At 69.8% G+C, this 57,671-nt stretch carries 45 protein-coding genes (1 of these 45 running past the window's edge); 16 read left to right on the top strand and 29 right to left on the bottom strand.

The window, feature by feature from the left end:
• The 5 genes from EII34_RS10180 to EII34_RS10160 form a co-directional block, all read left to right on the top strand.
• A protein-coding gene (locus EII34_RS10180; RefSeq protein WP_124845052.1) for a sensor histidine kinase crosses the window boundary here: on the top strand, positions 1-1,421 show its 3' portion. The gene continues 415 nt to the left of window position 1, outside the view; only the last 1,421 of its 1,836 coding nucleotides appear in the window; its start codon lies beyond the left edge, outside the window; it ends in the stop codon at positions 1,419-1,421.
• Positions 1,418-2,080, top strand: a complete 663-nt coding sequence (locus tag EII34_RS10175) for a response regulator transcription factor (protein ID WP_124845051.1) — start codon at positions 1,418-1,420, stop codon at positions 2,078-2,080. Before EII34_RS10180 ends, EII34_RS10175 begins: the two co-directional genes overlap by 4 nt.
• Positions 2,081-2,194: 114 nt before the next feature.
• Positions 2,195-3,469, top strand: a complete 1,275-nt coding sequence (locus tag EII34_RS10170) for an aspartate kinase (protein ID WP_124845050.1) — start codon at positions 2,195-2,197, stop codon at positions 3,467-3,469.
• 22 nt (positions 3,470-3,491) lie between these two features.
• Entirely contained in the window at positions 3,492-5,369 is a 1,878-nt protein-coding gene (locus EII34_RS10165; RefSeq protein ID WP_260425119.1) for an ABC transporter ATP-binding protein, read from the top strand.
• 200 nt (positions 5,370-5,569) lie between these two features.
• The gene (locus tag EII34_RS10160) at positions 5,570-6,547 is read left to right on the top strand and encodes an Abi family protein (protein ID WP_124845049.1); all 978 of its coding nucleotides are present in this window, start codon (positions 5,570-5,572) and stop codon (positions 6,545-6,547) included.
• A gap of 41 nt (positions 6,548-6,588) precedes the next feature.
• Here the strand turns inward: EII34_RS10160 and EII34_RS10155 are convergent, their stop codons facing one another.
• From EII34_RS10155 to EII34_RS10140, 4 genes are read right to left on the bottom strand one after another with little or no spacing between them, the layout of a single operon-like run.
• Complete coding sequence (locus EII34_RS10155) at positions 6,589-6,834, bottom strand: ribbon-helix-helix protein, CopG family (RefSeq protein ID WP_124845048.1); 246 nt, start codon at positions 6,832-6,834, stop codon at positions 6,589-6,591.
• Positions 6,835-6,877: 43 nt separating this feature from the next.
• Complete coding sequence (locus EII34_RS10150; protein WP_124845047.1) at positions 6,878-7,177, bottom strand: antibiotic biosynthesis monooxygenase family protein; 300 nt, start codon at positions 7,175-7,177, stop codon at positions 6,878-6,880.
• Positions 7,178-7,179: 2 nt separating this feature from the next.
• Positions 7,180-7,929, bottom strand: a complete 750-nt coding sequence (locus tag EII34_RS10145; RefSeq protein ID WP_124845046.1) for a DNA alkylation repair protein — start codon at positions 7,927-7,929, stop codon at positions 7,180-7,182.
• Positions 7,926-8,405 carry a MarR family winged helix-turn-helix transcriptional regulator gene (locus tag EII34_RS10140; protein ID WP_124845045.1) on the bottom strand — a complete coding sequence of 160 codons (480 nt, stop codon included), beginning with the start codon at positions 8,403-8,405 and terminating at the stop codon, positions 7,926-7,928. Before EII34_RS10140 ends, EII34_RS10145 begins: the two co-directional genes overlap by 4 nt.
• A 173-nt stretch (positions 8,406-8,578) precedes the next feature.
• Here EII34_RS10140 and EII34_RS10135 point away from each other — a divergent pair, with 173 nt between their 5' ends.
• Together EII34_RS10135 and EII34_RS10130 are read left to right on the top strand one after the other, a co-directional pair.
• Positions 8,579-8,806: a ribbon-helix-helix domain-containing protein gene (locus EII34_RS10135; RefSeq protein WP_124845044.1), complete on the top strand. Its 228-nt coding sequence runs from the start codon at positions 8,579-8,581 to the stop codon at positions 8,804-8,806.
• Complete coding sequence (locus tag EII34_RS10130) at positions 8,803-9,189, top strand: PIN domain-containing protein (protein WP_124845043.1); 387 nt, start codon at positions 8,803-8,805, stop codon at positions 9,187-9,189. The genes EII34_RS10135 and EII34_RS10130 overlap by 4 nt, the downstream gene beginning before the upstream one ends.
• 14 nt (positions 9,190-9,203) lie before the next feature.
• Here the strand turns inward: EII34_RS10130 and EII34_RS10125 are convergent, their stop codons facing one another.
• Genes EII34_RS10125 through EII34_RS10115 form a run of 3 tightly spaced genes read right to left on the bottom strand, consistent with a single transcriptional unit; the run spans position 9,204 to position 11,155 of the window.
• Positions 9,204-9,428 carry a helix-turn-helix transcriptional regulator gene (locus EII34_RS10125; protein WP_124845042.1) on the bottom strand — a complete coding sequence of 75 codons (225 nt, stop codon included), beginning with the start codon at positions 9,426-9,428 and terminating at the stop codon, positions 9,204-9,206.
• Entirely contained in the window at positions 9,429-10,274 is an 846-nt protein-coding gene (locus EII34_RS10120; protein WP_124845041.1) for an ABC transporter permease, read from the bottom strand.
• The gene (locus tag EII34_RS10115) at positions 10,271-11,155 is read right to left on the bottom strand and encodes an ABC transporter ATP-binding protein (protein ID WP_221620269.1); all 885 of its coding nucleotides are present in this window, start codon (positions 11,153-11,155) and stop codon (positions 10,271-10,273) included. The genes EII34_RS10120 and EII34_RS10115 overlap by 4 nt, the downstream gene beginning before the upstream one ends.
• 119 nt (positions 11,156-11,274) lie before the next feature.
• On the opposite strand from EII34_RS10115, the gene EII34_RS10110 reads away from it, so the two are divergent.
• Positions 11,275-12,330, top strand: a complete 1,056-nt coding sequence (locus EII34_RS10110; protein WP_185711286.1) for a serpin family protein — start codon at positions 11,275-11,277, stop codon at positions 12,328-12,330.
• A gap of 40 nt (positions 12,331-12,370) precedes the next feature.
• Positions 12,371-13,174 carry a class I SAM-dependent methyltransferase gene (locus tag EII34_RS10105; protein WP_124845039.1) on the top strand — a complete coding sequence of 268 codons (804 nt, stop codon included), beginning with the start codon at positions 12,371-12,373 and terminating at the stop codon, positions 13,172-13,174.
• A gap of 70 nt (positions 13,175-13,244) precedes the next feature.
• On the opposite strand, the gene EII34_RS10100 is transcribed toward EII34_RS10105, so the two are convergent.
• The 5 genes from EII34_RS10100 to EII34_RS10080 form a co-directional block, all read right to left on the bottom strand.
• Positions 13,245-16,013: a transcription factor IIS helical bundle-like domain-containing protein gene (locus EII34_RS10100; RefSeq protein WP_124845038.1), complete on the bottom strand. Its 2,769-nt coding sequence runs from the start codon at positions 16,011-16,013 to the stop codon at positions 13,245-13,247.
• A 46-nt stretch (positions 16,014-16,059) separates the two neighbouring features.
• Entirely contained in the window at positions 16,060-16,398 is a 339-nt protein-coding gene (locus tag EII34_RS10095) for a hypothetical protein (protein WP_124845037.1), read from the bottom strand.
• Between the two features lie 3 nt (positions 16,399-16,401).
• Positions 16,402-16,647, bottom strand: a complete 246-nt coding sequence (locus EII34_RS10090) for a hypothetical protein (protein WP_124845036.1) — start codon at positions 16,645-16,647, stop codon at positions 16,402-16,404.
• A gap of 70 nt (positions 16,648-16,717) precedes the next feature.
• Entirely contained in the window at positions 16,718-19,186 is a 2,469-nt protein-coding gene (locus EII34_RS10085) for a hypothetical protein (protein ID WP_124845035.1), read from the bottom strand.
• Complete coding sequence (locus EII34_RS10080; RefSeq protein ID WP_124845034.1) at positions 19,183-21,654, bottom strand: DUF7824 domain-containing protein; 2,472 nt, start codon at positions 21,652-21,654, stop codon at positions 19,183-19,185. The genes EII34_RS10085 and EII34_RS10080 overlap by 4 nt, the downstream gene beginning before the upstream one ends.
• A 382-nt stretch (positions 21,655-22,036) precedes the next feature.
• Here EII34_RS10080 and EII34_RS10075 point away from each other — a divergent pair, with 382 nt between their 5' ends.
• Entirely contained in the window at positions 22,037-22,864 is an 828-nt protein-coding gene (locus tag EII34_RS10075; protein ID WP_124845033.1) for an endonuclease domain-containing protein, read from the top strand.
• A 79-nt stretch (positions 22,865-22,943) separates the two neighbouring features.
• Here the strand turns inward: EII34_RS10075 and EII34_RS10070 are convergent, their stop codons facing one another.
• The 6 genes from EII34_RS10070 to EII34_RS10050 all read right to left on the bottom strand — a co-directional run bounded on the left by EII34_RS10070 (position 22,944) and on the right by EII34_RS10050 (position 30,029).
• Entirely contained in the window at positions 22,944-25,130 is a 2,187-nt protein-coding gene (locus EII34_RS10070) for a hypothetical protein (protein ID WP_124845032.1), read from the bottom strand.
• 110 nt (positions 25,131-25,240) lie between these two features.
• Positions 25,241-27,622 carry a DUF7824 domain-containing protein gene (locus tag EII34_RS10065; RefSeq protein WP_124845031.1) on the bottom strand — a complete coding sequence of 794 codons (2,382 nt, stop codon included), beginning with the start codon at positions 27,620-27,622 and terminating at the stop codon, positions 25,241-25,243.
• Positions 27,619-27,777 (bottom strand): hypothetical protein, encoded by a 159-nt coding sequence (locus EII34_RS15980; RefSeq protein ID WP_185711285.1) that lies wholly within the window; start codon positions 27,775-27,777, stop codon positions 27,619-27,621. Before EII34_RS15980 ends, EII34_RS10065 begins: the two co-directional genes overlap by 4 nt.
• Positions 27,778-27,895: 118 nt before the next feature.
• Positions 27,896-28,135: a BrnT family toxin gene (locus EII34_RS10060; RefSeq protein ID WP_260425118.1), complete on the bottom strand. Its 240-nt coding sequence runs from the start codon at positions 28,133-28,135 to the stop codon at positions 27,896-27,898.
• Positions 28,132-28,392, bottom strand: a complete 261-nt coding sequence (locus EII34_RS10055) for a CopG family transcriptional regulator (RefSeq protein ID WP_185711284.1) — start codon at positions 28,390-28,392, stop codon at positions 28,132-28,134. The genes EII34_RS10060 and EII34_RS10055 overlap by 4 nt, the downstream gene beginning before the upstream one ends.
• Positions 28,393-28,664: 272 nt before the next feature.
• Complete coding sequence (locus EII34_RS10050) at positions 28,665-30,029, bottom strand: DUF7824 domain-containing protein (RefSeq protein ID WP_124845029.1); 1,365 nt, start codon at positions 30,027-30,029, stop codon at positions 28,665-28,667.
• A gap of 454 nt (positions 30,030-30,483) precedes the next feature.
• Here EII34_RS10050 and EII34_RS10045 point away from each other — a divergent pair, with 454 nt between their 5' ends.
• Positions 30,484-30,726, top strand: a complete 243-nt coding sequence (locus EII34_RS10045; RefSeq protein ID WP_124845028.1) for a hypothetical protein — start codon at positions 30,484-30,486, stop codon at positions 30,724-30,726.
• Positions 30,727-30,917: 191 nt separating this feature from the next.
• On the opposite strand, the gene EII34_RS10040 is transcribed toward EII34_RS10045, so the two are convergent.
• Positions 30,918-31,796 carry a LysR substrate-binding domain-containing protein gene (locus EII34_RS10040; RefSeq protein WP_185711283.1) on the bottom strand — a complete coding sequence of 293 codons (879 nt, stop codon included), beginning with the start codon at positions 31,794-31,796 and terminating at the stop codon, positions 30,918-30,920.
• Positions 31,797-31,875: 79 nt separating this feature from the next.
• Here EII34_RS10040 and EII34_RS10035 point away from each other — a divergent pair, with 79 nt between their 5' ends.
• Together EII34_RS10035 and EII34_RS10030 are read left to right on the top strand one after the other, a co-directional pair.
• Positions 31,876-32,787, top strand: a complete 912-nt coding sequence (locus EII34_RS10035) for an EamA family transporter (protein WP_124845026.1) — start codon at positions 31,876-31,878, stop codon at positions 32,785-32,787.
• A complete protein-coding gene (locus EII34_RS10030) occupies positions 32,784-33,563 on the top strand; it encodes an alpha/beta hydrolase (protein WP_124845025.1) in 780 nt (259 codons plus the stop codon). The genes EII34_RS10035 and EII34_RS10030 overlap by 4 nt, the downstream gene beginning before the upstream one ends.
• 505 nt (positions 33,564-34,068) lie before the next feature.
• Here EII34_RS10030 and EII34_RS10025 read toward each other — a convergent pair.
• The 8 genes from EII34_RS10025 to EII34_RS09990 all read right to left on the bottom strand — a co-directional run bounded on the left by EII34_RS10025 (position 34,069) and on the right by EII34_RS09990 (position 49,916).
• Positions 34,069-36,507, bottom strand: coding sequence for a hypothetical protein (locus EII34_RS10025; RefSeq protein WP_124845024.1), 2,439 nt, complete (start codon positions 36,505-36,507; stop codon positions 34,069-34,071).
• Positions 36,504-38,933 (bottom strand): hypothetical protein, encoded by a 2,430-nt coding sequence (locus tag EII34_RS10020; RefSeq protein ID WP_124845023.1) that lies wholly within the window; start codon positions 38,931-38,933, stop codon positions 36,504-36,506. Before EII34_RS10020 ends, EII34_RS10025 begins: the two co-directional genes overlap by 4 nt.
• Before the next feature lie 126 nt (positions 38,934-39,059).
• Positions 39,060-41,597 (bottom strand): hypothetical protein, encoded by a 2,538-nt coding sequence (locus EII34_RS10015; RefSeq protein ID WP_124845022.1) that lies wholly within the window; start codon positions 41,595-41,597, stop codon positions 39,060-39,062.
• A complete protein-coding gene (locus EII34_RS10010) occupies positions 41,594-44,134 on the bottom strand; it encodes a hypothetical protein (RefSeq protein ID WP_124845021.1) in 2,541 nt (846 codons plus the stop codon). The genes EII34_RS10015 and EII34_RS10010 overlap by 4 nt, the downstream gene beginning before the upstream one ends.
• Positions 44,131-46,515: a hypothetical protein gene (locus tag EII34_RS10005; protein WP_124845020.1), complete on the bottom strand. Its 2,385-nt coding sequence runs from the start codon at positions 46,513-46,515 to the stop codon at positions 44,131-44,133. The genes EII34_RS10010 and EII34_RS10005 overlap by 4 nt, the downstream gene beginning before the upstream one ends.
• Positions 46,516-46,525: 10 nt before the next feature.
• On the bottom strand, positions 46,526-46,993 hold the full coding sequence (locus EII34_RS10000) for a hypothetical protein (protein ID WP_124845019.1): 468 nt from the start codon (positions 46,991-46,993) through the stop codon (positions 46,526-46,528).
• A 67-nt stretch (positions 46,994-47,060) separates the two neighbouring features.
• Positions 47,061-48,422, bottom strand: coding sequence for an SWIM zinc finger family protein (locus EII34_RS09995; RefSeq protein ID WP_124845018.1), 1,362 nt, complete (start codon positions 48,420-48,422; stop codon positions 47,061-47,063).
• A gap of 201 nt (positions 48,423-48,623) precedes the next feature.
• A complete protein-coding gene (locus tag EII34_RS09990) occupies positions 48,624-49,916 on the bottom strand; it encodes a Fic family protein (RefSeq protein ID WP_221620267.1) in 1,293 nt (430 codons plus the stop codon).
• 153 nt (positions 49,917-50,069) lie between these two features.
• On the opposite strand from EII34_RS09990, the gene EII34_RS09985 reads away from it, so the two are divergent.
• From EII34_RS09985 to lgt, 3 genes are all read left to right on the top strand, one after another.
• Complete coding sequence (locus tag EII34_RS09985) at positions 50,070-50,840, top strand: hypothetical protein (protein ID WP_124845016.1); 771 nt, start codon at positions 50,070-50,072, stop codon at positions 50,838-50,840.
• Positions 50,841-50,903: 63 nt separating this feature from the next.
• Positions 50,904-51,602 carry a hypothetical protein gene (locus EII34_RS09980; RefSeq protein ID WP_124845015.1) on the top strand — a complete coding sequence of 233 codons (699 nt, stop codon included), beginning with the start codon at positions 50,904-50,906 and terminating at the stop codon, positions 51,600-51,602.
• A gap of 165 nt (positions 51,603-51,767) precedes the next feature.
• Positions 51,768-52,904 carry a prolipoprotein diacylglyceryl transferase gene (gene lgt, locus EII34_RS09975; RefSeq protein WP_124845014.1) on the top strand — a complete coding sequence of 379 codons (1,137 nt, stop codon included), beginning with the start codon at positions 51,768-51,770 and terminating at the stop codon, positions 52,902-52,904.
• Positions 52,905-53,539: 635 nt separating this feature from the next.
• On the opposite strand, the gene treZ is transcribed toward lgt, so the two are convergent.
• Together treZ and treY are read right to left on the bottom strand one after the other, a co-directional pair.
• A complete protein-coding gene (gene treZ, locus EII34_RS09970) occupies positions 53,540-55,279 on the bottom strand; it encodes a malto-oligosyltrehalose trehalohydrolase (RefSeq protein WP_124845098.1) in 1,740 nt (579 codons plus the stop codon).
• Positions 55,272-57,671, bottom strand: a 2,400-nt coding sequence (gene treY / locus EII34_RS09965; RefSeq protein WP_124845013.1) for a malto-oligosyltrehalose synthase, incomplete at its 5' end; no start/stop codon positions are given. The genes treY and treZ, both read right to left, overlap by 8 nt.

Raw genomic sequence — 57,671 nt, 5'->3', positions numbered from 1 at the left:
AACCGGACCCCGACTCCTCCCCACTGGTGGCGAGCCTGGAGGAGGCCCTGTCCCGGGTCGGCTGCCCCGTCGAACTCAAGGTCAACGACCGCGGTGCCCTCCCCGGCCGGGTCACCCGCGTCATGTCGGAGGCCACCCGCGAGGCCGCCCGCAACGTCGCCCGACACGTCCCGAACGGCACCGCCCACGTGCAGGCCACCTCCTCCTCCGACGGCTGCATCATCACCATCTCCGACTGGGGTCCCGGGTTCGACACGGATGAGGTGCCTCGCGCCCGGATGGGGATCCGCGACGGCATCCACGGCCGGATGCTGGAGATCGGCGGCCAGGCCGACATCCGCTCCGACGTCAGTGGCACCGAGGTCACGCTCACCTGGAAACCCCTTCCCCACGCCACACGGATCGGCCCGGCGGGACGTCGCTTCCTGGCGCTCACCCCCTTCCCCGCCATCGTCGCCTCGGTCATCATGCTGGTGCTCACCCCACCCGCCTCGACCCTGTTCGTCGCCGGACCGATGCTGCTGGCCACCGCCGGACTGCTGCTGCTGATCCGGCTCATCCTGCAGCGACGGGGCCTGCGCGCCCGGGAGGCCATCGTCGCGGTCTGCTGGGGAATGCTGGTGCTGGTGATCAACCACGGCCTGGCCTCCCTGGCCCCCGACGGTGCGCAACTCTGGGTGGCCCCCATGGCAGGTGCCCTCATGCTGGTGGCGCTGCCCGGCCGCAACGGCAGACTCGTCACGCTCCTGATGTCCGGGATGGTGCTGGTGGCCACCATCGGATCGCTCGGGTGGCTCGGCGGCTATCGGCCCCCGCTCGGGCTGGGCGCACTGATCCCCACCCTGGTGTGGGCACTGATCACACTCGGGGTGGTGCTCGTGATGTCGGTGCTCAGCCAACGGGCCCACCAGGCCGCCGAGCAGCGCGCCGAACTGTTGATGTCCGAGGAACTCCGCGTGGCCCGCATCACCGAACAGCAGCTGTGGCTGCGGGAGCTGGAACGCATCTGTGGCCCCCTGTTCACCGAGCTGCACACCGGGAAGGCGGACCCCGCCGACCCCGCCGTCCGTGTCGAGGCACGCCACGCCGAGTCCCGACTCCGGGATGCGCTGCGCATGTGGCCGGACGGCATGCGCCTCGCCGCCGCGCTCGACGTGCTGCGTCGCGCCGGGTGGGGGTGCATGCTGGACATCGAACAGATCGAGGAAACCGAAGCCATCCGATTGGCCGACATCCTGCGTGGGCTGGGTGACCCCGAGACCGGGCAACGCCTCACGATCACGCGCCGAAAGGGCACCTTGATGGTCACCATCGCCGAACCGGGACTCACCATCGGCCAGCAGAGCTTGCTCACTGGTGCAAGAATCTTGGTGACCGATCCAGATTTCACCCAGCTTGTCTGCGAGGAGGAAAGACGTTGAGCATTCGTGTGGCTGTTCTCGATGACCACGAGTTCATCTGCCGAGCAGTGACAGCCCTCGGCAACGACCATCCTGAGTTGGAGGTGCAGTTCTCCAGCACCAACCCCGAGGAGTTCGAGGAGTGGTGTCTGGCCAACCGGCCCGACGTCGCGATGGTGGACCTGATGCTCCACGGTGAGCTCGCCGGTCACCGCACCATCGCGAAGCTCAGTGCCGAGGGGATCTCCTGCCTGGCGTTCACCGCGGACCACCGTCGCGTCCCCATCAGCCTCGCCATGCAGGCGGGGGCGCGTGGCCTGGCCCTCAAGGACGAGTCGCCGGACAAGCACTTCGAGACCCTCGTCGAGATCCACGAGACCGGATGGTCGCCGTCGTCGGCGATGGCGGCCGCCCTCATCGAGGAGGCCGGTGACCTGCCGGCGCTGTCCGCGCACGAGCTGCGCTGCCTGCGCCTGGCCTCCGAAGGGGTGCCGATCAAGGCCATCGGCCGCCAGTTCGACCCCGCGATCTCGCTGAGCACCGTCAAGACGTACCTGGCCCGCGCCTACGAGAAGTACAACGCGGTGGGACGTCCCGTCGGCAACACGACGGCGGCCGCGACCCAGACCTGGGAGGACGGCTGGTTCGACCTGAGTGGTGAGTCCAAGTCGAAGTCCTGACCGGGGTGCCACTCAGCCGTCGTCGTTCATCTGGTGGCGAGGGCTGAGCACCTCGGGGCATCTCGGGTAGCCTTCTCCTGGTTCCAGCCGGTGCCAGGAGGTAGGAGGAACGCCTTGGGACGGATCGTTCAGAAGTTCGGTGGCTCATCCGTCGCGGATGCCGAGTCCATCAAGCGTGTCGCGCGCCGGATCGCCCGCACCCGTGCGGAGGGCAACGAGGTCATCATCGTCATCTCCGCGATGGGGGACACCACCGACGAGCTGATGGACCTGGCGCTCAAGGTCAGTCCACGCCCGAAGTCGCGGGAGCTGGACATGCTGCTCACCACCGGGGAGCGTCAGTCGGCGGCGCTGCTGGCCATGGCGCTGTCCGATCTCGGGGTGGATGCCGTGTCCTACACCGGGTCGCAGGCGGGCGTGCTCACCACCCCCACCCACGGCAACGCCCGGATCATCAAGATCACCCCAGGGCGCGTCGAGGAGGCCGTGAACCAGGGCAACGTCGCCATCGTCGCCGGGTTCCAGGGGGTGGCGCAGTCCACGAAGGACGTCACGACGCTGGGTCGGGGCGCCTCCGACACCACCGCCGTCGCCCTGGCCGCGGCGCTGGGTGCCGACCACTGTGAGATCTACACCGATGTCGACGGTGTCTACACCGCTGATCCCCGGATCGTGTCCAGCGCCCGTCGCATCGAGGTCATCGGGTACGAGGAGATGATGGAGCTGGCCGCGTCCGGGGCCAAGATCCTCCATCTCAGATGCGTGGAGTACGCGCGGCGGGAGAACGTGAAGGTCCACGTCCGGTCGTCGTTCAGCGACAGGCCGGGAACCTGGGTGGTGCCCCAGGAGGAGATCGAGAAGGGAACAGGCATGGAAGAGGCCATCATCACCGGTGTTGCGCACGACCGCAGCGAGGCGAAGATCACCATCATCGGGGTGCCCGACCAGGTGGGTGAGGCCGCCGCGATCTTCAAGGCCATCTCGGATGCGGAGATCAACATCGACATGATCGTGCAGAACGTCTCGCGCCTGTCGGATGTGAAGACCGACATCTCCTTCACGCTGCCGATGAGCGACGGCAAGAAGGCGTTGGAGGCCCTCGACGCGGTGCGCGAGACCGTCGGGTTCGACGAGGTGCTCTACGACGACCAGGTCGGCAAGGTCTCCATCGTCGGGGTGGGGATGCGGTCCCATCCTGGTGTCACCGCCACTTTCTTCCAGGCCCTGGCTGCGGAGAACGTGAACCTGCAGATGATCTCCACCTCCGAGATCCGCATCTCCGTGGTCGTCGGGGCCGACGAGGTGGACCGGGCGGTGCGCGGGGCGCACGCCGCCTTCGGGCTGGACGCCGACGAGCAGGCCGTGGTCTACGCGGGGACCGGTCGCTGACGACGGTGAGGCGGGGGGCGTCGTGAGGCCGGATCAGCCCGCGGGCAGTCTCGGGCGACCGGAGCGGTTGGGCATCGGCCCGTTCGCCCGGGACCGTGCCGTGCTGCGGCACCGGGTGGATCGTCGGACGGTGCGTCGTGTGCTGGCCGAGGGGCGGCCGTTCGCGCGGTTGATCGCGCTGCTGGTGGTCGCCGTGCTGGGTGGCAGTGCCGCGACCGTCGTGCCGCTTCTGTTGTTCCAGCGGATCATCGATGACGGTGTGCTGGCCGGGGATGTCGGGGTCATCGTGAGGCTGGCGCTCGTCGTCGCGGGGATCGCCGTGGTCGCGGCGGTGCTGGCGGTGACGGAGCGCTGGTGTTCCGTGCTGATCGGTGAGGGGATGATCCACCGGCTGCGGACCCGGCTGTTCGCCCATGTCAGTTCGATGCCGCTGGCGTTCTTCACCCGCACCAACTCGGGACGGCTCGTCTCGCGGCTGTCCAGTGACGTCGCCGGTGCCCAGCAGGCGTTCACCTCGGCGTTGACCTCGACGTTGACCAATGTCGTCACGCTGAGCCTGGTGATCGCCTCGATGCTGTGGCTGTCGTGGCAGCTGACCCTGGCGGCGTTGGTGCTGCTGCCGGTCTTCATGGTCCCGGCGAAGCTGATCTCCATCAGGATGGCGTATCTGGGCAGGCAGCGGATGGAGCACAACGCGTCGTTGACCGAGACCATGACGGAGCGGTTCAGCGTCTCGGGTGCCCTGCTGGTGAAGCTGTTCGGGGATCCGGGGCGGGAACGGGACCGGTTCGACGCGCAGGCCGCCGCCGTCGCCGCGGACGGGGTGCGGATGGCGCTGGTGGTCAGGGTGTTCCTGGCCGCGCTGGCGCTGGTCGGGTCGGTGGCGACGGCGCTGTTCTACGGTTTCGGCGGTGTGGCGGTGCTCGAGGGTCGGTTGAGCCTGGGAACGCTGACGGCCCTGGTGGCGCTGCTGGCCCGGCTGTACGGGCCGTTGATGGCACTGACCAATGTGCGGATCGACCTGATGACGGCGCTGGTCAGTTTCGAGCGGGTCTATGAGGTGCTCGACCTCGAACCGGGCATCGTCGACGCCGCCGACGCGGTGGCGGTGCCGCATCCCGTGGGGGTGGAGCTGGAGGACGTGTGGTTCACCTACCCGGCGGCCGAGGAGGTCTCACTGGCCTCACTGACCCCGGAGGCGGGATCGGAGGAGGTGGCCGGTCAGCCGGTGCTGCGTGGGGTGGGGTTCCGGGCGGAGCCGGGGCGGACCATCGCGCTGGTGGGGCCGTCGGGGGCGGGCAAGACGACGATCACGCATCTGGTCGCCCGGCTCTACGACGTCGATTCCGGCGCGGTGCGGGTCGGGGGCGTGGATGTGCGGCGGCTGCGGCAGGCGAGCCTGCGGGACGCCGTCGGCTACGTCACCCAGGATGCGCACCTGTTCCACGACACGGTGCGGGGCAACCTGCTGTTCGCCCGTCCCGAGGCTGATGAGGAGCAGTTGTGGGAGGCGCTCGAGGCGGCGCAGGTCGCGGACGTGGTGCGGCGGCTCCCGGACGGGCTGGACACCGTCGTCGGGGAGCGTGGGTACCGGTTGAGTGGGGGTGAGCGGCAGCGGGTCGCGATCGCGAGGCTGCTGCTGAAGTCACCGCCGGTGATCGTGCTGGACGAGGCGACGGCGCACCTGGACGCCACCTCGGAGCACGCGGTGCAGCAGGCCCTGGACGCGGCGCGGGCGGGTCGCACGGCCATCGTGGTGGCCCATCGTCTGTCGACGGTGCGTCAGGCGGACCAGATCCTGGTGCTGGATCAGGGTCGTATCGTCGAGCGGGGCACCCACGACGAGCTGCTCGCGGCCGGAGGTGCCTACGCGACGCTGTACGGTCGCCAGTTCAGCTGAGTTCGGCCCTCGGCGAGGCTTGGGTGGTCGCGAAGTGTCGGAAAACCGACGGTTCGCGATCACCTTGTGTGGCTGGTCGCCAAACGGACCGTCCCTGTCCCCCTTGCGCCCGCGTCTGCCTTCTGCTACGATTTGTGCCATCATGATCGGCCCGCTCGCCACAAGGCTCGGGCCGATTTTCTTTTTCTGAGGAGGATCTTGTGGAGTACACCAAGCCGTGGCTCTCATACGACCAACAAGTGGACTTGCTTGTCCAGCGCGGTGTGGAGGTTTCGGATCGTGAGGTTGCGAAACGGGTCCTCCAGAATGTTGGTTACTACAGGCTGAGTGGTTACCTGTTTCCCTTCCGCGAGGATCCCCTGGGGGAGACAGGCCATGAAGAGGGGCGGTCTCCCGAGCGCTATCGTGAAGGAACGAATATGGTGCAGGTCGTGGCGCTCTTGGACTTTGATCGACGTCTTCGCCTCCTGGTTCTTGAGGCTGTGGAGCGCATTGAAGTTGCCCTGCGTGCCAAGGTGGGCTATTTTCTCGGAGGGCGGGATCCTTTTGTGTACGAGGACCCTTCGATTTTCACGGAAGCCTTTTTGAAGCCTGAGTACAAGGAAGGCAGGGGAGTTGTTACAAGTCAGCATTATGACTGGCTTGGAAAAGTGGGGCTATGTCGGGAGAGATCCAAGGAGGATTTCATTGGTCACTTCCGTGACAAGTATGAGAATCGGATTCCGATCTGGGTTCTCACTGAAGTCCTTGAGCTAGGTCATCTTTCGAGTCTCTGTAAGGGGTTGCGTAATGATCTTGCGACTCAGATATCAGTTTCACTGGGGGCTCCAACCAAAAAGTTTCTGATCAGTTGGATCGCCTGCATGAATCATGTTCGGAACATTGCGGCGCATCATGCCCGCCTCTTCAATCGAGGGCTTGTCACGGCTCCGAAGCGCCCATCTCCGGATGAGATTCCGTTGCTTGCCCATCTGAGGTCTGATCAAGCTCCGAAGAAATTTGGCTCCTACAGTGCATTGGCTGTCATGGCCTACTTGCTCCGGGAAGTAGATTCTGAGGGTGACTGGGCAAAACGAGTCGTGAAACATCTGAGTCAGTTCCCCTCTGGCAACGGTCTCGAGGTGCGTTCGATGGGGATCGCCGACGGGTGGTTGGAAGAGCGGCTCTGGCAGGGCTAGTGGTATCGGGGTATGTGTAATCGGGGCACCCCTGATGAATTTCATGCCGCGAACTCGGCCAGAGCCTGTCGAAGTGCCTCTGAGCGACTCATGTGGTTGCGTGCTGCGATGGCGTCGAGTGCTGCGATCTCGTCCATGCTGAGTCGTACGGCAACGACCTGCATGGGTTCGGCACCGCGGCCCGGTCGGCCCCGGCCACGGCGTTTCAACTCGGCGACATCGTAACCAGCCTCAGCCTCGGCGACCCAGGCCTGGATCTGTTCCTCGCTGATCTCGGTCTCACTCACGCAAATATCGTAAACGAAATTCCGTGAATGGGCCAGAGGGCTGTCACGTGGCAGGGACACCGCAGCGGATGCGCATCGTCTCCGGTTCGGCGACCAGGGCCATGACCTTGCCGAACACCGCGGTTCCCGCGACCTTGCCCATGGACTCCTGTGCCTGGAGGAGAGTGTCCCAGCGGTAGTCCAGGATCCATTGGTCCTCGGTTTCTGCCTCGCGGTAGAGGGTGCGGCTCTGGAACCCGCCGATGAGTTCCAACTCCCGGTCGAGTTCGCTCAGGGCCTGCTCCAGGGCCTCGGCGGTGGTCTCGGGGAGGGTGCGGAACTCGACGATCTCGATGATGGCCATGCTCATCCTTTCCTTTCTTCGGGGGGCCGCTGCACGGAACGCAGCGCCCGTTTCGTGATGCGGCTGGTGGCGGGGGTGGGGCTCTCCTCCTGCCAGCGACGGCACAGCTCGACGGCCCAGTCGGGGCGGGTTCTCGCGGCGTCGTTGATCCAGTTCGCGACCGAGTCCTGGACGTAGCGCGACGGGTCGGACCGCAGCGGCTCCAGCAGGGGCTCGCCCCGGTGCGGTTCCTGCTTCAGCTCCTCGACGTGCCGCGCCCACACCCCGCGCGGGCGCAGCGCCTCGCTCGCGAAGCGTCGGATGCGCTCGGAGGCGTGTGCCGTCCAGGGGACGAGGAGGGCGATGCCTGCGTCGAGGTCCCGGACCAGCGACGGGCGGGCCGCCATCCAGGCCCATTCCCGGACCGCGAAGTGCTCGTCGTCGGCGAACGGCTGCAGCTGACTGAGCATCGCCTCGGGGTCGTCCTCGTGGCGATGGGCGATGGCGAAGCACACCCAGCCCCGGACGGTGTCGGACGGGTGGCGCGTGAGGGGGGTGTCGTCGATCCGAGTGAGGAGTTCCCCCATCGCCCACATGCGACGCAGGATGCCCAGCCGTCCGGCATCGGCGGCGGCTGCGAGGAGCTCCGGGGTCGGATCGGGGACGACGGTCCGCAGCAGGGCGGGCTGGTCGACGGCCAGGGCCTCGGCCAGGGTGCGGGAGGCGGAGCGGCCACTGTTCAGGGCCTCGAGGCGCGCCGGATCGATGCTCATGGATGCTCCGTGACATTGGCCTGAAGGGTGGCCAGTACCTGCTCGATCACCTCGAGTGCCTCCGGGCCGATCCCGTCGGCCAGGCGCACCAGCCAGTCGGCGTAGATCGGGGTGAGGCTCGCCACCAGCCGCTCGCCCTCCGAGGTCGGAACGAGCACGCGGGCCCGACGATCCGTCTCGTGGGCACGGCGTTCGATGAGGCCTGCACGCTCGAGTCCATCCAGCAGTCCGGTCACCGTCGCGGTGGTCACATCCAGCCGGTCCGCCAGCGTTCTGGGGCTGAGTCCTGGCTCGTCGACGACGGCGAGCAGGGTCGCGAGTCGCCCCTCCGACAGCTGATGTTCAGCCAGCAACTGGGCGCAGGCTGCGTCGATGCGCCGGGTCGTGGTGTGCAGGGCGAGCACCAATCGGGCGGCGGGGTCGTCGCCGATCTGATCCAGCAGGAGTCGCTGTTTGATACCCACCAGGTCACTCATGAGGTGCCATGTTACTAGGCGGCTAGTGATCTGCGGCGGGGCGTACACCAACTGGCGGGTTGCGTGCGTGAGATGCCGATGTCAGCGCTGCCATAAAAGCAAAACGGCGATTCGTGCTCGGGCGGGGGAGCGGGGGCGAGGCGGGGGAGTGGGGCGGTCGGTATGATTTCGGTATGACTCGAAAGATCGCGGTGAGCCTGCCCGATGAGCAGGTGGAGATGATCCAGCGCGCCGTGCAGCAGGGGCGGGCCGCGTCGGTGTCCGGGTTCATCAGCCAGGCCGTGGCGCGCGCGGATCGCGAGGACAGCCTGCGGCTGCTGCTGGAGGAACTCGATCGCGACCTCGGGGCGGTGAGTGCGGAGGACCTGGCCTGGGCTGACCGGGAACTGGGGTTGGCGTGAGCCTCGTCGCCGGCCTCGTCCTCGACACCGGCGCCCTCCTTGCCCTGGAGCGAGGGGATGCCAAGATCCGGGCGCTGCTCAGGCGGGCCGTCGAGAGCAGAGTGCCCTTGGCGGTGCCTGCCGGGGTCGTCGCCCAGGCCTGGCGCGGCGGTCCACGCCAGGCCCGGGTGGCGGCGCTGCTGGGCGATCCCGTCGTGAAGGTGGTGTCGCTCGACGGGGTGTCCGCCCGGGCGGTCGGGGTGCTGTGCGGGCGAACGGGGCATGCCGACGTCGTCGACGTGCACGTGGCCCTCCACGCGCGGGAACACGGCCATGCCGTCGTCACCTCGGATCCCGTCGACCTCAGCGCCGTCGATCCCGGCCTGCACCTCATCGTCGTGTGACCCGCGACCCCGCGTCACGCCCCGATGCGGGGGAAGGGGCGCAGCGAGAACAGCACCTCGACCGGGACCTCGAAGTACTCCGCCAACTGCAGGGCCAGCGTCAGCGACGGGGAGTACTCGCCGCGTTCCAGGTAACCGACGGTCTGGTAGTGGATGCCCAGGGCCTCGGCCAGCTGGCGCCGGGAGATCCCTCGCTCGGCGCGCAGCATGGCGATGCGGTTGTGGATGGTCTCCGCCATTCAGTACCCCCTGGCGAGGATGCGCTCGCGGGCCTTGGCCACCTGTGATCCGGACACGCCCCTCACCATACGACGTAGCGCCCGTGGCGCGAGCACCAGACCCGCGACCACCCAGAGCCCGAGGACGACGAGGGTCTCCACGACGCGGAAGCTGCCGCCGAACTCCAGCGCCGCCGCCTCGGCGGGGAGCATCGCGGAGCGCATCCCCAGGCCGATCCAGTACGGGGGCAGGGCCTGAATCAGCCACTGGAACCACGCTGGGACCAGATCATTGAGGGGGAAGAGCAGGCCGGAGGCCCCCATCAGGAGGTAGAGCACCGCCATGGAGATGACCAGGGCCACCACGCTCCGCATGAGAGCTCCGACGACGATACCGATGGGCAGGGTGGCGAGGAGGCCGAGCACTGTGTGGCCGAACGCGGCCAGCCAGCCTCCCGGTCCGAAGGACACGATCTCAGGGATGAAGAGGGCCAGCGGAATGAGGGTCAGGATCACTGAGGCCATGGTGGAGCCTGTGACGTACATGATCTTGCCGAGGACGTAGGCCTGCATCCCGCCGGGCAGGCTCTTCATCCGAAGCAGGGTGCCGTCCTCCTTCTCGGCCATGATCGTCGACGCAATCCCCATGAACCCGCCGGTCACGACCACCACGGCGAGCCAGCCCGGTGCTGCGAACCGTCCGATGCTGATCGCCGCCTGATCCAGCTCGATGTTGTTCACGGACAACGCGAAAGCGGTCGCCAGCAGAGGGAAGAAGAGGTAGCTGAGGATCGCTGGGCCGCGCAGGTCGCCCAGCAGGTTCACGCCCGCCTGACGCAGGCCGGCGCTGATCGTGGTGCGGTTCATCGGTGTTCCTCTCGACGTACGAGTTCCAGGTAGGTGTCCTCGAGGGAGTTGTGCTCCACCTCGAGGTTGTCCATGTGGACCAGGGGGTCGGCGAGCCGACCACGCAGGAAGCCGACGGGGTCGTCGGTGGTGTGGACGTGGGCGCCGTCGTCGTCGCGCCATCGCACCTCGGAGGTGCCCGCGTGGTGGCGACGCAGCTCCTCGGGTGAGCCGTCGGCGATGATCCGGTGTCCGGCCAGGATGAGGATGCGGCTGGCCACCCGTTCCGCCTCGTCGAGGTCGTGGGTGGTCATGAGGATCGTGGTGTCGATGTCCTCGAGGGAGGCCAGCAGGTCATGGAAGTCGCGGCGGGCCTCCGGGTCGAAACCGGCGGTCGGCTCGTCGAGGAACAACAGCTCCGGGCGCCCGACCAGCCCGACGGCCACGTCGAGGCGACGACGACGGCCGCCGGACAGCTGGGACACCTTCTTGTCGGCGTCGCGGGTGAGGCCGACGAGGTCGAGCAGCTCGTCGGTGGGCCACGGCCGGGGGATCGCCGCGGTGGAGTACGGGCGGTAGAAGGAGCCGAGGTGGTCCAGCAGGGTGCGCACCTGCCATTTCGGGTGATCGCGCCAGGACTGGAGAACCACGCCCACGCGTGCCCGCCACGCGTCACCCGCCGTCGCCGGATCCTCCCCGAGCACCCGGAGGGTTCCGGCCGAGGGGCGACGGAATCCCTCGAACGCCTCGACCATCGTGGTCTTGCCCGCACCGTTGGGGCCGAGCAGGACGACGGTCTCGCGGGCCTCGATGGTGAGGTCGATGGAGTCCAGCACGAGGTTGTCGCCGTAGGCCATGGTGAGCCCCGTCGCGGAGATCACCGGCGGTGAAGTATTTGTCATGCCTCAATATGTAGCACAACTACTACATCTGATTCAACAGGTGCGGTCGATTGCGGGGATTCGGATGGGGGATCGCCCCGTCGCCCGTGGTGCGGGAGAATCGGGGTGGAGGAGGCGTCGTGGGATCTCGTGAGTTCGTCAATCGCCTGGGGGCCGAGCTGCTGGCCAGGCAGGTGACCGAGGAGCCACACCGGAATGCGCTCTGCAGCCCGGTCGGGGTGGCGGCCCTCATCTCCCTGCTCCACCCCGAGGCCGGGGTGGGGCTCGACGCCGAGACCCGCGAGGCACTGCGGCGGTTCGACCCGGACCCGGACCTGCTGCGCGACCTCGATCCCGATCAGCCGCCGGAGACGCCCCTGCTGCACCTGGCCGATCACGTCATGCTCATCGATGACACCGAGCCCCTGCCCGGCTACATGGCCGCCCTCGACGACAGAGCGACGATCAGCAGGGCTCCGCTGGCCGAGGCCAGGACCCGGCTCGACGCCTGGGCCGCCCTGCACACCGGGAAACTCATCGAGCAGACGGCGGTCGTGGTGGACGAGCAGACCCGGATCGTGCTGCAGAACGCCCTGCTCGTCGCGGCCGGATGGGATCGCGAACTCACCCTGCTCAGTGACGGTGCACCCTTCCACCGTGCCGACGGCACCACCAGCACCGTCACCTGCATGGGCGCCCAGACCGACCGTCGGTTCGTCCGGCGCAGGGGATGGCAGGCCGTGCGTCTGGACCACCGCTGCGGCGGCCTGGCCTGCGACCTCATCCTGCCCCGACAGCGGATCTCGCCCGTCGAGCTGCCACCCGGGACCTGGGCTGCGGCCACGGAGGCGCTCACCGTCGCCGAGCCGACGCCGGTGCGGCTGAGGATGCCGAGACTGGACCTGTCCTCCGGTCCGGTCCCGCTGAACCCGCTGCTGGAGGAACTCGGCGTGCCACCGGGGCTGGACCACGTCGCGCCCGGCCTGCCGGCGGTCCAGGTCGCGCAGCAGGTCCGGGTCACGGTGACGGAGCGGGGAGTGGTCGCGGCGGCCCTGACCGAGCACTGGATGTCCGCCTCGCTGTCGGCGACCGATCCCGTCCCGTTCGTCGTGGATCGGCCCTTCGTGCTGCGTCTGGTGGACCTGGAGGCAGGGGTCCCCCTCGTCGAGGCCGTGGTCATGGACCCGGCGGAGTGACACCGGTTGGTACAGGCGAGGGGCACGGAAAGGAGATCACATGGGGACCGGATGGAGTGGCGGTGCAGCGGAGGCCTACGACGTGAGTTTCGCCCGGTTGTGCGCCGGCGCGACCCCGGCGATCCTCGACGCCCTGCCGACGGGAGGTGGTAGGCGGCTGCTGGACGTGGGGGCCGGGACCGGGAGACTGAGCGTCCGGGCTGCGGCACGGGGGTGGAGGGTCACGGCCCTGGAGCCGGATGCGGACATGCTCGAGGTGGCGCGGCGGCGAGGGGTGGACTCCGCGGTGACATGGGCCGCAGGTGCCACACCGGGCATGGCGTTCCCGGACCGGACGTTCGACCACGCGGTGGCCTCGTTCGTCATCAATCACGTGGCGAGCCCTCGACGTGCCCTGCGTGACATCGCACGGGTGGTCACACCGGGTGGCAGGATCGTCGCCACCATCTGGGAGAGTTCCCTGGGGGATCTCGATCTGCTGTGGCGCGCGGCGACCTCGGTGCCGGGGTTCACGGCACCACCTGTGCAGCATCTCCCACCGGAGGAGGACTTCGAACGGAGCCCCGATGGGTTGGCGGGACTGGCCGGGGAGTGCGGGCTCGAGGTCGGGTCCGCAGGAGTCGTGTTCTGGGAGTTCGTCATCGATCCAGTGGACCTGTGGCAGGGACCCGCGCACGGGATCGCAGGGATCGGTCGGGCCCATCTGGCCCAGGAGGCGACGGTGCGGGAACGGATGTGGCAGGCATACCGGGACGCTGCGGCGACCATCGCCCGGGACGGGGTGCTGCACCTCATGTCGTACGCCGTGCTGGTGGAGGCTGTGGTCCCTGACGGGTGGAACTGAGGCGGGAACGGTCGGGCCCGCCCGGGACCGACGCCTGCGACTCGGTCCGGGGGCTCGACCAGGCGACTGCTCAGGACAGCAGCGCCGTGATCTCCCGTGCCGTCCGGATCGCCTTGCTGCCTCCCTTTCGTCCCGCCAGGGTGACGACGTTCGGCAGCAGGGCGGGGATCCCCGCCGCGGTCACGTCCGGCAGGTGCTTCAGGAGCGTCTCCAGCCAGCCTGCTGCCGCTGCCGGGATCTTCTCCGCCGCCGCGTGCCGCTCCGCCACATGGACCATGAGCGGCCAGGTCAGCGCCAGTGCGCCCGCCTCGGCCAGGATCTGCAGCACCGCCAGGGTCCTGCCCTCCGAGACGGGGTAGTGGTCCCGCCACGGCAGCTCCCACGCCTCGACGAGGTCGTCGCCGCTGAGGCGGCCCTCCTCCCATGCCCGAAGCAGCGCCTCAGCGATCTCGTCACGGTCCCTCGTCCCGGTGTCCCCGATGAGCACCAGCACCGCGTAGGTCAGCACCGGCGGCAAGGGTCTCGCCACCGCCACCACGTCCAACACGTCGGACGGCCACGGGGCCGCCAGCCCTTCCAGCAGCCGCAGTCCCTCGACGGCGGGTCGGCTCGCGACGTGGGGCAGCAGCTGGCACGACCAGGCGTCACGGGTCGTCAACGGCTCGAACGGCCCGGTCCAGCCCGATTCCAGTCGGAGCAGGTCGTGGCACGGTGCCTCCGCCCCCGTCGCCCGGATGCGGGGCCGGGTCGGCGCCTTGAGGCTGCTCCACCGGATCGGCTCCTTCGGTGGTGTCAGGAAGGTGAGCTCCAGCGGCTGTTCCTCGGCCCCCGCCCAGTGGCGCAGCACCTCGGCCAGGTCGACGCGCGTCCCGGCGATCGGCTGCGTGAACTCGGTCAGGTCCTCCAGCAGCGTCGCCCGGTCCAGCCGACCCAGCGCCACCGCCACATCGGAGGCCACCAGCGCGACCCCCGCCTCCCGGTACCTGGCGGCACGCTCCCGGAACGCCTCCCAGGCCACGAGCAACCCGCGATGCGACGGCGTCGCCAGCAGGCAGGGCAGCTGACCGAGCCGCGCGATGACATCCGCGAGCCACTGCATCAGCAACCGGGACAGCAACTCCGGGCTCGGCAGCTTCCGGTTCTGCCTGCCCGTGAGCAGCTGCTTCAGCCGCGTCTGGACCGCCCGCTCCGAGGCACCCGGATCATCGGGCAGCACCCGCTGCCGCACCGCACCCGCACCAGCACGGTGTGCCAGTGCGACGACGGCCGCCAGCAGCTGCTCCCGCTGCTCCACCGTCGGGTTGTCGGGCCACTCGTTCGGCACCTCCACCTCGGCGACGGGCTCAGGCTCCCACCGCGACGGTGCCCGCCACAGCCCCGTCACCGGCTCCGGGGGGTCGGCCTGCTCACCCCACTGGGCCAACAACTCCCTCGCCAGCGCCGAGATGGTGGCATCCGGGTCGTGGCCGGTCGCGGCGACGAGTCCCCTCAGCTCCTCCGTCGGTGAATCGAGCTTCGACAAGGCCTTCAGCACCTTCTCTCGAGGCCCCTTCTGCGTGCGGGGCAGCACGACCACGGCGAGCTCACTCAGTCCCTCGTCGCCCTGCCCTCCCGCCAGCAGGGCGTTGGTCACGAGCGTCACGACGGGGGCGTCAGCGCTCGCCAGGGCCGCCAGGGCCCGGTCGCGGTGCGCGGGGATCCGCGGGCCCAGGTCGAGGGCCTCCAGCCAGTGCAGCGCGATCCGCTGGCAGCTGGTCTTGTCGCCGCGCTCCACCACGCCCAGCAGCCCCAGCAGCAGGGCGTCGTCGTCGATCGGCTCGGCCTGATGCACCTCGGCGATCCCGACCCGCACCCGCTCCTGCAGCTCCGCCTTCGAGAGCTGCGTGCGCAGCACATTCGGCTGGGCCAGGGCCAGCAGGAACCGCTGCTGCCAGCGGTCCCCGACGCGTGGCAGCGGGTCGGAACGCACCCACGCCTCCCAGTAGCGGGGGGCCTGCGGCAGCGGCAGCCCGTGGTCCCGGATGAGCGGGTCGAGCAGCACGACGAAACCGGACGGGGCGCGCTTTGCGACGGCGGCTGCGACGAAGTCGGCGACGAACTGCTCCCCGCGCGCCTCGATCGCGGCCAGCACCGTCGGGATCAAGGCCGGGTCCGACCACTGCACCATGCCTGAGGTGATGGCCGCCGCCGTCTGCTTCGCCGTCGCGCCCAGCTCCGCCACCAGCACGATCGCCAGCAGACCCAGCGGTCCGTCACGCCACCCCGGATATCTCGTCGACGTGTGGGCGGTGATGAGCAGCCGCTCCGCCTCGGCACGTTCCCGCTCCGGCAGCCCCGCGAGGTTCCTGCGCACGGCATCCAGCGCGGCACTCTCATCCGATCCCCACGGCCGCAGTCGACCCAGCCGATAGGCCTTGTCGGTTGGTTCCGGCAGGCCGAGCGAGGCGAGCACGGGGTCCAGCAGCGGGGCCGCGTGGGCTCCATGATCCGGATCGGCGGTCACCTCCGCCAGCAGTTCCTGCACCCACTCTGGGCCCCGCTCCACGAGACGCGCGACGAGCAGGTCGCGCAGCTCGTCATCGGCGACGATCTCGTTCATCGACCAGCTGTTGACCTGGATGGCGAACCAGCCTGTCCGGTTGCCGAGCCAGGCCTGGAGAATCATGCGTTTCAGCTCACCGAGCGGGCCACCGATGGCGATGGGGTTCTCGACCCAGGCGGCCCTCGCCTCGGCCAGTTCGGCCGGGGACATGGCACCCAGGGCGCGGGCGAGGCCCACCGGCTCCAGCTCTTGGGCGAACTCCTGCAACTGACGGGCTGCAGCGTCGAGCTGGTTCATGTCGGGGTGCCTTCCTCCAGGACTCTTCGGGCCCCGAGCATGGTACTCAGCTGGCCAGGTAGGCGTCGAGAGCGTTTCGCAGCAGCTCCGATTCGCTGACTCCCCGCGAGCTGGCTGCGGCCGCGAGGCGTTGCGCCTGCTCGGGGGTCAGGCGGAGGGCCTTCTGCACACTGGCCCGTTCGTGTTCCGGCAGGGAGGGACGGCCTCCGCGTCGTCCGTGCCGGACGGAGATCTCCCGGGCGAGCTGCGCAGCGCGGGCCTCAGTGAGCCGCACGCCGTCGACCTGGACGGTGGATTCATCAAGGTCGATCTCCTCGATGTCGGACTCCGTCACCGTGACGCGACCACGGGAGCCGAGATTGACGGTGTAGGTACGTTCGCCCATGGATCAGCCTTTCAAGACAGTGGGGAAGCAGTGGATGACCAAGAGGATCTCCTCAGCTGTGCGGTCATCCGTGGTGACAACAGCGACGATGTGCAGTTCGAGTCCCCGGTCGTCGATGCCAACCCAGCTGAGTTCCGTCTCACCGGTGATGCGTGTTGACTCACGAGGGGGACAGTTGCTGATGACGTGCATCATGTGGGCCTTGCCGACCTTGTGTCGTCTCGCCTGCTTGGCCACTTTCAGTTTCACATCCGAAGTATACCGAAAACCTGGTTTTTGTATACCAATATGTGGCCTGGTTGCCGTGCGGAAGCTGAGTTCATCGCAGCGAGTCCCGGATCCGACGGGCGACCTGGAGCGCCTTGCTGTTGCCCTTCCGGGATGCCAGGGCGACGACGTTCGGCAGCAGGGCGGCGACCCCGGCGGCCTGGACGTGGGGCAGCAGGCGCAGCACGATCTCGAGGAGGGCGGCGGCGGTGGCGGGGAGCTTCTCGGCTCCGGCTGCCTCCTCGGCGAGGACCGCGAGCAGCGGCCAGACCAGGGCCAGGCCGCCGCCGTCGGCGATGACCGCCAGCACCTCAGCCACCTTGAGCGGGGCCCGGACGAAATGCCCGGCGGTGTGGCCGAACTGGTCCGGCAGCTCCCACAGCACACTGTGCCAGGCGCCCACCAGATCCTGTGCCGTGAGACGTCCCTCGTCCCAGGCGCGCAACCACAGCTCGGCGATGCCGTCGCGGTCCTGCGGCGCCGCCCCACCGGCCCAGGCCAGCCCCAGCACGGTGAGGGCCTCGCTGAACGGATGGGCCACATCCCCCAGCATCCGATGACACCACGCGGCCTGCCCCACCCCGTATTGCTCCATCCGATGCACCGCAGCCATCACCTGGCGGGCCTGGTGCTGCGGCAACAACTGGGCGACGGCGGCAACCTCATCGCGCATGGGGACGGTGAAGGGCTCCCCGCTGCGGGGCTGGATGCCGACCACCCGGGCGGTCCAGGTACTACCGTGGTGGGGGAGCGACCACGGATCGGACAGGCCCAGCATCGGGTGAGTGACCGGTGCGTCGCCGTCGACCACCATGCGGTAGTGCCACTGGGCCGTGATGTCATCCTTCATCGCGGGTGCGAAGCTCACCCGGACCGGTTCGGGGTCGGTGTCCCGCCAGTGGCCCAGCACCTCATCCAACAAGACCTCGGCGCCGTGGATCGGATGGGCGAAGGGGCTCAGATCGGCGGGCGCAGCAGCCCGGTCCAGCCGGGCCAGGGCGACGGCGACATCGGTGGCCAGGAGCGGCTGCCCGACCTCCCGGAAGCGCCCGACCCGGGCCGCGAACGCCTCCCACGAGACCCGAAGCCCCTGATGGCTGGGCGTGGACAGCAGGCACGGCAGCTCGCCCAGCCACCCCAGCACCTCCACCATCCGCCGTGCCGCCAGCAGGGACAGCCCGCTGTTCTCATCGCCCGGGGCGACGGTGGCGTCCTTGAGTTCCGACCCATCCGCCCAGGCCAGCAGCATCGCCCGAAGCGGGAATGCGTCGAACTCTTGGGTGAGGTGCCGCCGCACCAACTCCCGCACGTGATCGACGCCGTGGTCGCGGGCATGCGCGACGAGCACCGCCGGTGTCCACTCGATCAGCAGGGGGAAGAAGCCGCAGGTGTTGACGTCATCGCCCAGCAGGTCTGCGACCCGTGCCGTATCCAGCCGCAGGGCCTCGTCGCTGAACTCCGGCATCGGCTCGGGATCGGTCAGGGCGGGCTCCCGCCACAGCCCCGTCGCCAGGGCCTCCGGAGTCGTGGCCACGCCCCAGTCCTGGAGCAGCCGGGTGGCAAGCTCCGAGGTGGTGGTGTCGCCGTCGGTGGCGAGCACCGCGACCAGCTCCCGCAGCTCCTCACCCGGCTCAGCCAGGCGGGGGAGGGCCTTCAGCAGGGCGCGACGAATGCCCTTCTCCTTGCGCACCAGACCGACGCAGGCCAGGGCGGTGAGCTCGTCGTCGTCGAGTTCGGGGCGGAGCAGTACCTCGACGATCGCCCCCGCCACCTTCGAAGGCGTCAACGGGAGCGCATCACACAGCACGCCTCGGTGCTGCCACAGCTCGCAGCGCATCCCGAGCAGGTCGATCCAGCCCAGCGCGTACTGCTGCGCGGCGGGGCGGTCGCCCCGGGTGAACACCTGGACCAGGGCCGGGAGCACGTCGTCGGGAACCGGTTCGGCGGCCCTGAGCGTCGCGACCGGCCCGGCCAGCTCGTCGAAGTATCCGGGCGGGATCCACCCCGTGAAGGCGTCCCTGACGGTGGCGGCCCTCACCAGTCGCGCCCAGAACCGCCGCCCGGGCAGCACCTTTCCCGGGCCGGGCAGCCAGTTCGTCCAGTAGCGCGGATCATCCGGCAGCGGTAGGTCGTGGGCGTCGAGGAGGGCATCCAGCAGGGTCCGGAACCTTGCAGCCTGCTTCTTGTCGCATGCCGCCGCCACCAGCGTCGATGCCCACTCGGGACCGCGCTGCCGCAGTTGCTCCACCACCCAGGTCATGGCGTTCTGCTCGTCGAGCTCCTCGATGAGGAAACCATCCGCCAGCGCCAGCACCAGCTGCTTGACGGGGACGTCGAAGAACGCCGCGACGACCACGGCCAGTTCCGGCCTGCCGAGGTCGTCAGCGATCCGACGAAGCCGAGGCATCGATCGCTTCGCCTCCGACGCCCACGCGGCGCGGGCGCTGTCGCCGATGTCCTCAATGGTGGTGATGAGGTCGCAAGCATCTGTGGCGCGGGTGAGGGCGTCCTTCAGACTCACCAGGTCTCCTCCGGCTCCGGCAGGGCCGCGACGATCAGGCGCGCGGCCTTCACCGTCGGGCTGGCCCCCTTGTGGTTGGCCAGGGTGTGGATCTCCGGCAGCTCCACCGGGACACCGGCGGCCACCACCTCCGGCACCAGCGGCTGGAACTCCTCCAGCAGCGGCGTCGTGGTGCCGGTGAAGCCACGCGAACCCGCCAGGTCGTCGACGAGATGGCTGAGCAGCGGCCACACCAGCGCCAGGCCACCCTGGTGGGCGGCCCGGATCAACGCCGTCGCGACGGTGGTGCGCGACGGGTCCAGCACCACCCGGTAGCGGGAGTGCCAGGCCGAGACCAGGTCGTCGTCGCTCACCGCCCCCCGCCGCCAGGCGCGCAGCAGCTCCGCGACGAGGGAGTCGTCATCGGTGTCCGCGCCGGCGTCCACGAGCAGCAGCCACACCAGCGACACCACGCTGCCCCACGGCCGGGCAGTGCGGGCCAGCAGCGTGAACGGGTCCCGCGCGGCATCCGGGCCGCGCTCCAGCAGCGCGTGCAGCACCCACGCGGCGGGTCGGGCCGGTCGGTTCGGCATCAACGTCAGCACCGGCGGGATCTCACCCAGCGAACTGCGGATCACCGGATCGGTCACCGGCAGGAACGCCGCCACCGCCTCCTGGTCCCCCTCGGTGACCCGGCCCGGGTGGTACTCACCCACCCAGGCATCCGTCAGCCGGAGCGGGCGGTGCGCCGCAGCCTGCTCCCCCGCCACCCGCATCCGGGCGGCCACCCGATTCGCCCAGCGGGTGGCCTGCTCGTCCTCCGGCAGCAGGATCAGTTGCGCCGGGTCCCCGGGCGTGGCCAGCCAGGTGGCCACCACCTGCGCCAACGTCGCCGGGACGCCCTGGATCCTCACCAGTGGAAGGTCGTCGGGGTCGATGCCCTGCCCCCGGTCCAGCCGCCCCAGGGCCACGGCCACATCGGTCGGCAACAGCGTTGCCCGCGCATCCCAGTAGGACCCGGCCCGCTCCACGAAGGTCGCCCAGGAGATGTGGAAGTCGTCGTGGGTGGGAACCGACAGCAGACAGGGGATCGACCCCAACGCGTCGATCACCTCGGCGGCACGCTGTGCCAGCAGCTGCACCAGCAGCCCACCCGCCGTGCGGTCCTCGACGGGGGCGACCTCCCGGGTGGTGCGGAGCATCAGGTTCTCCAACACGTTGACGACGAACCCGGTGAGCCCGAGCCGCCGGGAGATCGCCTCCTTGATGTTCGACAACCTCCCGGCGTGGGCCGTCGCGACCAACGCGGCCAGCACCTGCTCGTGGACGACCGGATCGCCGGGGTAGTCGTGCCCGACGCGGGCGCACAGCTCGGCCAGCGCGGTGTCGTCGAGGATCAACGACGGTCCGGACAGCTGGTCCAGGGGATGCGCGGGCTCATCGGTGGGGTCCTGCCACAGCCCCTGCACGGGTGGGGCGGGCAGGTGGCGGGTCTCCCAGGTGTTCAGCAGGCGGTCGGCCAGGTCCGAGCAGGTCGGGTCGGCCTCGGCGGCGCTGCGCACGGTGGTGGTCAGCTGCTCGGAGGGCTCGGTGACGCGGGACAGGGCCTTGAGGACGCTGCGGCGGGGTCCCTTCTCGCGGCGGGGCAGCACGGCGACGGCGACGGCGGTCAGCTCGTCGTCGGTGAGGTCGGGGCGGATCAGGTGGTCGAGGGCCAGTTTCACGAAGGCGGTGTTCGCCTTCGGCAGGGCCTCGACGACCAGGGCTCGTTCCTGCCACAGCCGGGGAGCCAGGTCCAGGGCGTTCAACCACATCAACGCGACGTTCTGCGCGCCGGAGGTCTCACCACGTCCGAAGACCTGCAGCAGGCCCCGGAGCAGGGCATCGGCGTCGACGGATTCCGTGGAGCGGATCTCGGCGATGCCGTCGCGGATCTCCCCGACCCGCAGCTCCGGGTCGAAGTTGCTGACCCGGAACGCGCCGAACGTGGCGCAGGCGGCGAGGAACCGGTCCTGCCACCTGATGCCGGGCCGGGGCAGACCACCGCACTGCATCCAGCCGAGCCAGTAGCGGGGCTCGGTGGGCAGGGGCAGGCCGTGGGCGTCGAGGAGGGGGTCGAGGAGCCTGGGCAGGTGCTGCACGGTGGTGCGGCGGGCGCACGCGGCGTCGATGAACCGGGTCAGCCAGTCGCGGTCCCGGGCCCGGAGCTGGCCGGTCACGTGTTCGGTGGCGGCGCGATTGCCGGTCAGCTGCGGCACCGTGGTGGGGTCGAGGGTGGAGGCGAGGACGCGGGGAGTCACGTCGAGGCTCGTCGCCGCGACGATGATGGTGGCGGGAATGGTGGTCTTCCGCAGCTGGCTGAGGACCTTCGGGACAGCCTTGGCCAAGGCGGAGCGCCGCTCGGGTGGGAGGTCGGTCAGGGCGGAGACGACCTGTTCCCAGTCCTCGCTCTGCACCAGGGCACGAAGCTCGGCGGTGGGATCGGTCATGGTGTCTCCTCCTGAGGGGCCAGGCTGGTGGAACGTCATTGGTCATGCGACGACGAGGTCCGAGGGACAGTCTGCCGGAAGTTCATGCCCGATGGTAGATCGGGGGGCGGGTTTGCTTTCGACGTGGTGTCTCTGCAACCGTAGGTGGAGTCCCGGTACGAGAATGTCGAGACTCCGCAGAAGCCCGATACGCGAGTATCCCCCCACCCCACTGCGGATCACAGCACCACGTTCTCGTGCCGGGACCCTTCTCCACCCATCCCGCTGCAAACGTGCGGAGCGTTGCGGATGGGAGCGCTTCCAGAAGCAACGCTCCGCACGTTTGCAGCAAGGTGGCTGTGGAAAAGAGTTCTTCCGGTCTGTTCCCGCCCATGGTGTGGGTATGAAATCCCCTCTTTCCGACCTGCCCCTCATCGTTCGCCGTGACCACCCCGACCTGCGGGGGCACATCGACCGTCTGGTCCGCTCCGAAGAACTGGTGTCGGTGCTTCGAGGGGTGCTCCGATGGCGTGGGGTCGAACCGACCCTGGAGCTTCTCGCGGCGGCGGTGTGCGCATGGAATCCGCGAGCTGTCATCCTGGGGGCCTCGGCTGCGGCTCTCACCTGGTGGCCTGGGCTCAGGCCGACCCGCATCGATGCGGCCATCCGGCCACCTCGGAGCGTCCCGACGTGGCTGCGATGCACTGAACTCAGCGTGCCTCCCACCCTGGTGTGGGAGCGTGCCGGACTCCGGCTGGCGTGCCCTGAGCTGTCGGTCCTGGGAATGGTGGAGCACCAGGACGCTTCTGCCATCTGTGAGGCATACCGCCGTCGAGCAACCACATGGGCACATCTCACCGAGGCCATGAGCCTGCTCCCGAACCGGGCCGGCAATCAACTCCGCAGACGCCTGGTGGCGATCTCCCGCGACAATCCGTGGTCCCCCTTGGAGATGGAGGCCCACCAGCAGCTGCGAGGCGCAGGTGTCAAGGGATGGTGCGCGAATCACCGGGTGGTGCTGGCCGGGCACACCCACTTCCTCGACATAGCCTTTCCCGACCACCTGCTCGCCATCGAACTCGACGGGTGGGAGACGCATTCCAGCCGGGACAGCTTCATCTCGGACAGAGTGCGCCAGAACCGGCTCGCGACGGCGGGATGGGCCGTTCTGCGTTACACCTCGGCGACGTTGCATCAGTTGGTCCCGGAGGTGAGGAAGCTCCTTCGATGACATTCCGCTGCAAACGTGCGGAGCGTTGCGGATGGGAGCGCTTCCAGAAGCAACGCTCCGCACGTTTGCAGCGGTTCGGTCACGGGACCTCGGCGCGGAAGCGTGTCAGCGCGTCGCGGGCCGCCTTGGTCTCGGGGGCCATCGCCTCCAGCAGCGGCCAGACCAGGGCCAGACCCCCGGCCTCCGCCACCATCACCAGCGTCCCGACGAGCGGGATCGGTTTCAGCGGCCACTCGGCGCGCCACTCGCCCTGCCAGGCCGCCAGCAGGGTCTCCGGGTGCAGCCGAGCCTCATCCCACGCATTCAGCAGCTGCACCGCGAATGGCTCCCGGTCCTCCTTGCGTTGCTCGACGATCGTCGCGAGGATCGCGAACGCCGCCTCCGGGGTGATCCGCGCCGTGGTGAGCAGCCGCGCCGCCAACCAGTCCGGGTGGCGGTTCCAGGCGGGGTCCTCACGCCCCAGGACCTGCAGCAGGTGCGCGGCCGGGCGGGTCGGGTGCTCCGGCAGCAGCGACATCACCCCCAGCTCCTCGGAGCACTCACCATCCAGCGGGTTCATGGGCTCCGTCCAGGGCCCGTCGATCCCGAGCAGCTCCGCTGCGACGGGGACGTCGCCGTCGCAGCGGATCCGCCGGTATCGGAGGTTCTGCCATCGGCTGGCGTTCGGCTCCTCGGGGACGAACCACAGCCTCCCGGGCTCCGGGTCGGTGTCCCGCCACCGGGCGACGACCTCCGCCAGCGACGACGTCACGCCGTCGATCGGCTGCTCCAGCTCGGCCAGATCCTGCGGGGCCGCGCCGCGATCCATCCGCGACAGGGCCACCAGGACGTCGGTGGGGGCGACGGGGATGTCGGCCTCCCGGAACGCGGCGGCCCGCTCGGCGAAGGCGTCCCAGTCGAGCCGGTTGCCCACCAGGGTTGGGAGGGACAGCAGTGTTGGCACCCGGCCGAGCAGCGGCAACGCCTCCCGCATCCGGCGGCCGATGAGGCCGGTCAGCGGCCGCACCCCCTGCGTCGACGGCTCCTCACCGGTCGCGAGCTGCAGCAGCACCCGGGCCAGTTGGGTGTTCCCGCCCAGGTTCTCCGCCGCCGACGCCAACAGCGCCTCGCGACCCCGGGTGTGCGCGGCATGGACGAGGCGGCCGAGCAGCCATTCGAGGTGGTCCCAGGCCTCGGGATGCTCCCACGCGAGCTCGTCCATGAGGTCGACGAGGGGTGATGGCTCCAGCTGGGCGTGGTGGGGGTCCGGTTCGGGCGAGCCGACCGGCTCCCGCCACAGGCCGAGCCGTTCGGGCTCCGGTGCGGTCTGGCCCCAGTCGGCGAGGAGTGCCGCGGCCGCCGGGGTCTCCGACGCCAGCGCGGCGACGGTGTCCCGGAGGTCCGCCGACGGCGCGTCGATCCGACCCAGGGCCTTCAGCACCTTCCCGGTGAGCCCCTTCGCGGCCCGGGGCAGGACGGCGACGGCGAGCGCATCGAGATCCGCCGCGGGCAGCTCGGGGGTGAGGAGCTCGGCCAGCGTCAGCTTCACGAAGGAGGAATCCGCGGCAGGGAGGGCGTCGATGACGCGGCGGCGATGCTTCCCGATCAGGCCGGTCACGCCGAGCCCCGCCACCCACCGGGATGCGGTGCGTTGGGTGGTGGGGCGGTCGCCACGTTCGAAGACCTGGAGCAGCGCGGTGAGCAGGGCGTCGTCGTCGGTGGGTTCACTCGCCCGCAGTTTCTCGGCGGCGCGGGTGATGCGTTGCTCGTCGATCCTCCGGTCGGGGGCGAACAGCTCGGGAACGGAGCAGGCCGCGAGGAAGCGTTGCTGCCACCGCACCCCGGGGCGGGGCAGGGGGGAGCGGTCGTACCAGCCGCGCCAGTAGTCGGGGGCCTCGGGCAGGGGCAGGTGGAACTCGTCGATGAGGTCGTCGACGAGTCGCGCCAGGTCGGCCCGCAGGCGCGGGACGGCGCAGGCGGAGCGAACGAAGGCGGCCACCCAGTCGCCGCCCTTGGCGCGGAGTCCCTCGATGATGATCGGGGCGTGACGGATCTCCAGCAGCTCCCGGTTGAGGGCTTTCGCGGCCTGGGCGGGGGTGATCGGCAGGTGGGCCAGCAGCACCAGGAAGCTCTGCGCCTGATCGCGTCCGACCAGACGGGTGCGCAGTGTTGAGGTGGTGGCGGCGAACTCCTTCGCGGCCGCCTCGCGCCCGGCGTGGTCGAGGGCGGTGATCCGGGCCGCGACCTCCTCGGGCAGCCGGGTGTGGGTGAACAGTGCGTCGATCACGGCGTCCTCTCAGCGGGGTGGTCGGCGGTTGGGTTCCTGCCCAAGGGCACGGGGTCTCGAGCCGGGTTCCCTCGCTTCGCATCGGGATTCCCGGTGTGAGCAGCGGAGGATCACAGCTTCGCCACGATGAGCCGGGCGGTCTTGATGGCCTTCGACGAGCCCTTGCGCTGAGCCAGGGCCGTGATGTTGGGTAGTTCCACTTGGTGCGGCACCTCGGGCAGGAACTGGAGGATCGCCTCCAGCGCGGCCGCGGTGGTCGCCGTCGCCCGCTCGGCGGCCAGCGTCTCCGCGATCTCCACCAGCAGCGGCCACACCAGCGCCAGGCACGAGCCCTCGGCCAGCTCGACCAGCATCGGGATGGTCTTCCCGGGTGAGATCCCGACGACCTCCCGGTCCTTGTGCCGCCACCCGGTGACGAGGTCGTCGGAGGTGATACGACCCGCGTGCCAGGCCTCCTGCAGGGCGTAGGCGATCCCGGAGCGATCCTTCGCGGGCATGTTCGAGGCGGCGGCGAGCAGGCCGAACGTCCCGTTGGGGCCCAGGTGGTGGGCGGTTGTGGCCACCTGTGTGAGTCGGTTCACTGGGTTACCTCCAGTGAGGCCCGTCAGCGCGAGGGCGATGGGGAGGGTGGGGTGCTCGGGGAGCAGGCTGAAGACGCTGAGCTCCTCCTGCCACAGATTGGGCCAGGAGGGCGGCGAGTAGGGCAGGGTCCAGGCGTTGCGGAGGCGGAGGAGCTTGTGGCTGGTGGGGGCGTCGTCGTAGGCGCGGACCCGCTCGCCCAGGTACCAGGGGTCCTCATGGCCGGGCCGTGGCGCGGCGAACCTCAGCTTCCCGGGGGAGGCGGGGTGGCTCGCCCAGTGGGTGAGGACATCGGCCAGGCTCACCTCCAGCCCGGCGATGGGCTGGGCGAACTCGGTCAGCTCGGGCACGGCGTCGCGGTCCAGCCGGGCGAGCGCCACGGCCACGTCGATGCGCAGTGTCGCGGCACCGGCCTCCCGGTAGCGGCGGGCGCGATCCCGGAATGCCTCCCAGGAGACCCGGAAGTCGTGGTGGCTGGGGGTGGACAGCAGGCACGGCACCTCGCCCAGGGCGTTCAGGGCCTCCGAGATCCGCTGCCCGACGAGGAAGGTCTGGCTTGTGAGCTTGCGGGTGCGGACCCGGCCGCCCTCCTCGCCCTTCCGGGCCAGGCTCGCGAGCAGCCGCCGCAGCGCCGGACCTCCGTTGAGGTCGGTGCCGAGCGAGGTGCGGATGGCGTGGCGGATGCGCACGGCCCCCCGATCGTGGGCGGCGGCGATGAGGGCGGCCAGGGTGCGTTCGGCCAGTTCCGGATCGTCCTCGTCCAGCTGTTCAACACGGGTCAGCAGCTCCGCCAACGACGACGGGTCCAGCACGGCGTCGTGGTCCGTGGGGACATCCTCACGACCCGCCGGTTCCTGCCACAGTCCCCGCGGTTGCTCGGGTTCGGGGGCGACTCCCCACCGCTCCAGCACCTGCTTCGCCAGTGCCGCGGTGGTGGTGTCGGGTTCGGCAGCGAGCTGTTCGAGGATCTCGGTGAGGGCGGCGCTTGGTGGGGAGTCGCGGCGGAGCAGTTCCTTCAGCACCTGGCGTCGGGGTGTCTTCTCCGGGCGCATCTGGACGGTGACGGCGAACGCGTCCCAGTCGTCGCCCTCCAGCTCGGGGCGCAGGCACACCTCGACGATGCGTTTGGCCACGCTTCGTTCCGCCCAGATGAGGCAGCGGATGAGGGCCTGACGGTGGTCCCAGAGGCGATCGGCGAGGCCGAGATGATCCAGCCACCACAGGGCCCGTCGCTGGCAGGCGGGGGAGTCGTCGCGCTCGATGACCGACAGCAGGGCTGCCACCAGCGCGTCCTCGTCGCGGTCCTCGATCTCCCTCAGGGCCTCGGCGACGGCGCCGGGGTGTGGTTCCTCGTACCAGTCGTCGGTGAAGGCCCCGGGGGTTTGACAAGCCCTGATGAAGCGTTCCTGCCAGCGGGTCCCGGGCCGGGGTGAGGGGTCATGGTCCACCCAGGCCCGCCAGAAGGCCGGGGTCTCGGGCAGGGGCAGGCCGAACTCGTCGATGAGGGAGTTGAGCAGCGCGGGTGCCGCCTGGACGACGCTGGACTTCTTCAACGCGGCTTGGACGAAGGCCGTCCCCCACTCCTGGCCTCGGCCACGCACGACCCTGCGGAGGTGTTCGGCACCGCCGCCGTGGCTGAGGTTGTCGAGCGCCCAACCGGTCATGGCAGTGACGAGTTGTGACGGCGTCGGGTTCAGGTGGGCGGCCAGCAGCAGGGCCCGTCCCTCATGCCCTTTCTTCTCCCACAGGGCCTTGAGGGCCTTGCCCTCCTTCTTCATCACGGTGGCGAACCGGGCCCGCTCCTCCGGCTCCAGTCGGGAGAGCTGCGCGGCCAGGTGGTCGATGCCGCTGGCCCGGGAAACGAACATGTACAGCTCCATGCCCTCGTCGGTCAGCGCAGGTTTGGGACTCATAGCAGTTCTCCGATGGCTCGGGCGGTGGTGATGGCCTTCGACTTTCCTCTGCGGTCGGCCAGGGCGCAGATGTTGGGCAGTTCGACGGGGTGGGGGACCTCGGGCAGCAGGGCGAGGAGGGTCTCGAGCACCGTTGGGTTGAAAGGCGTGGTCATGGGCACATCGAGATCATCTCAGACACACAGTCAGCAGCGTCTGGCACCCAGGATCTGCCGGGAGAGGAGAGTGAGACGGATGCTGCTGCTCGGGACAGGGGTGACGACACTGATCGGCTCAACCGACGAGCCGTCGATACCCTGCCCGGGCTTTCATCGCGTGGATGATCTCGACTTCGCCGTCGTCCCAGAGCAGGACAACGACCTCCAGGAGACGTCCTGCTGTGTCGAGCCCGATCCGTAACTCCCGTTGCGGATTCTCATCATCGAGCGGTCCACCGGCCAAGGCCGAGCGTGCAGCGGTGATGGCGTCCTCATCGCTGAGACCGTGCTTGCGCGCTGACGGCGAAACGATCACGCACGGACCCACTCACGCACAGCGGTGCGAATCGCCGTTGACCGGTCCAGTCCTTCACGCTCCGCACGTGCCATCAGCTCGCTCAGCTCTTCATCAGAGAATCGGGTCGGCACCACCCGAGACGCCTTGCCCGCACGAGGGGGACGCCCCCACCGTTGCTGCAGCTCGTCGACGTCGTAGCCCGATTCCGCCTCATCCGCCCAAGCCTGTACCTGCTCATCCGAGATCTCACGGCCCTGAATCATCCGCTTACCCATACCAGAAACTGTATTACGTAATACGTAAGGGGGCAAGCTGTTCCCGGAGGAGATCGTGTCAGCAACGACCGATGCCGAACCACCCGCCACCGACCACGACGTCGCCACCGGGTGAACCCACTGCAGGCTCACAGGGCCCGCACGCCCGCCAAAGATGTGGAGCAGCTCCTCCAGGCTGTCGTGCCCGTGGCGTCCAGGAGGGCGTCGTCGTCCGTGGGCTGCCGGGACGGGTGCAGGCTGCGGCAGCGTTTCGACCCAACCAGGATTGGCACTCACAGCAGGTCTCCGATGGCTCGGGCCAGGGTGATGGCCTTTGACTTTCCCTTGCGTTGGGACAGGGCACGGATGTTGGGCAGTTCGACGGGGTGGGGGATCTCGGGCAGGAGGGCGAGGAGGGTCTCGAGGACGGCCGAGGTGGTGGCGGGGATCTTCTCCTGCGCGGCAAGGTTCTCTGCGATCTCGATCAGGAGGGGCCAGGCCAGCGCGAGGCCGCCTGCCTCGGCGATGAGCGACAGCAGCGGGAGGACCTTCGCGGGCTTCCGCTCCAGGGTCTTCCGGCCCGACCCGAGGTTCAGCTGCTCCCACATGGGAGAACGCCACCCCATCGCGAGATCGGATGCGCTCAGACGATCCTCACGCCAGGCGTCGAGGAGGACCGGGGCCAGGCGCTTGACCTGCGACGGGTCGAGTCGTGAACAGGTGGCGAGGGTGACGACCGTCAGTAGCTCACCGAACCGCTGCGCGACAGTGGCGCAGGAGATGAGGGCGTCCAGGGCACCGTCCGTGTCCGACCAGCGCAGCAGGCGCAGCACCACCCCTGCAGGGCGCCCAGGGTGCTGTGGCAGCAACCGCATGATGATGTCGTGGGGTCGGGTGTCCACGGTGCTGCCCTCGGCAGGCGACCAGAGCGCAGGCAGGTCCGCGACGTCGTGCAGTTGGTGGGACGCCTCGTAGTGGTGGGGGTGGTTCCAGGCGGTGTCCAGGCCAAGTGCTGCATGGGGTGCGGGCACATCGCCGACGACCTGGAGCACGGCCTCGTCCCGGGCAGTCCCGGGGCTCAGGGACAGGCCAGCTGGTTCGATCCGGGCCGAGGACCAGATCTCGATGACCTGCGCCAGCCGCAGCTCACAGCCTCGGATGGGCGCGTCGATTCCGGTGTGGTCGTCGGTCCTGCGGAGCCGAGCGAGCGCAATGGCGACATCCGTGGGTTCCAGCACCACGTTGTCGTGGTTGTACTGCTCGACGCGATCCCGCAGGTCCTGTGCCGTCACCTCATAGCGACTGTTCGAGGGAGTGGAGAGCAGGCAGGGCAGTTCCCCCAGCCGGTGCAGCACGTCGTGGAAATGCTGGGCGGCGAGGAAGACCAGCGGTCCTCGCGGTGACCGGGCAGGCCGGGGGGTGGTGCCCGGTCTGATGGTGCCGTCGCCGAGCCGTTGGAGCAGACGTCCTGAGTAGCCGAAGAGGAAGGCGAGGCTGCTGAGGGTGGCTTCCCGGCACGCGGCCACGACGGGCTCGGGGCCTCGGGCGTGGGCAGTCGCGACGAGCTGGGCCAGGGCGCGTTCCGTCAGGTCAGCATGCTCCAGCCAATTCTCGGCGACCTCGGCGAGCAGCTCGGTCAAGGCATCGTCGTCGAGCACCATCGGAGTGAAAGGAGTGGTCGCGGGCACGCCGAAAATCATCTCAGACACACAGCCAGCAGCGTCTTGGAGGGTGCACGGATAGGGGGATCGTCACGAGGACCGACACGGTGGGCTCCGGGCAAGGCGGACGACGAAGAGCGCACTGGAGCGTGCGTTCGAGGAGGACAACACAGCCCGGGGGTCACCGGGGCGACCGCAGTAGATGCTCCTGTCCGTGCGCCCTCTTACATCCTGCCAGCGCTGCGGTGGCAGTCAACGTGAGGATCACCACCAACTCCCCAACAAGCAAAGCCCCCAGCCGGCCCACGCATGAACGCAACTTCGCTGAACGCCCGGGCCTACCCCGGGCAGGACCTCAACGCCAAGGTCGGTCATTCGTCACTGGCGGGAACCCGCGGTGCGCGGAGCGTGGTGGCAGGGTGTTCTCGGCGAGCTGTTCGGGGTCGCTTCCATGGCAGGGATCGCCGTGGTCGGCACGGTGATCGATCGCTCGTTGCGGACCACCACCCTCCTGAGCCTGATTGCGATGATCGGCTCTTGCGGGGTGTGGGGGCTCGGTGCTCCCGGTCTGGTGCTACCCGTGACCGCGGTGCTCATCTGGGGTCTTGCCTTCGGCGGAGCGCCTGTCCTGCTCCAGACAGCGCTGGCTGACCGCGCCGAGAGCACACCGATGCTGCTCAGTCGGTGTTCGTGACGGTGTTCAACCTGGCTGTCGCGGGCGGTGGGTTGGCAGGCGGAGTGTTGCTTGCCGGGACGGGAACGTCAGGGATCGCCGTCGCGGCTGGCATCGTGACACTGGGCGCTCTTGTGGCGGTGATGCTGTGTCGGGGTGCATTCCCGTCCGGTCTTCGTCACAAGGACGGTGCCTCCGAGGGTTCGGTCACGTCATCTGCGTGATCGGATGGGGGTGGCCTCCAGGAAGGCCCGGGTGGCTGGGCTGGGATTGAAGTCGTTCCAGGCCAGGTATTCGATCCTCCGGGGACCATCGACAAGTGGGACTGCGACCACGCCGGGGTCGTGCGGGATGACCTGGGCGGAGAGTATTCCGACTGCGAGTTCGTTGCGGATGAGGCCGAGGATCAGGTCAGTGGTCATGGCCTCGAAGGCGACTTCACGCTGCAGCTCTGCCGCTTCGAAGGCGAGATCGCCCTGGGCACGACCGGCAGAGCCACTCGGGAAGTCGACGAAGGTCTCGTCGGCGAGTTCTTCGAGCTTGACGCGTTTCCTGCGTGCCAGGTGGTGGTTCGCGGGCAACGCTGCCACGAGTGCCTCGTGGGAGAGTTCATGGAAGGCCACCCCTTGGGGTGGCGTGCTCTCGGCGAGCCCCAGGAAGGCGACATCGAGTTGTCCCGCACGAATGTCGCTGATGAACTGCTCGCTGCCACCGCCACGAAGACGTACCCGCACCGCAGGATGAGCGGCATGGAATGCTGCCAGTACATGGGGGACATCAACCGCGGTGACCGTGGGGATGACACCGAGGGTCAGGGTGCCTCGCACCTCACCCTCGGCAGCGGCGGCATCCACCATGGCCCGTTCGGTGGCCTGCAGTGCTTCCCGGGCAGCAGCGACGAAGGCCTCTCCCGCGGGGGTGAGTTCGACGCGACGCGATGTGCGTGCGAAGAGCTGCACGCCGAGCTCTCGTTCGAGTGCTTTGATCTGGTGGCTCAGCGCTGACTGCACCACGAAGCAGCGTTCAGCGGCCTTGGTGAAGCTGCGCTCCTCCGCTACCGCGATCGCGTACCGCATCTGCTGCAACTCCACACATCCATGATGCCCATACATGCCTACCATGACAAGCATGCGTTGGACTCATACCTGACCAGCTGACAGGTTTGATGACATGACAGCAAGCAACCAGCCCATCGGGCAGCAGGCGGGGTGGATTCTCCTGACCGCGATGGTGCCGATGGTGTGGGGAACGACCTACATCGTCACCACGCATCTCCTGCCGGAGGGGCACCCGGTCTTCGCTGCATTCATGCGCACCCTGCCGCCGGGACTCATCGCGCTGGCGCTGTCGCGCCAGCTCCCGCGCGGGCGCTGGTGGTGGAAGAGTCTCGTACTCGGCGGCTTGAACATGGCGGCGTTCTTCCCCCTGTTGTTCGTCACCGCCCAACGCCTGCCCGGCGGAGTCGCTGCGACGCTGGGTGCGGTCCAGCCCATCGTGATTGCCTTCCTCGCCGTCCTCATCCTGCACGAGCGACTCTCGGGCTGGCGCCTGTGGTGGGGCATCACCGGCATGGCTGGCGTGGGCATGGTCGTGCTCGGCCCAGACGCAGCCCTCGACCCACTCGGCGTCCTTGCCGGACTTGCAGGCGCCACCTCGATGGGAGCCGGTGTCGTCCTCACCAAGAAGTGGGGACGCCCCGAACACGTGAACGCCGTCGGCCTGGCCGGCTGGCAACTCACCGCAGCAGGCCTCCTGCTCGCGATCCCCGCCCTCGTCCTCGATGGCATCCCTGAACCCATCGACGCAGGCGCATGGGCCGGCTACGCCTGGCTCGGCCTGATCGGCGCCCTGCTCACCTACACCATCTGGTTCGCCGGCATCCGACACCTGTCCGTCACACCCACAGCACTCCTCGGACTCCTCTCCCCACTGACGGCCGCACTGCTCGGCGCACTCATCGCAGGAGAATCCCTCACCCTCCTACAGGTCACCGGATTCACCATCGCCCTCACCGCACTGGTCACCGGACAACTCCCGCCCCCTTCTCGAGCCCAGCCCTTCCGCCCAAAGGAGATTCAATGACAGAGTATGAAGAAACCGAGCCGACGATTCCTGGCTACGCCACTCCTTTGACGGCAGGATCTGGCCCCGTCGGCATAGTGTTCAGCCACGGATTCACTGGGTCTCCGTGGCCCATGAAACCGTGGGCAGCCGGCCTTGCGAGCAAGGGCTACCGCGTCTCTGTTCCCCTCCTGCCCGGTCACGGCACGAACTGGCGCAACCTCAACAAGACAACTTGGGTGGACTGGTACAACGAGCTGGAGCGAGCATTCGACGATTTGGCTCGTGAGTGCAACGTGGTGTTCGCGGCGGGGCTGTCCATGGGCGGGGCGCTCGCCTTGCGGCTGGCGCAACAACGTCAAAGTGCCGTTGCCGGCGTGATGCTCGTCAACCCAGCCCTTGCGCTCTCGGGATGGCACATGCGATTGCTTCCACTCCTCGCGAAGTTCAAATCCTCGTCACCCGCGCTCGGCGGCGACATCTGCAAGCCGAACGTCACCGACCATGCATATCGGCGCACACCGCTTCGAGCCGCGGCCTCCATGCTCGACCTCTGGGATGAGACGAACAGGGGCCTCCCCCGGGTGCGTCACCCGTTGCTCATGTTCAGGTCACGAGCGGACCATGTGATCGACGCCACCTCGCTGCGCCTGATCGTTGAACGCTCCCCCGCTCCTGAAATCACAGTCGTGGACCTGCCAAACTCGTATCACGTCGCAACACTGGATCACGACGGCGAGCGAATCATTGACAAATCCGAGGAATGGCTCACACTCCAACTCCGGGATGCGAGCTGAGGCAGGGTTCAGTGGAAGCATCGGAGTTGTCCTGATTCAGGGTTCCCCCTCCCCCTACCACCCTCCAGGGCGACGATCCGTGACGGCGACCTTGGCGGTTCGCCTGTCTTGTCTCGGTTTCGCCTGTCTTGTTGGGCAGGCGAAGTGAAACGAGGCAGGCGTTTCCGGCCCAAGGCAGGCGAATCGGCGTCTTGGGGAGGCTGGTGGGACGGGGACGGGAGGGGAGACGCCCAAGCCGTCGTGAACAACGCCTTGACCATGGCCGACAGGCTCACGCTGGCAGCCGGTGCGCTCGTCCGGGTGGAGGGATTCCCGGCACAAAACCATCACGCGAAGCAGGTCAGCACTCACACACGGCAGCGAGACGTTACAACAGGGCTGACCCTGTTGGTGGCTGGTATCGCCCACCACGGCCCAGACTTTTGCCGAGACTGATCCAGCCCTCGCCGCCGCCGGAATCATGAGCGGGGGCGAGCGAGAACGGGGATTCGTGCCCGGGAGGGGATCACGGCTTCGCCATGTTCGCCACGATGAGCCGGGCGGTCTTGATGGCCTTCGACGATCCCTTGCGGCCGGCCAGGGCGCAGATGGTGGGCAGTTCGACCTCGTGGGGGACCTCGGGCAGGAGGGCGAGCACGGTCTCGAGGACTGCCGAGGCGGTGGCGGGGATCTGCTCGGCGCCTGCTGCTCTCTCCGCGATCCCGGCCAGCAGCGGCCAGACCAGCGCCAGGCCACCTGCCTCGGCGACCAGCGCCAGCAGCGCCGTGACCTTCCCGTCGGCGCGTTCGATGCAGAGCTCCGCGTTCGACGGCCAGAACTGCTCCCACAGGGGGGAATGCCAGGCCGCGGCGAGGTCGTCGGGGATCAGGCGTCCCTCGTCCCAGGCCTGCAGCAGCTCCGCGGCGAGGGCTGCGCGGTCCTTGACCGGGATCACCCCGGCCGTGGCGAGTGTGGCGACCGCGAGGGGCTCGTCGACGCGGCGCGCCACGGCCAGGCAGCCGAGCAGTCTCTCCAGGGCCGCCGCCGGGCCGGAGCGGGCGATGTCGTTGAGGACCTCCCCGACGGGGCGGGCCAGGTGCGCAGGCAGCAGGTGCGCAGGAATGCAGTGCTCCCGGCTGGCCACCCCCAGCACCTCGTGCCACCACGGCTCGTCGCCGTGCACGTTGATCGGTCGCCGCCAGCCGACCGGATCGTCGACGACGAAGGTCGGTGGCTCCACCGTCGCCTCCCGCCACAGGACGAGGATCGACGCGAAGCCGTCGTCGAGGCCGCGGACGGGGGCGTCGATCCCGACCAGCTCGTCGCACCGGTCGCGGTCGCACCGGGCCAGCGCGACGGCGAGGTCGGCGGGTTCCAGGGCGACGCCGCCCTGCCGATACCGTTCGATGCGCCTTCGGAGGTCGGCGGCGGTGACCTGCCAGCGGTTCGTGCCAGGGGTCGACAGCAGGACGGGCAGCTCGCCCAGCCGATGGAGGACGCCCCGGATCCGCTGCGACCCGAGGAAGGACAGGGAGTCGCCGTCCTGGGTGGGAGGGGGCGGCTCCGTGCCGACGACGATGGTGCCGTCCCCCAGCATTCCCAGCAGCCGGGTGAGGGCGCTCCCGGCGTCGTCGGGGTCGATGCTGCGGCAGAGGGCGACGATGCCCCGGGCACCCTGCTTCGACGCGGTGGCCACCAGCGCCGCGAGCAGCCGCTCCTCCAGCTCCGGGGTGCGCGAGTCGTACCGGATGTCCTGGATCAGGGCCAGCAGGTCCGGCTCCGCCAGGACCAGCGGATCGAGGCCGGGGAAGGGCTCGGGGTCCGGCAGGGCCGGGTCCCGCCACAGCCCCCTGGTCCCGGTCTCCGGGGTGGGTGCACCGCCCCAGGACTCGCACAGTGTGCTGGCGAGCTTCGCCGCGGTGGTGTCGGTGCCGCGTGCCAGCTCGGTCACCAGGTCGACCAGCTCCGCCGTCGGGGTGGTGAGTTGGCCGAGGCGCTTCAGGACGTCGCGTCCCAGGCCCTTCTCCTTGCGGGGGAGGATCGCCAGGGCCAGCCGGACCAGCGCCTCGTCGTCGAGGTTGGTGCCGAGGAGGGCGCGGGTGAAGGCGGCGACGACGTGGGCGTCGGCGACGTCGAGGGCGCCGAGCATGCGTTCGGGCCGGGTGGTGGGGTCGAGGTCGAGGCCCTCGATCCAGGCCAGGGCCTGGCGCTGGATGGTGGGGCGTTCCCCGCGCTCGATGACCCCCAGCAGCCCGTCGAGCAGAGCGGGGTCGTCGGTGGGTTCGCTGCGACGGAGCCTCGCTGCGGCCTCACGGATCCTGGCGACATACTCCTCCCGGTCGTAGGTGGCGTTGTTGAAGGTGCCGGGGGTGGCGCAGGCGGCGAGGAAGTGCTCCTGCCAGCGGGTACCGGGCGTGGGCATGGTGCTCGTGGCGCGGTTGAGGTAGGGCAGGGAGTCCGGGATGGGGATGTCCACCGTGGCGACGAGACGTGAGACCAGGGGGTGGGTGGTCCGGGCCAGCCGACGGTTGCGCAGGACGCGGGTGATGAAGGTGGCGGTCCACTCCGGACCCCGTGCGGTGGCGAGGCGGACGAAGGGGTCGATCCCGCCGTCGCCGTGGAGGTGGTACACGGTCTCCAGGGTGAACAGCGCGGCGACCTTCGCCGCGGGCACCCCGAGGGCGACGGCGGCGAGCACCAGCCGGGCGGCGACGCGGAGTCGCATGTTGTACGCCTCGACGTCCTCCTGGGTGAAGGTCTCGCCCGCCACCTCGCCGCCCTCGTCGAGCCACACCGCGCTGGGGGTGACCTTGCCGGGGTCCAGGTCCTTCCGCCATGCGGTGAGCGACGTCGGGGCCAGCCCCGACAAGGCGGTGCGTTCGGCGTCGCTCAGCGCCTCCAGCCGGGAGACGAGGTCCTCGGCGTTCTGGCTGGTCCTGATGAGGTCCGGGATGTCGATGGTCACAGGCGCTCCTTGATTGCACGTGCCGTGATGATGCTCTTCAGCTTCTCGTCCCGATCCGCCAACGCCACGACGTTCGGCAATTCTACGAAGACCCTTGCCGCATGCGCCTCCGGCAGCAGGGTGTGCACCGTCTCGAGCACGCTCGGGGCCACCGAGGAGATCCGATCGGCCGCCGCCAGCTCCTCCGCGATCGCCACGAGCAGTGGCCACGCCAACGCCACCCCGCCGAGTTCGGTGAGAGCGGTCAGCAGCGTCAGCACCCGACCCTCCACCCGCTCGATGCGCAGGTTGGAGTTCTCGGGGCGAAGCACGTCCCACAAGGGAGACTGCCATCCCTCGACGAGGTCGTCGGCCTTCAGCCTGCCCTGGTCCCAGGCCTCCAGCAGGGCGGCCGCGATGATGGTCCGCGCCTTGGGCTGGATGATGGCGACCGTCGCGAGGGTGGCCACCATCAGGGGTTCATCGCAGCGCTGCGCCACCGCCAGGCAGGGCACCAGCCGCTCGAGGGCGGCTGCCGGGCCCGAACGGGTGAGGTTGGTCAGCACCTCGACGCTGGGTCGGGCCATCAGGTGGGGCTGCAGATGCCCGGTCAGTTGGCCCGGCGCGTCGGAGAAACCGAGCAGCGCGTGCCACGGCGGCACCTCGCCGGTCACCCTGATCGGGTCCGGGTTCCACGTCCACCACTGGTCGACGTCCAACCGGGCCGGTGCGATCCCGGCCCCACGCCATGACGCCAGCACCTCGGCCAGGCGGGTCCCGGCCCCGTGGATCGGGGCATCCAGTCCGGCCAGGTCGTCCTCGCCGTCGGGTTCGAGGCGGGCCAGCGTGACGGCGAGATCGGCCGGGTCGAGGGCCACCCCGGCGTCGTGGTACCGGGTGATGCGGGCGCGCAGGTCGTCGCGGGTGATGAGCCACCGATCGGTGCTGGGGGTCGACAGCAGTGTGGGCAGCTCCCCCAGCCGCAGTAGCACACTGTGCTGCCGGGCGGTGCCGAGCGCCACCGGCTCGTCGTCGTCCAGGTCTGCCAGGCCCAGCGTGCCCTCTCCCAGCTGGGCCAGCAGCGTCGCCAGGGGTGACAGCGCGGTCTCCGGGTCCAGCGTGGCGCAGGCCGCGACGACGATGTCCGGGCCGTGGGCGTGGGCGGTGGCGATGAGTGAGGCCAGCAGCCGCTCCTCGAGCAGCCAGTTCCCCAGCACGTCGTTCTGCCAGCTGCGGCGGGTCTCCTGCACCAGGGTGTGCAGCTGCACCGGGTCGAGGACGAGGTGCTCCACCCCCGGGAAGGGGGCCGACGCGGGCAGCGACGGGTCCCGCCACAGTCCCCGCGGGATGGGCGGTGGCGGCAGTGAGACACACCAGCTGCTGAGCAGCTTCCGGGCGATCGCGGCGGTGGTGGTGTCGCTGGTCTGCGCCAGCGGGGCGACGAGCTCCACCAGTTCCCGGGGAGGCTCCTCGATGGTCGCCAGGCGTTTCAGGACCTCGTGCTTGAGGTGCTTCTCCCGACGCGGCAGCACCACCGCCGTCAGCTGCCAGAGCTGCTCATCGGTGAGCTCGGTCGCGAGCAGGGCGCGGGTGAAGGCCACGACGATCCGGGCCCCGACATCGGGTAGCACCGCCAGGACACGGGCACTCTCCGTGGTGAGGTCGAGCCCCAGACCGTCGATCCAGGCCAGGGCCTCGAGCTGGATGCCGGGCCGTTCGCCGCGCTCGATGACCCTCAGCAGCCCGTCGAGCAGTGCGTCGTCGTCGGTGGGTTCGGTGCGGCGGAGCGTGGCGACGGCCTTGCGGATGGTGGCGACGTGCTCCTGCTGGTCCTGCTCGGGATGGTTGAAGGAGTCCGGCACCGTGCAGGCGAGGAGGAAGTGCTCCTGCCAGCGTTGCCCCGGACCCGGGGGCAGCCGGGTGAAACCGGCGAGGTAGGCGGGGTCGTCGGGGATGGGCAGGTCCAACGCGGTGAGGAGGCGGGAGATCAGCGGGGAGGCGGTCTCGACCATGCCGGGCATGTCCCGCAGTCCGGAGATGAACTCCTCCACCCAAGCGGTGCCCCGGGCGGCCATGGCCCGGGTGACGTGCGGCAGCCCGCCGTCCAGGGCCAGGTAGTGGGTGGTGCTGCGTCGGAACAGGGAGAGCACCTGCTCCGAGGTGGCGTCCAGGGTGACGGCGACCAGCACCAACCGGGTGGCGAGCCGCTGTCGTCGCTCGTGGGAGGTGATGTCGCGGGAGCTGAAGGACTCGACGCGGTCGAAGCCCTGCTGCACGATGCGGGTCCTCAGCTGCCCCGGGTCCAGCTGCTCCTGCCACGACGCAAGCGAGTGCTGGAGGTCCTCGGTCCATCCGGTGCGGACGTCGGGGGGCAGGGCCTCGAGCTGGGCTGCGAGATCCGCGACGCTGCTGGCGCGGGTGATGAGTGCGGGGATGGTGATGGTCATGTCTCCTCCTCGATGGAGCCGAAGCTACCCGAGGTCGACGCGCAGGACTCGTGGTTGGCCACGGACGGCCGAGATGTGGCCAAAGGTTCGTGTCGGGGACGACCCCACCGCACACGGGAAGGGCAGTCAGCGGGCGGCCGATGCCTCCGTGACGGCCCTGGCCAGGGTGATGGCCTTGCTCGACCCCTTTCGTGCCGCCAGTGCTGCGATGTTCGGCAGGTCGATCGCGTGCGGGACCTCCGGCAGGAGGGCGAGCACCGTCTCGAGCACCGTCGAGGTGGCGGCGGGGATCTTCTCGGCTGCGGCGAGTTCCTCCGCGATCTCCACCAGCAGGGGCCAGACCAGGGCGAGTCCACCGGCCTCGGCGAGGACGGCGAGCAGGGCGGTGATCTTGGCGGGGCTGCGGTCCACGGGGTTGCGGCCCCGGGCGCGGTTGACCAGCTCCCAGGCCGGGGAGTGCCAGCCGGCGAGGAGGTCGTCGGCGGTCAGGCGGCCCTCATCCCAGGCGGCCAGGAGCGGGGCGGCGATGCGGTCGCGGTCCTTCGCGGCGACGGTGGCGGCGACGGCGAGCGCTGCCGTCGTGACGGGTTCCGTGACGCGGGGTGCGACCTCGATGCACGAGACGATGCCGGTCAGGGAGTCCGCGATCTCGGCCCAGCGCAGCCTGAGCATCGCTCGCCATGCGGGTCGGCCGAGGTGCTGGGGCATGAGCCGCAACACGACGTCGTGTGCCGGTGCGTGGAGGTAGTCGTCGGCCGGGCCCGGCCACACCTCCGCCAGATCCGCCACGTGGTGGTTGCGGTAGCCGGTGTCGCACGGGTAGGGGTGCTGCCAGACGGTGTCCAGGCCGAGCGCCTCGTGCCAGCCGGGGGCGTCGCCGACGACGTGGAGTCCCTCCTCGCCGCGCGTCCCGGTGGGTCTGAGGACTGGCTCGGCGGGTTCGGGTGTGGTGCTGGCCCACAGGTCGATGACCTCAGCCAACCGCATCTCGCAGCCGCGGATGGGGGCGTCGCAGCCGGTGAGATCCGCCCCGGGCCGGATGCGGGTCAGGGCGATGGCGACGTCGGTCGGTTCCAGCGGGGTGTCCGCGTCGAGGTACTGGGTGAGGCGGGCGCGGAAGTCGTCGGCGGTGACCTCGTGCCGGGCGGTGCTGGGGGTGGACAGCAGCGACGGGATCTCGCCGAGGCGGTGCAGCACGTCGCGGGCGCGCTGTGCGGCGAGGAAGACCAGCGGCCCTTCGGGGGAGCGGGCGGGGGCCGGTTCGGTGCCGGGGACGATGGTGCCGTCGCCGAGCCGGGCCAGGAGCCGGGGGAGATGCCCGAGGATTGGACTCGGGTCGAACTCGGCCGCCTGGCAGGCCGTGACGACGACCTCGGGGCCGCGGGCGTGGGCGGTGGCGACGAGCTGGGCCAGGGCGTGCTCGGTGACCTCGGCGCGCTCCGCCCAGTCGTCCTCGATCTCCGTGACCAGCGCGGCGAGGGCGGGGTCGTCGAGGACCAAGGTCTCCAGCCCGGGGAAGGGTTCAGGGTCTGGCAGGGAGGGTTCCTGCCACAGGCCCCGGGTCCCGGAATCCTGGGCCGGTGCGCTGCCCCAGGACTCGCACAGTGTGCTGGCGAGCTTCGCGGTGGTGGTGTCGGTGGATCGGGAGAGGTCAGCGATGTGTTCCATCAGCTCCGCCGAGGGGGATTCGAGGCTGGCGAGGCGTTTGAGGACATCCCGCTTGAGGCCCTTCTCCTTGCGGGGAAGGATGGCCAGGGCGATCCGGGTGAGGGTGTCGCCGTCTGGGTCCATCCCGAGCAGGATCCGGGTGAAGGCGGCGGCGACCTGGTTGTTGGCGACGTCGAGGGCCCCGAGCATGCGCTCGGGCTGGGTGGTGGGGTCGAGGTCGAGGCCCTCGATCCAGGCCAGGGCCTCGCGTTGGGGGCCGGGGCGTTCGCCGCGTTCGATCACGCTCAGCAGGGCGTCGAGGAGGGCGTCATCGTTGGTGGGTTCGGTGCGGCGGAGTTCCGTGGCTGCCTCGCGGATCCTCGCGATGTGCTCGTCGCGCTCGGGGCGATTCCAGAAGGTGTCGGGGGTGGCGCAGGCGGCGAGGAAGTGGTCCTGCCAGCGGGTCCCCGGGGTGGGCATCGTCCCGAACCACACGCCCAGATGGGCGGCGACGTGCGGGACGGGCAGGTCCAGGCGGATGACCAGGCGCGAGATGAGCGATGAGGCCGCCATCGCGACGGACGACTGGGCCAGGAGCCCGGCCATGGTCTCCTCCACCCACTCGGTGCCCCGCTCGATCATGAGGTCGGCGAGGTGCCCGGTGGCCTGCTCGCGCTCCAGCATGGTGAGGCCCTCGGGGAGGGCGAGCTTGACCAGCTGGGCGGGGGTGGCACCCAGGGCAACGGCGACGAGCAGCAGGCGGCCGGATGTGCGATGGTGGCGGTCGAACGCATCCACCGCCTGGTTGAGGAGCTTCCTGCGGGTCGGGTCGCTGATCTTCGGGATCTCGTCGCGGTCGAGCGTCCACCACTGCACGGCCTTGCGCCACACCGGGAGGGACGTCCGCATCACGGACGCCCACTCGGCGCGTTCCTCGTCGGTGAGGGAACGAAGTTGGGCGACGAGGGCCTTGGCGTTGCCGGCCTTGACGACGATCTGCGGGATGTCGATGGTCACAGTTTCTCCTCGATGGCTCGGGCCAGGGTGATGGCCTTCGACGAGCCCTTGCGGGCGGCCAGGGCACAGATGTTGGGCAGCTCGACCTTGTGCGGGACCTCGGGCAGGAGGGCGAGCACCGTCTCGAACACGGTTGAGGCGGCCGCCGGGGTCTTCTCGTGCGCGGCGAGTTCCTCCGCGATCACCACCAGCAGCGGCCAGACCAGGGCCAGGGCCCCGGCCTCGGCGAGGTCCTTCAGCAGCGGGGCGAGCTTGGCCGGGGAGTTCTCGACGGGTTTGCCCACGGCCTTGTCAGCGAGGACATCCCAGGCCGGGGAGCGCCACCCGGCCACGAGGTCGTCGCCGATGAGACGTCCCTCATCCCAGGCCGCCAGCAGCAGCTCGGCGACCCGGCCCCGATCCTTCGCCGCCACGGTCGTCGCCGTGGCCAGCGCCGCGACCGCCAACAGCTCCGGGAACCGCGACGCGGACGAGGCCAGCAGGACGACGTGGTCCAGCGCGGCGGAGGGCTCGCTGTCGGTGAGCAGCTGCAGCGCCGTCGCCGCGGGTCGGGACGGCAGACCCGGCAGCAGCGTGAACACCGACGGGAACTCGGTGCGGGAGCCGAACGCCCCGCCGAGCACGGCCGCCCCCCACTGGGCGGAGGGGCGCCACTCGTCGTCCGGCGGGAACCAGCCGGGTCGATACGGGCGGTTCCACGCGGTGTCCAGGCCCAGCAGTTCGTGCCAGAACGGGTCCTCGCCGTCGACGACGAGATTGCGGCCCCACTGCGGGTTCACCGCCTCCGACTCGAGCCAGGCTGATCCGGGCCCCGCCTGGCGCCACGTGTCGATGACATCCGCCAGCCGCAGGTCACAGTCACGGATGGGGACCTCGAGTCCGTCGAGATCCGTGACCTCGGCACGACTGAGACGTCCCAGCGCGACGGCGACATCCGTCGCCTCCAGGGGCACCCCGGCCTCGACGTACCGGGTGGCACGGGAACGCAGATCGTCGACGCTGACCCGGAACCGGGCATCGCTCGGGGTCGACAGCAGGCAGGGCAGCCGCCCCAGCCCGTGGCAGACGGCGCGGGCGCGCTCGGCCGCGAGGTACAGCAGTGGGCCGCCGTCGGGTTCGACCTCCGGCGGCTCGGTGCCGGGGGTGAGGGTGCCGTCACCGATCTCGGCGAGCAGCCGCTGCAGGTAGGACGACTCGTCCTCCGCCTCGAGGTCGGTGCAGGCCGCTACCACCACCTCGGTGCCGCGTTCGTGGGCCGTGGCGACGAGCTGGGCCAGCGCCCGCTCCGTGACGGTGGGGTCCTCCTCCCACGCCTCGACGACGGCTGAGACCAGGGCGGCCAGCCCCGGGTCGTCGAGGACCAGTGCCTCCAGGCCGGGGAAAGGGCCGGGGTTCGGCAGCGACGGTTCCTGCCACAGGCCCCGGGTCCCGGTGTCCTGGGCCGGTGCGCCGCCCCACGACTCGCACAGTGTGCTGGCGAGCGTCGCGATGGTCGAGTCGGTGTCGCTGCTGAGGCCGGCGACCAGTTCGATCAGCTCCGGCGACGGGGTGGCGAGGTGCCCGAGGCGCTTCAGCACGTCGCGTCGAAGCCCCTTCTCCTTGCGGGGCAGGATCGCCAGGGCGAGCCCGGCGAGGGCGTCGTCGTCGAGATCGCCGCCCAGCAGGACGGCGGTGAAGGCCGCGACGACGCGGGCATCCGCCACCGGAAGGATCCGCAGCAGCCGATCGGCGCGGGTGGTGAGGTCGAGGTCCAGGCCCTCGATCCAGGCCAGGGCCTCCCGCTGCGTGCCGGGTCTGGAGTCACGTTCGATGACGCCGAGGAGCGCGTCGAGGAGGGGCGCGTCGTCGGTGGGCTCCTCGATCCGGTGCTTCCGTGCCGCCCTGCGGATGTCCTCGACGTGCTTCCTCGGGCTCGCGATGGCGTTGCTGAAGGCCCCCGGCACCTCGCAGGCGGCGAGGAAGTGCTCCTGCCAGGCCCGCCCGGGCCTCGGCAGGGTCCCGGCCCAGCCGGTCAGATAGTCCGGGCTCGTCGGGAGTGGCAGGTCGAAGGCCGCGACGAGCCTCGGCACCAGGGGCGCCACGCTGCGGGCGAGCCGTCGATTCCTCGGGCCGCCGGTCAACCCCGCGACGAACTCGGCGGTCCAGTCGGGGCCGCGCGCGATGACGGCGTCGGCCAGGGCGGGGAGCACTTTGTACTGACCGAGCAGGGGGACGGTGTCGGAGTCGAACAGGTCGAGGGTCTGGGCGGGGCTGGCCCCGAGCGCGACGGTGACCAGGACGAGGCGGTACATCGAGGTGTAGCGGCGCGTGAAAGCCTTCTTGACCTGGGCCTCGAACTCGGCGGTCGGCGAGGCCGGGTCGAGCACCCAGTAACTGACGTCGTGATCCCCGCGCAGCAGCCGCCGCCACACCGGCAGCGACGCCACCATCGCCTCCGCCCAGCGGGCGCGTTCCTCGTCGCTGAGGGTCTCCAGCCGGGCGACGAGAGCAGCGACGTCGTCGGCGTGGGCGACGATCTGCGGGATGTTGATGGTCACAGTTTCTCCTCGATGGCTCGGGCGAGGGTGATGGCCTTGGAGCTACCCTTGCGGGCGGCCAAGGCGGTGATGTTGGGCAGCTCGGTCGCGTGCGGGACCTCGGGCAGGAGGGCGAGCACCGTCTCGAACACCGTCGAGGCCGTGGCGGGGACCTTCTCGGCTGCGGCGAGTTCCTCCGCGATCACCACCAGCAGCGGCCAGACCAGGGCCAGTGCGCCCGTCTCGGCCAGCAGCCGGAGCATCGAGGTGACCTTCGCGGGCGACAGCTGGAACTCGCGGGACTGCGGGCTGACCCACGCATCCACCAGATCCTCCGCCCGCAGCCTGCCGTCCTGCCACGCCCCGTACAGGACGGCGGCGACCTCCTCGCGGTGGGCCGGGGTGCCCTCGGAGGCGACGGCGAGGCAGGCCAACGTCAGCACCGGGCCGAACGGGTGGGCCACGTGCCCGACTTCCGGCAGATCCTCCAGCCCGGCACCGGACCCCATCCGGTAGGTCAGTTTGAGGATCCTCAGCGCCGCGCGATGGGGGAGCCCGGGGAGCAGGCGCAGCGCCTCCGTCCGCTCGGCGTAGTACCCCTCGTCGGGCGCATTCCACAGCTCCATCAGCCCGAGCGCCACCACGAGGGCGGGTTTGTCGTCGTCCAGCTTGCAGCGCATGTGGGGGCCGCCGTCGCGATGCCCGGCGCCGTTCGGCGGCAACACCTCCAGCCGTGGCCGGTAGGGGCGACGCAGCCAGATCCGGACCACCTCGGCCAGGGTGCGATCCAGCCCCCGGATCGGCTGTTCCAGGGCCGCGAGATCCGACGGTGCCCCGTCGGGATCGACGCGGCTGAGCGCCGCCAGCACGTCGGTGGCCTCCAGCGCGACGCCGAGGTCGCGATACCGGGAGGCCCGCTGCAGCAGCGCCCGCCAGGTGAGATGGTTGCTGTGACGGGTCGGCGTGGACAGCAGGCAGGGCAGCTCCCCCAGCCGACGGGTGACGGCCAACGCGTGGCCGAGGACCAGCCGGGTCAGCTGCCGGGTCCTCGGTACCGGCAGCTCCTCGTCGTGCACGAGATGGACCAGGGCCTCGGCGAGGACCGGCCGGTCGAGGTACTCGTACTCCAGCGGGCGAAGGTCGAACTGCTCCAGCACCGCCAGCACGTCGGTGAGCCCCCGTGAATGGGCGGTGGCCACCAGATCCGCCAGCTGCTCCTCGAACTCACCACTGCTCCGGGGGTCGCCGGTGATGACGGTGATGAGCTCCGCCAGCCCCGGGTCGTCGAGGACCCTCGGCCGCGAGGCGAGGGGCTCGATCTCGCCGAGTGGCTCCTGCCACAGGCCGCTCAGCTCGTCGACTGCATCCAGCTGGATGCCCCACGCACCCAGCTGTTTCATCGCCGCCGTGGCCACAGTGGTGTCGGCCTCCTTGGCGAGGCCCTGCAACGCGGCCGCCAGATCCGGCCCCGGCGCGGCGAGGCGGCCGAGGTGCTTCAGGATGCGCTTCTTCGGCGCCTTCTCCTTGCGGGAGAGGACCTCGACGGCGAGGGCCTCGAGGTGTTCGTCGCTGAGGTCGGGGCGAAGCAGCTGGGCGCAGGCGAAGGCGACGACCGTCGAGTGGGCGTTCGGCAGCATGGCCAGCAGCCGTTCCCGCTGCCGCCAGACCTCCTCGACCAGGCCGAGGCCCTCCAGCCACACCGTCGCATTGGACTGGGCGGCGGGCCGGTCGCCGCGCTCGATGATCCCGAGCAGGGCATCGGCGAGGGCGACGTCGTCAAGCGGCTCCGCCCGGCGCAGGATGGAGGTCCCGTGCCGGAGCCAGTGCAGCAACCTGGCCCTCGGACCCATCGGGGTGCCCAGCGCGTCGGGATGCGAGCAGGCGGCGAGGAACAGCTCCTGCCAGCGACGGCCGGGGGCCGGTCCCCCCCAGCGCCGCAGCCAGTCGGTGAGGTAGTCCGCATCCGAGGGCAGCGGCAGCTCGTGGGTGATGATGATCGGGTCGAGGATGAGCGAGACCCAGGCCCGCGGCGACCTGCTGCTCAGGTACGCGTCCACCAGCCGCTGACCCCACGCGGGGCCCCGGTCGATCAGGGCCTCACCCAGCGCGTCGAGGGTGTCCCCGTCGTCGATGAAGCCACGGAACCACGCGTCGACGGTCTCGGCGAACTGCTCCGGGGTGACCCCCAGCTCGACCATCAGGACCGCCAGCTCCCCCTTGAACTCGCTGCTGCGCAGGCGACGGACGATGTCGTCCCGGTGCTCGGCGAAGGTGGCTTCCAAGCGCGCCCGATCCTCACCCGACAGGGAGCGGAGCTGCCGCAGCAGCGCGACGGGGCCGCCTGCGTCCATGACGAGGCGGCGCACGGCCTTCGCGTCGGGATGCTCGGGGGTTCTGGCCATGGGGGTCCTTTCAGAGGCTGAGGGCGCGGGCGGCCCGGACGGCCTGGCCGCTGCCCGTGTGGGCGGCGAGCGCCTGGGTGTGGGGGAGGGAAACGGGGTGCCCTGCGGCGCGGGCGGCAGGCAGGACCGTGCCGAGGAGGGTGAGGGCCCTGGTGGTGGCGGCGGGCGTGGGGTGGGTTGCGGCGAGATGCTCCGTGACCAGGCCGAGCAGCGGCCAGGCCAGGGGAGCCGCCCCGGCCGCGGTGAGCGTGTCGAGGAGGGCGACGATCCTGGCGGGCTGGAGCGGGGCGACCTCCTGCCAGTCCGGGCGCCACCCGGCCGCGAGCTCGTCACCGCTCAGCCGACCCTGCTCCCAGGCGGTGAGGAGCAGCCCGACGACCTGCTTCGCCTCGTCGACGCTGACCCGGGCGAAGAAGTCCTCCACCGTCATGGCGGGGCCGTGTGGTCCGCCATGATGGTTGCCGGGGGTGCTGGTCATGGTTCCTTCCATGGGACGTGATGGGCCACCGGCAGGACCCCCCCCGATCCTGCCGGTGGCCAGGGGGTCAGTGCTGCAGTTCCCGGGCCGGGTCGGGAGCCGCGGCGGCGTCGTCGGGCATCGACTCGCGTCGCTGCAGTTCCACTGCGAGCACGTGCTTGCACACCCCCCGCGAGCCCTGGTGGTCCCGCCACCACAGGCAGGTGCAGCTGGTGGGTTCGGTGCGGACGATGTACTCGCCGTGGTCGCCGCGGACCCGGAACACCCCGTCGTGACCCTCGTACGGGGCGACGGCCCCCTCCGCGATGAGGCGTCGGGCCTGCTTGAGCCGTGGGTTGGCCTTCTCGACGCGGTTGCTGTCCGAGGGCAGCTCCCGGTGGAAGTAGGCCTGCTCGAAGAGGTCGTAGCCGACGCGGCCGTCGTTGGCGAGCACCGCCAACCCCTCGCCGACCCGTTCCTTGCTGAGGGCCGTGTCCTTGACCAGGGAGTCCACGTCGATGCGGGGCTCGAAGGCGAGGCAGGCCGCGATGAGGTTCGCGTCGTCGAGGGCCGTGGATGCGGCGAGCTTCATCAGCAGCGCCCCCTCGCCCGAGAAGCCACGGTAGAACTCCGGGGTCAGCGTGAAGCTGAGCCGCCCGTGCGGCAGGGTGAACTCCCACACCGACGGCGACAGGGGCTCGCCCGGCTTGGCGTAGACCCGCAGCCCCATGATCTGCGGGCTGAGGCGCCTGGCGGCCCGCAGCCGGTTGAGGCCCTCCGCGTAGACGGTGCCCTTGCCGGGACGCAGGGCGGGCTTGACCCCCAACCGGCTGATGGCCCAGTGGCCCTTCCTGCCGGAGCCGGAGGGGATGGCGGCCAGGAACTGGCGGGTCTGCACCGCCGGGGCCTCCCCGACGAGTTCCAGGTCCCGGCTCAGTTCCTGCGACGAGCCGAGCGCCTTGAGCCAGCGGTCCGGCAGGTCCACCTTCCGTTCCACGTGGGTGCCCTCCAGCGTCGAGACCCGCATCTCGTCCCGGCCGACCGCCAGGTGCATGAGCTCCGACGAGGTGATCTGCGTCAACGCTTCCCGCAGCGGCGCGTTGATGTCCACATTCGTGGTGCCGTGCTGGATGTCGCCCCCGTCGAAGGCCGAGGCCAGCAGGTCCAGCCTGACACCGACGGTGTTGCACGCCGAGAACGACTCGAACCGCATCCGGTCCCCGTTCGCGGTGCAGATCGGGTCCCGTGCCCCGGCGGGGATCGGCTGGAAGTAGCGGGTCTGGGCCACGTCCGCCAGGACCAGCAGTCCCCGGGCCAACACCGTCGGCTGGGCGGCGAAGCCGGAGAAGAACTCCGGGCGGTCCACGAGCCCGGAGGGGGTCAACGCCGGGGCCAGCTCCAGGCTGAGGCCGGCGTCGTCGAGCAGCGACGCGGAAGCGAAAGTCCTCATGCCCCGAATCTACGGGACGGCACCGACAAAACCCTCGGCGAGCCTGTCCGCCCATCGGCCGACTCTTGACTCGGCCGCGCCCACCCCTGCCCTTCCCCCGGTCACGAACCGCCGTTCTGCTTTTCTGGCAGCGTTGACATCGACGCCTCACTCAAGCAAAGCGGCGGTTCGTGCACGCCTCAACCATCCAGCTCTCCGGCTTCACGGCGACGGCGGTGCGGGCACGGGGCGGTGCGGCGCGCTGGCCGCGGTGTTGAAACGAGTGGAGGCGAGGCGATGCTCCGTGATGGTCACGAGGTCGAGCACATCCGTGGCGGCGAACCAACTGCGGCCCCGCTGTCTGCCGGTTTCAGTGAGGATGCCTGCGGCGGTGAGTTCCCGCAGGGCGCTGGCGGCAGACTTGTCGCTGATGTCGTACAGCTGTTGGGCGGTGGCGATGGTGAGCACCGGCGTGCCCGGCAGGCCCGCCAGGACACGGGCCTCGGCGGAATCCGCCCGCAGTGCCCGCTTGCGGTCCGCGGCCGCCCGATGCGCCGCCAGCCTGTCGTCCCACTCTGCCCGCACCTGCGCCATTTCCTCGCCGAGACGTTTGACCTCGCTGCAGGCGGCCATCACCGTGTCGCAGAAGAACTCCAGCCAGGCCTGCACGCCCGCGGTGGCCGCCTTCGAGGTGGGCGCGCCGTCGTACCGGTAGGCGGTCAGCGCGGCCTCGTACCGCTGCGAGAACGTGGCCAGGATCAGGCTGACGGGCAGGACTGAGGCGCCGCCGGGGGTGCGCCGGGCGAACACCGTGTGGATGAGTGCGCGCCCGACACGGCCATTGCCGTCGGGGAACGGGTGGATCGTCTCGAACTGGGCGTGCGCGAGCGCGGCCTGCACGAGCATGCCGTGGGCGGCGCCCGAGAGGTAGGCCGCCAGATCGTCGAGCAGGGCGGGCACCTCCGCCGGTGGTGGGGGCACGAAGGCAGCGGTCAGGGGGTGGTACTTCGAGCCGCCCACCCAGTTCTGGGTGTGCCGCACCCCCTGCAGGTCCGGCTGCTCGGCGAGCAGCGCGCTCTGCAGCTCCACGATGTCGGCCCGGGTGATGGCCTCCGCCATCGCCAGGCGGGAGATCGCCTGTTTGATGATGGTGGCGTTGCGGGCCACCGCCCCCGCCGACTGGTCGGTGGCCGGGCGTCCTTCCGCCAACTCGAGTTCAGCCTCGGCGACGCGGCGGGCCGCGGGCGTCACTCCCTCGATGTACGACGAGGCAATGGCCTCGCTCCGCAGCAGGAAGTGGGACAGCCCCGTGACATCAGCGGCATGCTGCCCGAGCTGTAGGGCATGGACCTCGCGCTCCGTCCGCGCGATCCGGGCATCCAGCTCGGCAGAGAGAACCAGGGGCCGGGCACGCAGCAGGTCGGGCACGTAGGCGCGGTACGGCCCGCTCATCCGGTCCCGGCGGGGCATGCCCTCGACCATCGACTGCCACTGTTGTGATGCCCAACGCGCCACAGTCCCTCCTTCCCGCCGGAAGGATAACATTTATCCTTCTGATTGCGGCCGGTGATTCGGAAAGGACACGGTTACCCTTCCCCGCCTTCCGTCGCGCAGGGAAAGCTGGCCGTCTTTCTTCCGCCATCGGCCCGGCGGTGCGAGAATCTTCCCGTGACGACCGTGAAGGCTGCGGGCCGGGCAGCCGAGGCCCGCCTCGCGCCGCTGCTGGCCGAGGCCTACCGGGTCTTCGCCTCCCCCACCCCACCCTTGCCGCTGCTGGTGTGCAGCTGCAACGTGTGCTTCGCCCCGGACGAGCAGGCGGCATTCGTGCGGTTCGCGTTGCCGGAGATTCCGACAGGGTACCTGCTGGCTTACTTGGAGAGCGTCCCGCTGGAGGTGCCGGGGGACGACGACGCCACCCGCCGCGGCGTCGTCCAGCGGGCCCACTTCCTGCCCCGGGTGCTGACGGGGCTGGTGCGCGGCGAGGTGCTGAGCCACCTGGACGAGATGACGTTGGAGAAGTTCGACCTCGCCTGCCCGGGCGTCTACTCCCCCGCCCAGTTGGCGTTCCTGCGGCGGTTCGCGACCAGCTGGGCGGCGGAGCTGTGCACCCATCCGCACCGGTTCCACCTGGCCCTGCTGGTGCTGCTGGAGATGTGGCAGCGTGCCGGGCTGGACGTGACGGCCGCGGTGTGCGAGGTGTGGGCGGGCCACGCCGACGCGGTACCCGCCATCCGCAGCTATCTGGCGGTCCTGGAATCGACGGACCCGACCGCTCCCGCACCAGAGCCGCAGTGGCGATACCTGGGGCAGTGGGCGTACCGGCCCGCGGTACGTGCCGCGTTCACCGCCGGGTTGGAGGCGGCGCTGCTGGCGGGCGACGAGGAGGAGGACGAGACCCCGGAGTGGGAGGCCTGGTACACCTACCTGACCGGCCTGTAGGACGCGCGGCCGTCACCCGGCGCTGCTAGGGTGGGGCGACGTCGTCGACCCTCACCAACCGCCATGCCCACCGACCTTGCTGCCTTCGCCCTCGCCGCCGACCAGCTTTTCCCGGCCACCGCTCCACCACTGCCGCTGGACACGTGTGACGAGCCGTGCTGCTGCCTGCCCGACGAGCAGGTTGCCCTGGTGGCTGGCCCCCGGCTGGCGATCCCACCCCAGTTGTATTGGACCTACTGTTGGGCCGCCGTGGGGCAGGATGCGCAGGTGACAGCGGCGGAGATTCGCTACTTCCTGCCCCGGGTGTTGGCCGCCTCCGCGGCCGGGGAATCCCCCGCCCTGTGGGAGGACATGGTGCCGGGCAAGGTGGGGTTCGCCGAGCCGGGAATCTACACCGCGGCCGAGCTGGCGCTGGTGCGGGACTTCGCACGCGCGCTCGTCATCCACCTGTGCCACCACGCTGAACCGAGCCCGCCGGACGAGACGCACTTGGGCGAGATCATCGCCGGGCTGGCCTGCGGAGGGCTCGGCATCACTGCCGAACTGCTGACGTTGTGGCGCGAACACGGCGCCGCACCCCTGGCGCGCGCCCACTTCGCGGCCATGACCGCGGACCTGCCACCCAACCCGACCCCGGCGGACTGGCGCGCCGCCCTCTGGCTGCGTGCGGACAACACCCCGGCCGGGCTGCTGGCGGACCTCGATGCCTGGTACCACGATCCAGCCACCAGCGCCGCATTGACCCAGAGGGTGCGCGGATAGGGGGTCAACGGGGCGACCGCAGTAGATGCGCCTACCCGCGCACCCTCCCAGGCCCGCCCCGCTCTCCGACCCGGACACCGTCGCTCGCTGCGGCGGAGCGTGAGGGTCGGTGCACCGGGCGGAGGGGGCGGTGTCCACCGTGGAACCTGTCGAGGAAACCCTCACATGTGGAAAGCTGGGGGCGTGCACCTGCTGGAGATCCCCTTCCCGAAGATCGACCCCGTCGCTTTCGCCATCGGACCGCTGAAGGTCCACTGGTACGGCCTGATGTACCTGCTGGCCTTCGTCATCGCCTACCTGCTGATGCGACGGCGGCTGCGCCACGAGCCCTACCGTTCCATCACCGCCCCCAGACCGTGGGAGAAGAGCGACATCGAGGACCTCCTCATGTACGCCATCGCGGGGGTCATCATCGGTGGGCGCCTGGGTTATGTCCTGTTCTACGAACCTGCGAACTTCCTGGCGAACCCGGGCGCCATCATCCGGGTCTGGGACGGTGGGATGAGCTTCCACGGCGGGGCCATCGGTGTGGTGCTCGGGATCTGGTTCTTCTCGTGGCGGCGGGGACGGCCCTTCCTCCAGGTGGCGGACTTCCTGGTGCCCACCGCACCGCTCGGTCTGGCGGCGGGGCGGATCGGCAATTTCATCAACGGTGAACTGTGGGGCAGGGAGGCCTCCGAGGCGCTGCCGTGGGCGATGAGGTTCCCCACCGGTGGGGTGGTCCTGCGTCACCCGTCGCAGCTCTACCAGGCCTTGCTGGAAGGGGTGCTGCTGTTCATCCTGCTGTGGTGGTACGCCCGCAGGCCCCGGCTGCGTGGCCAGGTGGCCGCTGCGTTCCTCGTCGGCTACGGCACCTTCCGTTTCATCGCTGAGTTCTGGCGGCAGCCCGACTCCCAGCTGGGGCTGCTCTCTCTCGGGTTGAGCATGGGGCAGTGGCTGTCGCTGCCGATGATCGTCGCCGGGGTGGCGCTGTGGCTGTGGTCGCGTTCCCGAGGCGTCACCGATGTGGTGGTGCCGGCCGACGACGAGGAGAGCCCGACCGACGATGAGAAGGATCCGGCCGAGGACGAGAAGGGTCCGGCCGAGGACGAGAAGGGTCCGGTCGACGACGAGAAGGCTTCGGAAGAGGGCGAGACCCCGGATGAGGACGAGGACGCGGCCGAGGAGAACGGCGAGGAAGCCACGGACGAAAAGGCGACGACAGTGGCCGATGGTGAAGAACCTGTGGAAGAACCTGTGGAAGATGTGGACAACCCGGGGAAAGATGCTGTGACGCCCCCGGAGCGCGGTTCCGGGGACTGACCACAGGCTGCACACAAAGTTTTCCACAGGGTTGTGAACAATGTGGACAGCGCTGAGAAGTTGATCTGGATCAACAGATCGGACGACTCGAACGGCCATCAACGAAGGTCATCGGCCCCGACGTCGGCCTGGCCGGAAGTGAGGGATGTGGTTTCGCCTGTCCTGGGTCGGGTTTGCCTGCCCAAAATCGAATTGCCTGCCCAATAAGGCAGGCAATTCCGAACAAGGCAGGCATTTCAGGGCCAAGGCAGGCGAACCGGTCGTAAGGCGGGCAAAGCGGCGGTAAGGCAGGCGAACCGGTCACAAGGCAGGCAAAGCGGTCGCAGGGTGGGCGAACCGGTCACAAGGCAGGCGAACCGGCGGTAAGGCAGGCGAACCGGCGCTAAGGCAGGCGAACCGGATGTCCTTGCGGTTGGTTCACGGCGAGGCACCCCGCGCCCAGGAGATCGAGACCTCGGCAGCGTGCGTCGGGACCCGGTCGAGGGGGAGGCCGTCGGGCCTCGACCCGGGCGTGCCCACAGACCCACCCGCCCGGCCTGGTCAGTGGACAGGTCAATCCCAGAGGGCTTGCTCCCGGCCCGGCCAGTGGACAGGTCAGCCCCAGAGGGCTGCTCCCGGCCCGGTCAGTGGACAGGTCAGCCCCAGACGACGGCCCCGGGACCGCTCAGGATGGAGTTCTCCCCCTGACGCGTGAACCTTCCCCACACCAGCAGCGGCTCGGCGCCCAACGGGAACTGCACCTCACCCTCGCAGCGGGAGGCCGCGACGGTGAACCGGCCCCGCCGCATCAGCACCGCGTCCTCGTCCACGACCTCCACCGTCACCGAACGCAACGACCCGTCGTGCAGCTCCGGGTGCTCGTGACGAAGCATCAACAACGCCCGGTACCAGGCCAGCATCCGGGCGTGCGGCTCACGATCCACCTCGTCCCACCGCAGCACCGCCGACTCCCGCGTGGCGCTGGCCTGCGGATCCGGGACCGCGACCTCCCAGCCCATCCTCTCGAACTCACGACGACGCCCGTCGGTCACCAGCGGACCCAGCTCCGGCCCCAGGTCGGAGAAGAACGGGAACGGCGTGGAGGCCGCCCACTCCTCACCCATGAAGATCAACGGCGTGAACGCCGACAACAGGTACAGCGACGCAGCCGCCGCCTGCAGGTCGAGCCCCATCCCGTCCCGCACCCCCACCAGGTGCGAGGTCCGGTCCCCCACCGCCCGGTTGCCCACCTGGTCGTGGTTCTGCAGACACGCCACGAAACTGTGGCCGTCGTACAACGGGGAATCGGGATCGACGGGGGCACCCCAGTCACGTTCCCGGAACGTCGACCACCCTCCCTCATGGACGAACACCCGGGTCAGGGCGTGCTCCAGCACCGTCGCGGACCCGAAGTCCACGTAGTAGCCGCTGCTTTCCCGGGTGAAGAACGCATGCAGCGCATGGTGCACGTCATCGGCCCACTGCCCGTCCATGCCCTTGGCCCCGGGGACCGAACCGACCGGGGAGACCATCGACGGCTGGTTCTCATCCGACTCCGCGAACAGGGTGAACCTGCGTCCGGTCTCCTGCTCCCAGCCACGCACGGCCTGACTCAGCTCCGCCAGGTAGTGCGGTGAGGAGTCGTCGCGCAGCTCATGGACCGCGTCCAACCGCAGCCCGTCGATCCGGAAATCCACCAGCCACTGCCGACACGCCCCCAGCAGGAAGTCCCGTACCTGGCGAGAACCCGCCTGGTCCAGGTTCACCGCCTCACCCCACGGCGTGTGGTGCACATCGGTGAAGTACGGGCCGAACTGTGCCAGGTAGTTGCCCTCCGGCCCGAGGTGGTTGTGCACCACGTCCAGCACCACACCCAGTCCCAACCGGTGACACTCGTCGACGAACCGGGCCAGCGCTGCCGGACCACCGTAGGCGTGGTGCACGGCGTACTGCCCCACCCCGTCGTAGCCCCAGCCCTGCACCCCGGGGAAATCCGCCACCGGCATCAACTCCACCGCAGCCACCCCCAACCGCACCAGGTGCTCCAGGTGCGCCGCCGCCGCGTCGAGGGTGCCCTCGGGGGTGAAGGTGCCGATGTGCAGCTCGTAGAGCACCGCCCCGCGCAGGTCGCGGGAGAACTCCACCCGATCCTCGAAGATCGCCGGGTCGACGACCACGCTCGCCTGGTGCGGGCCGTCGAACTGCGCCAGGCTGCGCGGATCCGGCAACGGCATCCCGCCGTCGAGGCTGAACCGGTACCGGGTGCCCGGGGCCAGCCGTCCGGCCCGCCACCAGCCCTCACCCACCGGTGTCATCGCCTCCCGGCCGTCCTCCAGCACCAGGTCCACCCGGGACGCCGCCGGGGCCCACACCGTGGGGATGGTGAGGTCACGCATCATGGTCCACCTGGTGCACCAGCAGCGCGACGGGGAGGTCGGCCAGGATCTCGGCCAACGGGGTCGCCCCACCCGGGTACTCCCTGCCGGTCAGGACGTCACGGAACCTCAGGTTCGGCAGCACCAGCTCGTCCTCACCCCAACCCCGCTCCCCGAGCCCCGAGTGGACCCGGGTCGCCACCGTGATGGCGACGGGGGTCTCGGAATCCTTGTATCCGCGTTCGAACACCACGGCGTGCCCGGTGTTCAGCGACACCGATCGGTAGTCGGCATCCGGGCCACGGAACGCCTCCGGGTGGTCGCGGCGCAGCAGCAGCGCCCGGGAGGTGACCAGCAGTTTCTCCGCGTCGAGATCCGGCGGCGGGGAGGTCTGCAGCGCCGTCAGCATCCCGGAGCGGCGGAAGAAGTCGACAGGGCGGCGGTTGTCCGGGTCCACCAGCGACAGGTCCACCACCTCACACCCCTGGTACAGGTCCGGCACCCCCGGCATGGTCAGCTGGATCAGCTTCTGCCCCAGGATGTTCGCCCGCACCGACTCGTAGGTGAGCGCGACGAAGGCGTCGAGCAGCTCCGCCACCCGGGGATGGGTCAGGCAGGTGCGGGCGAAGTCCAGCACCGCGTTCTCGTAGGCCGGGACCGGGGCGGTCCAGGTGGTGTGCAGCTTCGCCTCCCGGATGGCCTTCTCCAGGTAGCGGGTCAGCCGGTCGGCGTCGATGGGGGAGGACCCGGCGGCCGTGCCCGGCAGGGTCCAGGTGGCGAACAGGGTCTGCCACAGCAGGATCTCCGTCGCACCGTCCAGCTGGGCGGGACGGATGTCCCCCGTGACGGCGTGCAGCTCGGCGACGCACTGCGCCCATTCGCGGGGATACTCGGTCAGGGCCGCCAGCCGCGCCCGCACGTCCTCCGAGCGTTTCGTGTCGTGGGTGGACAAGGTGGTCATCGTCGTCGGCCACGAGGTCTCCAGGAAACGACCGAAGGTGTGGAAGTCGTCGTTGCTGATGCCGACGATCGTGGGGTCGCAACCCACCTCGTTGACCCCGACGAACCGGTTCCACCGGTAGAAGGCGGTGTCCTCCTTCGACTTGGCCATCACCGGGCCACACGTCTGCGCGAACCGGACCATGAACTCGGCCCTGAGATCCGCCAGGTTGTGGACCCGGCCCGGCAGCTGGTTGAGGATCTTCGACGGTGGTGGGAGGGTGACGGCACTGCCCAGTGCCGCATCCCCGGTCTCGCCCAGCGCCAGGGCCACGACGAGATCCAGGGCGTCCAGCTCGTCGGGCTGCAGTGCGTAGCGGGCCCGGTCCGCGGCCTCCAGGATCACCTCACGCTCCGCGTGCGGGTTCTCCCTGCCCGGCTCCACGTAGGCGCGGTACCGGCTGAAGTTGATGAGCAGGCCACGGATGGCGTGGGTGAGCTGGCGACGGGTGTGGTCGCGCAGTCGGATGTCGGAGTCGCAGATCGCCACCGCGATGTTGACCAGCCGGTTGATCTCCGTGAACAGGGAGTCCTTCACCACCGTCTTCTTCGCCTCCAGCGTGACGGTGGCGAACCCGTCACCGGAGCCGGAGATCTGCTCCCACAGGTCGGTCAGGCGTGGGGTGGCACCGGCGACGTGGAACAGCCCGCCGACCCTCAGCAGCGCGTCGTAGCCGGTGGTGCCGGCGCACTTGAAGTCGTCCGGGAGGGCCTCGTCCGGCTCCAGGATCTTCTCCGCGACCACCCAGCAGCCACCGGTGGCCTCCTGCAGGTCGGCCAGGTACTGGCGTGGGTTGGCCAGGCCGTCGATGTGGTCGATACGGAAGCCCTCGATCAGGCCGTCACGGAACAGCTCCAGCAGCTTGGCGTGGGTGGCGTCGAAGATCACGCGGTCCTCGACGCGGATCGCGGCCAGCGTGTCCACGTCGAAGAAACGACGGTAGTTGAGCTCCTCGCTGCCGATCCGCCAGTACGCCAGCCGGTACCACTGGTTCTCCAGCAGCTCCTCCAGCTCCAGTTCCTCGGTGCCGGGTTTGATGGGGAAGACGTGATCGTGGTACCTGACCACCGGCTGGACCTCGCCGTCGATCTCGGTGGTGGTGAGGGTGATGTGCTCCAGCTCCTTGCCGATCCGATCCCCCAGCACGGGCATGAGGATGGCCTGGGAGGCGGTCATGTCGAGGTCGAACCAGTCCGAGTACTCCGACTCCGGGCCGCGCCGCAGCACATCCCACAGGGGCCGGTTGTGCCACAGCGGACTGGGCACCGACATGTGGTTCGGCACCACGTCGACGATGATGCCGATGCCCTGCTCGTGGGCGACCTCGGCCAGGTGCCGGAATCCCTCCTCGCCGCCGAGTTCCTCGGAGATCCGGGTGTGGTCCACGACGTCGTAGCCGTGGGTGGAGCCGGG

Source organism: Arachnia propionica, assembly GCF_003859805.1.
Taxonomy (GTDB): Bacteria; Actinomycetota; Actinomycetes; order Propionibacteriales; family Propionibacteriaceae; genus Arachnia; species Arachnia propionica_C.
This window is presented reverse-complemented; position numbering and strand designations above follow the sequence as displayed.

Coding starts and splice junctions, on each gene's coding strand:
- EII34_RS10095 (WP_124845037.1), bottom strand. CDS start 16,398: ATGGGCGAACGTACCTACACCGTCAATCTCGGCTCCCGTGGTCGCGTC.
- EII34_RS10115 (WP_221620269.1), bottom strand. CDS start 11,155: ATGACAAATACTTCACCGCCGGTGATCTCCGCGACGGGGCTCACCATG.
- EII34_RS10045 (WP_124845028.1), top strand. CDS start 30,484: ATGGCAGGGATCGCCGTGGTCGGCACGGTGATCGATCGCTCGTTGCGG.
- EII34_RS10035 (WP_124845026.1), top strand. CDS start 31,876: ATGACAGCAAGCAACCAGCCCATCGGGCAGCAGGCGGGGTGGATTCTC.
- EII34_RS15980 (WP_185711285.1), bottom strand. CDS start 27,777: ATGACCACGCCTTTCAACCCAACGGTGCTCGAGACCCTCCTCGCCCTG.
- EII34_RS10020 (WP_124845023.1), bottom strand. CDS start 38,933: ATGACCATCACCATCCCCGCACTCATCACCCGCGCCAGCAGCGTCGCG.
- EII34_RS10030 (WP_124845025.1), top strand. CDS start 32,784: ATGACAGAGTATGAAGAAACCGAGCCGACGATTCCTGGCTACGCCACT.
- EII34_RS10075 (WP_124845033.1), top strand. CDS start 22,037: ATGAAATCCCCTCTTTCCGACCTGCCCCTCATCGTTCGCCGTGACCAC.
- EII34_RS10125 (WP_124845042.1), bottom strand. CDS start 9,428: ATGGCGGAGACCATCCACAACCGCATCGCCATGCTGCGCGCCGAGCGA.
- EII34_RS10150 (WP_124845047.1), bottom strand. CDS start 7,177: ATGGCCATCATCGAGATCGTCGAGTTCCGCACCCTCCCCGAGACCACC.
- EII34_RS10005 (WP_124845020.1), bottom strand. CDS start 46,515: ATGGCCAGAACCCCCGAGCATCCCGACGCGAAGGCCGTGCGCCGCCTC.
- EII34_RS10100 (WP_124845038.1), bottom strand. CDS start 16,013: ATGAACCAGCTCGACGCTGCAGCCCGTCAGTTGCAGGAGTTCGCCCAA.
- EII34_RS10140 (WP_124845045.1), bottom strand. CDS start 8,405: ATGAGTGACCTGGTGGGTATCAAACAGCGACTCCTGCTGGATCAGATC.
- EII34_RS10135 (WP_124845044.1), top strand. CDS start 8,579: ATGACTCGAAAGATCGCGGTGAGCCTGCCCGATGAGCAGGTGGAGATG.
- EII34_RS10055 (WP_185711284.1), bottom strand. CDS start 28,392: ATGGGTAAGCGGATGATTCAGGGCCGTGAGATCTCGGATGAGCAGGTA.
- EII34_RS10000 (WP_124845019.1), bottom strand. CDS start 46,993: ATGACCAGCACCCCCGGCAACCATCATGGCGGACCACACGGCCCCGCC.
- EII34_RS10120 (WP_124845041.1), bottom strand. CDS start 10,274: ATGAACCGCACCACGATCAGCGCCGGCCTGCGTCAGGCGGGCGTGAAC.
- EII34_RS10145 (WP_124845046.1), bottom strand. CDS start 7,929: ATGAGCATCGATCCGGCGCGCCTCGAGGCCCTGAACAGTGGCCGCTCC.
- EII34_RS09995 (WP_124845018.1), bottom strand. CDS start 48,422: ATGAGGACTTTCGCTTCCGCGTCGCTGCTCGACGACGCCGGCCTCAGC.
- EII34_RS10080 (WP_124845034.1), bottom strand. CDS start 21,654: ATGACCGATCCCACCGCCGAGCTTCGTGCCCTGGTGCAGAGCGAGGAC.
- lgt (WP_124845014.1), top strand. CDS start 51,768: ATGTGGAAAGCTGGGGGCGTGCACCTGCTGGAGATCCCCTTCCCGAAG.
- EII34_RS09980 (WP_124845015.1), top strand. CDS start 50,904: ATGCCCACCGACCTTGCTGCCTTCGCCCTCGCCGCCGACCAGCTTTTC.
- EII34_RS10065 (WP_124845031.1), bottom strand. CDS start 27,622: ATGAGTCCCAAACCTGCGCTGACCGACGAGGGCATGGAGCTGTACATG.
- treZ (WP_124845098.1), bottom strand. CDS start 55,279: ATGCGTGACCTCACCATCCCCACGGTGTGGGCCCCGGCGGCGTCCCGG.
- EII34_RS10105 (WP_124845039.1), top strand. CDS start 12,371: ATGGGGACCGGATGGAGTGGCGGTGCAGCGGAGGCCTACGACGTGAGT.